Here is a 55319-nt window from a genome sequence, read left to right as displayed (position 1 = left end):
TGCTGCCATAGGCCTGGCGGGGCGGGCCGGCCAGTGCGTCGGCGAACGCTTGGGCCGATGCTTCGCCGTCGATCACCGTCCACGGCACGACGACCGCGGTGTTGGTGGCCCATTCCACGTAGGTGACGGCGACATTGCCATAAAGCGAATCTCGGATGGCCTTCAGGACCTCGGGATCGGTGATCGCGCTTGCATAGCCTTGACGCTGAAACGACAGTTCCATGTCATCTATCGATCCCGATGCATCCGCCAGCAGCACCAGTTCCAGGCCGACCTCCTGCCGGGTTTCGGCAAGGGCGGGTTGGGCAAGCAGGCAGAGGATGCAGGCCAGAATGCGCATCCAGTAACATTTCCCGGCAAGACGCATCAAGGCAAGGGGCCAATGGTCACATCCGCGTGTAATCATTTCTTTCGGCGCATGGTGCCTTGAAAACGGAATGCGGCATCGCCGGGCCGCGGTCAGGTTCTTTCGTTCCTGGCCAGAGGCAGTATGGTCCCCTCGATCAGGGTCATCAGGTCTCCGAAATAGCCGATGCTGCGCGCCGGGCGGGTCGAGTCGGACGTGATGGCGATCGTCAGGCCCAGGCCGGGGACGATGCAGATCACCTGCCCGCCATAGCCACGGGCCAAGGCATAATCGTCTCCCTCGGATCGTCCCAGAAACCAGCCGTAGCCATAGCGCAATCCGGACCAGGGCGAACGTGTGACGGGCTCGAGGGACCTTTCCACCCACGCCTCGCTCAGAACGCGCGTGTCGTCCCACACGCCGCCGCGCCGGTACATTTCACCGAAATGAATCATCGCCGGAAGGCTGAGCGACATTTCGTTGCCGCCAAGGTAACGTCCCTGCGGATCGCGTGTCCATGGCGGGATGCTGATGCCCAGCGGTGCGCCAAGCCGGTCGCGTGCCTGTTGCAGGAGGCTCTGCCCGGTGACTTCGGACAGGATCGCGCCGAGGATGTGGAACGAGCCGGTGGAGTATAGCATGCGTGCGCCCGGCTTTGTCTCGAAGGGGCGTGACAGGGCATCGGCGACCCAGTTGCCGCTGCTGACCCATTCGCCGTAGTTGGGGCCGGATGTCCGTTCCAGCCCGGCCTGCATCGTCACGAGGTTTTCGACGGTGATGTCCGCCACCCCGGGTTCGGCACTGTCGGGGACAAGGTTGGGGGCAAGCTGCCCGATGGTGGCCTGCATCCCGGGAATCTCGCCCCGATCCAGCGCGGCGCCGGTCAGAGCAGCCACAAGTGTCTTCGACACCGATTTGATCGGCACGGGCGTGCCGATCTCCGGGCCGCGGAACGCTTCGGCGAAAACCTCTGCACCGTGCTGGTAGATCAGTACAGCGTGGCATTGCTCCAGCTCCCCCGCGGCATCCGCTACGTTCCGCCACCCGGTGGGTTGCGCCCGGACGGGCCATGCGGCGAGCGCGGCAGCACTGGCAAGAAAGTGGCGGCGGTGGAGGAGAATGGACATGCAACCTCGTGAGCTTCGGCACTTCACGACATATCACGGACACCGGAAACGGCCAGAGCACGAAGGCGTAAGCCCGATGGCACACACGAGAATGTGTCCCAACAGCTTACTACCCGAGAGGGCGCTTCAGTACTTCCTGTTGCGCAGGGGGCGTCCGTCGGGCAGCGAAATGTTCGCCACCTGCTCGGCGATCGGATCGTTGGACAGCGGGTGGCGGTGTGCCTCGAAATCTTCCGGATCGCGCATGGGCTGCCACTCTCCGGCCGAATAGACCTCGAGCCCAGAAAACGCCGCCTTGTATCCCATCTTTGCGCTGCCCGGGACCCAGTAGCCCAGATAGACATAGGGCAGGCCGGCTTCTCGGGCGATGTCGATATGATCGAGGATGATGTACGTGCCCAAGCTGTCGCGCGGCCGGTTCGGATCGTAGAAGGAATAGACCATGCTGACGCCGTCGTCGAACACGTCCGTCAGGCAGACCGCGACAAGCTCACCAGTTTCCCGGTCGGCATATTCCACCACGCGAGTGCGGATCGGCGTTTCCTCGATCATCGCGGCAAATTCGAAGGTATCCATGTCAGCCATGCCGCCATTCGCATGCCGATCTTCCAGGTACTCGCGGAAAAGCGCGTATTGTTCCTCGGTGGCCCAAGGCGACGTGGCGCGCCGGTCGAGATGACGGTTGCGCCGAAGGGTGCGGCGCTGGCTGCGCGAGGCGGTGAAATTTTCGACATTCACGCGGGCCGACAGACAGGCGGCGCAATCCGCACAGGACGGGCGGTACAGCACGTTCTGCGAACGACGAAACCCCTGTTTTGAAAGTGTATCGTTAAGGCGCTGCGCCCCATCTCCCTGCAGTGCCGTGAACAGCTTCCGTTCCATCCGGCCCTCGAGATAGGGGCAGGGCTGGGGCGCCGTCACATAGAACTGGGGCGCGATGGGAAGGGTATGACGCATGGTAGGTTTCGCAACTTTCAGCCGTGACGATAACAACGATGTATCGCTGCGCCAAGAGGTCAAATCCCGTGCAGCGCAGCCTGTGTCAGCACGCCGCGCGTCGGTTTATGGCAACGGTTCCAAGGACAAGGTCGGTCAGGCCTTGCGCGCGCGAGCCTGTCAGCATCAACAGAATCGATGCCAGTTGCACCAGCGGAACGGCACAGGAAAAGGTGAACCCCATCGAGTGCAAGAACGCCATCGTACCATCAAATCGATGACCCGACGCGGTGCGGAACTCCAGCGCGAAAAGGCGCATGCCCCACGTGGCGGATCCTTTCGCGATGGTCGCGGTCCGATAGACCAGGCCGATGGCAAGAAACAGGAAGGGCAGGAAAAACAGCCCGGTGAAGGCCGTGAACGGCAGCACCAGTACGCAAAACACCAGTGTCAGGACACTGTCCACCAGCCATGCAAGGAAACGTTTCAGCGGGACATCCGCATAAAAATCGGGCTGCGGGTCGGGGTCGGGGATATGCCAGGTCGTATCGGTCATATGCATCATATAGGCTGGCCCACCGCGCCTCGAAAGGTGACGGCACGGAGGGCGTGTCATTTACCGGGCGTCAGTTGGCACGCGCTGTACCGTGCGTGTCTGCCTCGTCGTCGTCTGCTTCGGAATCGGTCTTGCGGGCACGCTCTTCCATGAACTGGTCGAATTCCGCCTTGTCGCGTGCCGCGCGCAGCCGCTCAAGGAAGGCCTCGAAGTTCTGCTGTTCTTCTTCCAGTCGGCGCAGGGTCTCATCGCGATAGGCGTCGAACGCGCTGTTGCCCGACGAACCCTTCAGCGGACGCACTATCGGGCGATGCGACACCCGGTTGGAAGGGCAGGACAGCTTGTTGCGCCAGATCATGTAGGCCAGCAGCACGAGGCCGACGGGCCAGAACGCGATCATCGAGACGACCAGCACTGCGATCCACGCGGCTTTGCCCTTGTCGTCAAGCCATGCCTCGGTGCGGGCGAACCAGCCCGAGATGCCGGCAGCGGGCGAGTTGTAGGTGTACGTGTTCATCTAGGGTCCTTTCGGGGTGGTTTGAGGATGGTATGTGAAGCGTCTTTACATTCAGGAGATGGGGAATGGTCGCGCCCGTTGCAAGAGGGGATGTTAATTATTTTCACATGCCAGGCTTGGCTGTTCTGGATACCACGCAGATATCGCAAAGGCAGAGAACGGGCGGGCCGTTGACCGCCCGTGCATTGGGTGTATCACTGCAACCATGAGTTTCTCCGATCGCATGACCAGATGTCCGCGCTCCTTCGACACCGCCCCCGGACAGGAGGCGCGCGACGCGGTCGATGGCGTTTCTTCCGACGTGGCGGCGCTTGTCGAAGGCTCGGCCGGATGTAGCCCGTTCCTGCACTCGCTCAGTTTGAAAGAACGCGACTGGCTGCCCGAAATGTTCGACAATCCCGAGGCAGCGTTCGACGATCTGATGAACGAGGTTGCCTCGATCCCCGTCGACGAGACCAGTTCGCGGCTTCGCCGGGCCAAGGGCAGGGTGGCGCTACTGGTCGCACTTGCCGATCTGGCCGGCGTCTGGACGCTGGAGGAGGTGACATGCGCCCTCACGCGGTTTGCTGACCTTGCAGTGACACAGGCCCTGCGTGCGGCGCTCCTGCCCGAGTTGAGGCGCGGCAAGATCCCCGGACAGGATGAGGATGCACTGGAGGATGCTGCAGGTATGGTCGTGCTGGCCATGGGCAAGATGGGTGCGCATGAGCTCAACTACAGTTCCGACATCGACCTTATCTGTTTGTTCGACGAAGACCGGTTCGACGGCGACACCTACCAGGAGGCCCGGACGGGTTTTGTTCGGGCGACGCGCCGCATGGCGGCCATGTTGAACGACCGCACGGCGGATGGTTATGTCTTTCGCACCGACCTGCGTCTGCGTCCGGATCCCAACGTCACGCCGGTCTGCATGGCCATGGGCGCCGCCGAAACCTACTACGAAAGCCTCGGCCGCACGTGGGAGCGCGCGGCCTATATCAAGGCACGTGCCGCGGCGGGCGACATCAAGGCGGGTGCGCGTTTCCTCGACACCCTCCGTCCCTTCGTATGGCGCAAGCATCTTGACTTTGCCGCCATCGAGGACGCGCACAACATGCGCCTGCGTATCCGCGAGCACAAAGGCCTCCATGGTCCGATCCGGCTGGACGGGCACAACATGAAGCTGGGGCGTGGCGGCATTCGCGAGATCGAGTTCTTCACCCAGACCCGCCAGTTGATCTCCGGAGGTCGCGATCCCGATCTGCGGGTGCGCGGCACGGTCGATGGGCTGGCGCGGCTGGCGGACAAGGACTGGGTGCCCGGCGATGCCGCGCAGATGCTTGCCGACCATTACCGGGCCCATCGCGAGATCGAACACCGGCTTCAGATGCTGCGCGACGCGCAAACACAGGTCCTGCCGGATCATCCCGACGCCTGGGCACGGCTGGCCGCGCTGTGCGATCGTGACGCGCCGGATTTCCGCGACGAACTTACCGGGCGTCTTCAAGAGGTGCATGACCTGATCGAGGGATTTTTCGCGCCCGACAGCAGCAGCGAAAAGCCTGTCGCATTCGAGGGGCTGGATGACGAGGTCATCGGTCGGTGGCGCAGCTATCCGGCCTTGCGCAGCGAGCGGGCCAATACGATCTTTGACCGGCTCAGGCCAGAAATACTCGAACGCCTCAGCCGGTCCTCCAACCCGCATGAGGCGTTGCTGGCCTTTGACGGCTTCCTGTCCGGCCTTCCGGCGGGAGTGCAGGTTTTCGCGCTGTTCGAGGCCAACCCCCAGTTGATCGACCTGATGGTCGACATCGCAGGTGTCTCGCCGGCCCTGGCCAGCTACCTGTCGCGGCATCCAGGTGTGTTCGATGCAGTAATTGCCGGGGATTTCTTCGCTCCCTGGCCGGACCAAGTACGCCTGCGGCGCGAACTGGCGGCGCGGCTGGAGCGCGAAGATGATTACGAACGCAAGCTCGACGCGGCGCGCCGATGGCTCAAGGAGTGGCACTTCCGAACTGGCGTCCATCTGTTGCGCGGACTGATCGGGGCCGACAAGGCTGGTGCGCAATATGCCGATCTTGCGCAGGTGATCCTGGCCGAGCTCTGGGGCGTGGTTTGCGCCCAGTTCGCACAGAAGCATGGCCCGGCGCCCGGGCGCGGCGCTGTCGTGCTTGGCATGGGCTCGCTTGGCGCAGGAAAACTCAACGCAGGCTCCGACCTTGACCTGATCGTGATCTACGATGCCGAAGGGGCCGAAGGATCCGATGGTCGCCGTCCGCTTGCAACGCGGCCCTACTATGCGCGCCTGACACAGGCGCTGATCACCGCACTGACGGCGCCAATGTCCGAAGGGCGTCTTTACGAGGTGGACATGCGCCTGCGCCCCTCGGGCAACCAGGGTCCGGTGGCCACCAGCTGGAACTCGTTTCAGAGCTACCAGGAACAGGAGGCCTGGGTTTGGGAGCACCTTGCACTGACCCGTGCCTGCGTCGTGGCCGGCCCCGACACGCTGGCCGCGGATGTCGAGGCGTTCCGCTGTGCGCTGCTACCGCAAAAGGGCGATCGCGAGACCGTCCTGAGAGAAGTCGGCGACATGCGAGCACGGATCAAAGCCGCCAAGGGTTCAGGGGGGGCGTGGGAGACCAAGCTGGGCGATGGCCGGATGCAGGACATCGAGTTGATTGCCCAGGCAGGATGCCTGCTTGCCGGACAACCCGAACGCAGCGTCGAGGCCGGATTGGCCGCCGGTGTCGCCGCCGGTTGGTTAAATGACGCGGAAGAGACTGAGCTTGCCGCCGCTTACGGGCTTTGTTGGCAAGTGACGCAGGCGGCGCGCCTGCTGGGTGACAAGCCATTGGACGAGGACAAGTTGGGCGACGGGGCAAAGGCTTTCATTCTGCGGCAGACCGGACAGGAGCATATGGCAGACTTGCGTCAGGACCTGGAGCGGCGCACGTCAGAGGCCGCAGTGGTGATTGAAGCGGCATTGAAGCGAGGAACAGCAGATGGCTGACCCGTTGGATCCCAAGGGGCTGATCCGGGAATCCTATAGGATCGAGGGCATCACGTCGGGAGAATGCCGGTCCATCTTTCTGGATTGGGCGCTGTCGGTGGATGGCGAAGGCGACGTAAAGCTGCAGCTGGAAGGCCTCATCGAGCGCTACGGCACCCAGTATCCCGATCATCCGATGACTGCTGTTCTGCGCGAAGGCCTGAATTCCGCGGCGGCGCCAAAGCGCCGCGGCGGGTGGCGCCGGCGGGAGCGCTGACCGCTCGTCACCGCGGTGTCGCGTGCGAACGAACCTTGGTGAAGTACCGAACGTGCCCAAAACTAGCCTCAATTGCTCGTCAAGGTACCTCCAACCAATGCGCTGAAATTGCGCCAGGAGGATGACATGAAAACCCGTCGAGCTATCACCGCGCTGATCATGGGACTGTCTGTCGCGGGCTGTTCCACGCCCGAGACGGCAACACGGAATGCTCCGCTTGAAACCACTTCGGTCTCCGTGGCTGCTCCGGCATATGCGATCCAGGAAATCCGGGTCAACGTTCCGAAGTCTCTCAAAGTTTCCGAAGCCAACCGCTACCTTCCGGGGGGCGACATCGTCTGGCGCGAAGATCCTGCGGGCGACCGACACGCACAGGTCAAGGCGATCTTCAAGGCGGCGATGCAGCAGGGCGTCAACGCCATGCGATCCGGTCACGTACCGGCGGTGCTGGATATCCAGGTCACGCGATTCCACGCGTTGACGGAAAAGGCGCGGTATACCGTGGGCGGCGTTCATGCACTGCAATTCCGCATGCTTCTGCGCAATCCCGAGACCGGCGTCGCATATGGCGCCCCGCAGTCCCGAGGGCTATCAGGCGGCAAACCTGGGCCTGATGGGGGCGCTGAATCAACTCGGTGCTTCCAACAAAAACTGAAACGGCTTAAGGGGACGGCATGACGCCGTCCTCTTTGCCTCGCATCCGCCTGAAACCCAAGACGCAGGCCCGTGCCATACGGCATGGGTTTCCATGGGTTTTCGACAATGAACTCGTCACCGACCGACGGACCAAGGCGCTGACACCCGGCACTCTGGCGGTGCTGGAAGATGCCGAACGCACGCCGCTGGCCCATGTGGCCGTAAATCCGAAGTCGCGCATCATGGCACGAGTGCTGGACCGGGACCCGACCGCGCAGGTCGATCTGGCCTGGCTTGAGCGCAGGTTGCGCCAGGCCCTATTGATGCGGGAACGCCTATTTGATGCCCCGTATTACCGACTGGTTCATGCCGAGGCTGACGGTTTGCCGGGGGTAATCATCGACCGTTTCGATCATGTTGCAGTCATTCAGCCGAACGCGGCCTGGGCCGAGGTTCTGCTGCCCCAGATCGTGGCGGCCCTGGTGAATGTCACGTCTGTGGCCTGCGTGATCAAGAACGGCTCGGGGCGGGCGCGGGCGCTGGAAGGGCTCAACGACACGACCGTGGCGATAGTGGGCGATTTGCCCGCGGAGCCGCTACCCGTGCCGATGAACGGGGCCACCTACATGGCCGATCTGACCGGCGGGCAGAAAACCGGGCTTTTCTACGACCAGCGTCCCAATCACGCGTTTGCGGCGACGCTCGTGCGAAAAAGCCGCGTACTCGATGTTTTCAGCCACGTGGGCGGCTTCTCTTTGGCGGCACTCGCATCGGGGGCGACCGATGCATTGGCCGTCGACGGTTCGCAACCGGCGCTGGAACTGGCTGGGGAAGGGGCCGCGCGCATGGGGCTTACGCAGCGCTTCGCCACCCGGCGCGGCGACGCCTTCGAAGTTATGACAACCTTGGCCGAAGAGGGAGCGCGATTCGACGTGGTCATCTGTGACCCGCCGGCATTTGCACCCAACAAGCCGGCGTTGGAGAAGGGCCTTCGCGCCTACGAACGGGTCGCACGGCTGGCCGCACCCCTTGTGGCGGAAGGGGGTTTTCTGGGGCTGTGTTCCTGTTCCCACGCCGCGACCCTCGACAAGTTCCGGACCGCCTGTACCCGGGGCATCGGCCGTGCCGGGCGCGAGGGTGCGCTCATTCACACCGGGTTCGCCGGGCCGGACCATCCGCTGCATCCTCAGCTGGCCGAAAGCGGGTATCTCAAGGCGCTGTTTTTTCGGCTATGAATGCGGTTCTCGACACCTGCGTGATCTATCCGACCGTAATGCGACAAATGCTTCTTGGGGCAGCGAAGCATGGGGTTTTCAAGCCGCTCTGGTCGGCACGTATCATCGAGGAATGGCAGCGCGCGGTCGTCAAGCTGGGCCCCGACGGTATCGCGCAGGCCCAGGCCGAAGCAGCGATGCTGGCGCTCGACTGGCCCGATGCCGAGGTAACCTGGCCACCCTCGCTTCAATCGCGACTGTGGCTACCGGATCCGGCGGACATCCACGTGCTCGCCGCCGCCATCGCCGGGTCGGCCGACTTGATCCTAACAGTCAACGCCAAGGACTTCCCGCGCAATATTCTGGCCGAGGAAGGGATCAGCCGCGCAGATCCCGACACGTTCCTGCTCGGCGTATTCGAGGCGCATCCGGATGTGATGTACGAGGTCGCCGGGGTAGTGCTGGCCGAAGCACGCCGCCTCAGCGGCGAAGACTGGGACATCCGGCGACTGATGAAGAAAGCGCGGCTGCCGCGCTTGGGCAAGGCTCTGGCTTTCGCCTAGTTCCATGCCGCGTCAGGAGGCAAAAAACGGAGGTTGATCCTACTGTTTTGACAACTCGTGCCACCGGGTCTCCAGCTTTTCGATAGCGGCAATGCGCTCGGTCGTCTTGGGGTGGCTCATCAGCCAGGCCGGCATCGCGCCGCCGCGCGACTGGGTCAGCGCCTCCAGTTTTTCAAACAGGGATTTCTGTGGCCTCGTCCCGATCCCGGCCTTGGTCAGCAGGGCGGCGGCGTATTCGTCAGCCTCGTATTCGTCGCCCCGCGACAACCGGGCCGCAAGAAGCGAGGCGACACCATTGGCGATCCAGACTCCGATGCCGGGCAGGAACCGTGACAGCACCATCGCCAGAGCCGTGCGCAGCGCATTCTGACCCGAAAAATCGATCATCCGGCGGCGCGAATGACCAAGCGCCACGTGGCCCAGTTCATGCGCGATGACGCTTGCCATCTCCTCGGCCGAAACCTCTCCGGAAAGAAACTTGCGATAGAAACCACGCGTGATGAAGATGCGCCCATCCGGCGCGGCCAATCCGTTGACCGGGTCGATCTCATAGATGTGCACCTTTATACGCGGCAGATCGAGGGCCTTTGCCAGCCGTGAGAACAACGGTGTCAGCTTGGGATCTGCCAGTTCGGTCGAACGTGCGTCAAGCTCCCGCTTGGTGCGCCAGACCGAGAAACGGTACATGACCACTGCATAGAGAATCGCCAGAAGGATCGGGGTGAACTTGATCATGAGGCAGATATGGGCCCTGCAGCCGGGCGGGGCAAGCGACGCATCGCCGCCTGATATCCAGAATGACCCCGCAACTCTGGAGATTTGCAAAAGGGCAGGAGGCCCAAGCCCCGGTCAGCCCGAGCAGCTGGCGCCCCCCAGCACGCAGAACTTGGCGCAATGGGGGTGGTTCAGCGCCACGTCTCCCTCGGCCTCCGCCAACGTTTCGCCCAGTTCGAACTCCGCGTCATAAGGCAGCAAGGTGCAAGCCAGCACGGCGGGCCGCTCCGCACCCTTGCGCTTGACCACCATACGCGAGGACGCACACATCACGCTGTCAGGCGACTTGCCAAGGATGCTCCAGCAGCCGGTGGTGATTTCCGGAACTTCGACGCTCTCGTCCATTTCCGGGAACAGAACCGTCATCGCCGGGTCGTGGGCGTCGATGTCAAACCCGTGTGCGGCGAAAAACGCCTGATAGCCGGCACGCGACTCGTGTTCACCGTCGTTCCAAAGGCTCCGCCCGGCAATGGCCATCCGGATGCCTGTTTGCCGAAGCCAGTGCATTCCTTCCAGCGTCCGGGCAAAGCTGCCCTTGCCGCGTTCCTCGTCATGCAGCGCCTCGGAATAATGATCGACCGAAATGCGCAGGGTCAGCTTGTCGCCGTATTCTTCTTGCAGCGCCTGAAGCCCGTCCCGAACGCGCTTGCGCATCATCGGACGCATCGCATTGGTCAGGATCAGAACGTCGTAACCGCGAGACAGGCAGACGCCCGCCATTTCCACCATCTGAGGGTTCATGAAGGGCTCACCGCCGGTAAACCCGATCTCTGTCACGGGCCAGCCGCGTTCGGTCAACTGATCGAGGTAATCCCCGACCTCGGCCGTGGTGATATAGACAAGCCGGTCGTTTTCCGGAGAACTTTCGATATAACAATTCGCGCAGGTGATGTTGCACAGCGTGCCGGTATTGAACCAAAGCGTTCGTGGCTTGCTCAGCGGGACGTACGCCCGCTGCTCACCATCGGCGGTGACCTTCGGGTCGATGAATTTTCCACCGTTTGCGCGAGGGGACGCCACATCTTTCATCTGTCTATCGTCCGAATTTCATTTGCCTTTCGGGCGTAACCTGTCCTTTCTTCTCTTGAAAGTCGAGTACGGGCAGGTGACACCTTCGTGATCGCCACCTAGACTTGCACCGAGTTCAGGAGAAAACCATGGTATCTCGCGTCATCCCGGTCGATCCTTTCGACCTTGTGATTTTCGGGGGCACGGGGGACTTGGCGCAGCGCAAGATCCTTCCCGGCCTTTTCCGGCGCTTTCGGGCCGGGCAAATGAGCGACGATGCCCGAGTGATCGGCGCCGCGCGCAGCGAGATGGACGCTGCCGCGTACCGTGATTTCGCCCGTAAAGCCGTGATTGAATTCGAGCCCGAGGCCGCGAAAGACACCGAACATCTAGAAAGCTTCCTGCAACAGCTCGAGTACGTGACGATCGACGCACGCGGCGAGGCGGGATGGTCCGAACTGACGGGGATGCTGCGCGACGACGAGATTCGCGCCTTCTACTTTTCCGTGGCGCCCAGCCTGTTCGGGGACCTCGCCGACAGGCTGCACAAGTACGGCATGGACTGTCCGAATTGCCGAATCGTGGTGGAAAAGCCCTTTGGCCGCGATCTCGAGACGGCCAAGGCGTTGAATGCCACCATTGCGGAGTATTTCGACGAGCACCAGATCTACCGGATTGACCATTACCTGGGCAAGGAAACGGTGCAGAACCTCATGGCGATCCGCTTTGGCAATACATTGTTCGAGCCCCTGTGGAACAGCCAGTATGTCGATCACATCCAGATCACCGTGGCCGAGGAAGTGGGCGTTGGCGGTCGCGGCGACTATTATGACCGCTCGGGTGCGATGCGGGACATGATGCAGAACCACATCATGCAGCTTTTGTGCCTGATCGCGATGGAACCACCAGCCAAGTTCGATCCCGACGCCGTGCGCGATGAAAAGCTCAAGGTGATTCGTGCGTTGGACCCGGTTGCACCCGACGACGCCGTGCGGGGCCAGTACGAGGGCACCGGACAGAATGGCAGCTATCGCAACGAGGTTGGCAACCGCGAAAGCATGACCGAAAGCTTTGTTGCCCTGCGCGCCACGATCAGCAACTGGCGGTGGGCCGGAACGCCTTTCTATCTGCGCACCGGCAAGCGACTGCGCGAACGGGCGAGTGAGATCGCCGTGGTTTTCAAGGATGCGCCGCATTCCATATTCGGCGCCGACGCGGGCCGCCACCGCAACATCCTGACCATCAAGCTGCAACCCAACGAGGGGATCGAGCTTGGCGTGACCATCAAGGAACCCGGCCCGGGTGGCATGCGGCTGGTGGACGTCCCGCTTGATATGACATTCGCCGAGGCATTGGGACCGGAAGAGGCGGATTTTCCCGATGCCTACGAACGGCTGATCATGGACGTGATCCGCGGCAACCAGACGCTTTTCATGCGCGGTGACGAGGTCGAGGCCGCATGGGCCTGGATCGACCCGATCATCGCGCAATGGGACGAGTCCGGCCGCGCACCGCACAGCTATGCGACGGGCAGTTCAGGGCCGGATGATGCGCTGATGCTGATGCACCGCGACGGACGCCGCTGGAGGGAGATACGCGCATGAGACTGATCGAATACGCCGACGAGGAGATGATGGCGATCGATCTCGCCAATCAGCTCGCAGGGGATCTGAATACCGCGCTGGAGCATGACGACCGTGCGCTGTTCGTGGTGCCGGGGGGCAGCACGCCCGGTCCGGTCTTCGACGTGCTGTGCGATGCCGATCTCGACTGGTCCCGTGTCGATATCTGCCTCAGCGATGAACGTTGGGTGCCCGAGGTGCACATCCGGTCCAACACCCGGATGCTGCGCGAGCGGCTCTTGGTGGGCCGGGCCGCGAAAGCCGCCTACCTGCCGCTTTACGCCCGTGCCGAGGCGCCCGAGGCGGTACTTGCGGACTTGGAGGCCGTCATCCAGCCACGTCTGCCGATCGCCGTATTGCTCCTCGGCATGGGCGGCGACATGCATACCGCCTCGCTGTTTCCGGGCACCGACGGGCTGGATGCGGCGCTTGCGCACGACGCACCGGTGCTGGTTCCCATGCGCCCTGCCAAGGTCGAGGATGTGCGGATCAGCCTGTCGGCACGGGTGCTCAATGCGGCGGTGGCCAAGCACCTGGTGATCACTGGAGAGGACAAGCGCAAGGCTGTTGAGCGCGCCCGCACCTGCCGGCCCGAACAGGCGCCTGTGGCCGCGATCCTCGACGAAACCGATGTGCATTGGGCGCCCTAGCGTGCCGGACAGTCCGACCGAGATAAAAAAGGAGGAGACCGCATGACCTGGGCGGCGCTGAAATCTGAGACCGGAACGCCGATTGGTGATCTCATGCAATCGTCCGACCGCGCAGCCCGGTTCCAGGTCCAGGCCGATGGGATGCTGTTCGACTACGCCAAGACCTCGATGACCGAAGCGGCCCGCGAGAAGCTTTTGCAACTGGCAAAGGAACGCGGCGTTGCCGAGCGTCGGGACGCGATGTTCGCGGGCGAGCCGATCAACGAGACCGAGGGACGCTCGGTTCTTCACGTGGCGCTTCGAGCAGGGCCCGACACGGTGATAAAGGTCGATGGGCAGGATGTGATGCCCGGCGTCCGCGACGTCCTGTCCCGCATGCGTGCCTTTGCCGAAGACGTTCGGTCGGGCCGGCACAAGGGCGCGGGCGGTCCGATCACCGACGTGGTGACTATCGGCATAGGCGGCTCGCATCTTGGGCCCGAAATGGGCACGCTGGCGCTGCGCCCTTATCACGAGGGTCCGCGCTGTCACTTCGTGTCGAATGTGGATGGGGCGGATATTGCCGATTGCCTCGACGGGCTAGATCCGAAAACCACGCTCTTCATCGTCGCCTCCAAGACTTTCACGACCATCGAGACGATGAGCAACGCCGCGATCGCAAAGCCTTGGGTGCAACTTGGCGGCGGGGACCCGAGCGCGCAATTTGCGGCCGTGTCCACCGCGCTCGACAAGACCGAAGCATTCGGCATCGCGCCCGAGCGCGTATTCGGCTTTGCCGACTGGGTGGGCGGGCGATATTCCACGTGGGGGCCGATCGGGCTGTCGCTGATGCTGGCCATTGGACCAGAGGAATTCGACGCATTTCTCGCCGGCGGCGAAGCGATGGACACCCATTTCCAGACCGCGCCGCTCGAGCGGAACATGCCGGTGATGCTGGCGCTGACCGGGCTGTGGCACAGTCACGCATGCGGCTATCCCACGCGGGCCGTTTTGCCCTACGATCAGCGCCTGTCGCGCTTGCCTGCCTATCTTCAGCAGCTTGAGATGGAAAGCAACGGCAAGGGCGTGACGATGCAGGGCGACCCGGTGGACGGCGGCTCGGGACCGATTGTCTGGGGCGAGCCGGGCACCAACGGACAGCACGCGTTCTACCAGCTGATACACCAGGGCACGCAGGTGGTGCCCTGCGAATTCATGGTGGCCGCCCGGGGGTTCGAGCCGGGGATGGACCACCATCACCGCTTGCTGATTGCCAATTGCCTTGCCCAATCCGAAGCCTTGATGCGGGGGCGAGACATCGACACCGCCCGCGAGATGATGCGCAAGGCCGGTTTTGAGGGCGCCGAACTGGAACGGCAGGCCGCGCACCGGGTCTTTCCCGGGAACCGCCCCTCGACCACGCTGGTCTATGACAGGCTGACGCCCTACCAGCTCGGGCAGATCATTGCGCTCTACGAGCACAGGGTTTTCGTCGAGGGAGTGATCCTCGGGATCAATTCCTTCGATCAATGGGGGGTCGAGCTGGGCAAGGAACTGGCCAAGGAGATGGAGCCGCTGGTGGCGGGCGAGGCCGAGGCCGGCAGAAAGGACGGCTCGACCCAAAGCCTTCTGGCCTTCCTGAAAGCAATCCGGGGTTAGCGCGGAATATCGAACCCGTCAGGTGCCATCGTGAATTGCTCGAACTCGAATCCCGGGGACACGGTGCAACCGACCAACGTGTAGTCCCCGGTCGAGCGCGCCATCCGCCATGCGTCGGGCGGGACGATGACTTGTGGCCTCTGGCCTTCCGTCAGGTCTGGGCCAAGAACCATGTCCCGCGCGGGGCCCGCCTCGCTTTCCGATATCGACAACACCATCGGCGCCCCGGCGTAATAGTGCCAGATCTCGGCCGCATCGACCTTGTGCCACTGGTTGTGATCCTCACCCCGCAGCAGGAAATAGATCGCCGTGCCATGGGCGCGTCCTTGATTGGACGCGCGCCATGTCTCGCGAAAGAACCCGCCCTCGGGATGCGGCGACAGGTCGAGGGTGGCAATGATCTGGTCGGCGGTCACGTCAATTCCGCAGGATCGAGCGTCCGGCATAGATCGCCGTGTCGCCAAGCGCCTCTTCGATGCGGATCAGCTGGTTGTACTTCGCCAGCCGGTCCGAGCGCGCAAGCGAGCCGGTCTTGATCTGCCCGCAATTGGTGGCCACCGCAAGATCGGCGATGGTGGCATCCTCGGTTTCTCCGGAACGGTGCGACATGACGTTGGTATAGCCTGCGCGATGTGCCATTTCGACCGCCTGAAGCGTCTCTGTCAGGCTGCCGATCTGGTTGACCTTGACCAGCATCGAGTTCGCAACCCCGCGTTTGATCCCGTCCGACAGGCGCGTCGGGTTGGTCACGAACAGATCGTCACCCACCAGCTGCACCTTGTCGCCGATCTGGTCCGTGAGTGCCTTCCAACCCTCCCAGTCATCCTCGGACATGCCATCCTCGATCGAAATGATTGGATAGTCGTTCACCAGCGCCGCCAGATACGCCGCATTCTCGTCCGGCGACAGGGATTTTCCTTCTCCGGCAAGCACGTACTTGCCGTCCTTGAAGTATTCAGTCGCGGCGCAATCGAGCGCGAGGTAGATGTCTTCGCCGGGTTTGTAGCCGGCCTTTTCGATCGAGCGCAGGATGAAATCCAGCGCGTCGCGGGCCGAGGCGATATCAGGGGCAAAGCCGCCTTCGTCACCGATCCCGGTCGATAGCCCCGCGCCGGACAGTTCTTTCTTCAGCGTGTGGAATACTTCGCATCCCATGCGCACGGCATCGCGGATATTGCCCGCGCTGACCGGCATGATCATGAATTCCTGAATGTCGATCGGGTTGTCGGCGTGTTCGCCGCCGTTGATGATGTTCATCATCGGCACTGGCAGGGTGCGGGCCGATGTGCCGCCTACATAGCGGAACAAAGGCTGCATGGCGAAATCCGCCGCGGCCTTGGCCACGGCAAGGCTGACGCCGAGGATGGCGTTGGCGCCAAGCCGCCCCTTATTAGGGGTGCCGTCCAGTTCGATCATCGCTTCGTCGATGGCCACCTGTTCCGTGGCATCGAATCCGGCCAACGCGTCCGCGATTTCGCCGTTCACCGACGCCACGGCCTCCAGCACGCCCTTGCCCATGTAGCGTGCGGTATCGCCGTCGCGCTTCTCCACCGCCTCATGCGCGCCGGTGGACGCGCCCGACGGCACGGCGGCGCGGCCCATGGTGCCGTCTTCGAGGATCACGTCCACCTCGACTGTCGGATTGCCGCGGCTGTCGAGGATTTCGCGTGCGTGAATGTCCAGAATGATGCTCATCTGTAACCCTTTGGCAGAATGCAGTTGCCGGTCCATAGCAAGAACGCGCGTGAATGGGAACTGCGACGCAAGGCGGTGTCGCGGTAATCTTTCGATGCGTCAGGCGGCCCGCGCTCGCCGGGCCAACCGCCGCTCGCGCAGATAAGTGTAGAGCCCGGTCGTGATGATCAGTGCGGCGCCAAGCAAAGTCAGGGTGTCCGGCCGCTCGGCAAAGACCACAACACCCACGATCAGCGAAAAAGAAGGCGCGTATAGCGGAACGGCGTGACGACCGCCGCATCCCCCATGCGCATCGCCGCCACGATGCCATAATATCCCATGGCCCCGAAGACCATGCCGCCCACGATCATTGCCCACAGCGGCGGTGTTAACGTTGACAGCGTCTGCGGTCCCAGCACGATCAACAAAACTCCGGCCGGTACCACTGCGGCAAAGCCCTGAAACGACACCACGGTCGAGGACACGGAGACGTCGATGCGCCGGGTGATAAGGTCGCGCGCGGCCACGCAGGCTACGGACACCAGAACGAGCAGCGCCGAAGGGTCGAAACCGGCAAGGCCCGGGCGGATAATCAGCAGCACGCCGCAGAACCCGATCAGGATCGCGCTCCACCGGCGCCAGCCCACGTCCTCTCCCAGAAACAGCGCCGCCCCCATGGTAATGAAGAGCGGCGTCGCCTGGAAAACCGAGGCGACGACCGAGATATCGACCTTCGACAGCGCGGTGGTAAAGGCAAGGGCAGCACCGGCCTCGCATCCCGCGCGCAGCAGAAAGGGCCTGCGCCACGCCTCCGGTGCGAAAATGCGATGCCCACCCAGCCGCGCCACCACCGCAAAGATGGACGCGCTGCCGATCCCGAGAAAGATCAGGATCTGGCCGACTGAAATGTCGGCCGACAATTTCTTTATGAACATGTCCTCGACGGTGAAGGCCGCCATGGACAGAATTACCATCATTATTCCGCGAAGATTGTCCATGATCGCCGTGCCGCTTGAAAGTTTCCCTGCCGCGATAGGCGGCTTTTGGGGGCGATACAAGACAGTCGGTCGGACGGAGCCGGGTCAATCCTTCCGAATCGGAACGCCGTAGAGTTCCAGCTTGTGACCCTTCAGCTTGTAGCCAAGCTTGGCGGCAATCTTTTCCTGCAATTTTTCGATGTCGGGGTCGACGAACTCGATCACCTCGCCGGAATGCATGTCGATCAGGTGGTCGTGGTGGTCGCGTTCGGCATCCTCGTACCGGGCACGCCCGTCCCCAAATTCCAGCTTGTCGATGATGCCGGCCTCTTCGAACAGTTTCACGGTACGATAGACGGTGGCGATCGAAATCTTGGGGTCCCGGCCGCTGGCCCGGGAATAAAGCTCTTCCACATCTGGATGGTCTTCGGAGGATTCCAGCACCGCCGCAATGGTGCGCCGCTGGTCGGTCATCCTCAAGCCCTTGGCCTCGCAACGGTCGATGATGGTCTCTGTCATGCCGGCCTTCTTCGCGTTTCCGGAGCGTTGGATAACGGGTGTGACATCGGAAATCCAGCTTTTTGCGACATGCATCACCGCCGGTGCGTCAGGTCTGCCCAGACGGGCAGGTGGTCCGAGGTGATATGCGCGGGCTTGGCCGTGTAGACGCCGGTTGCCGCGACCTCAAGCTCGGGAGAATGGGCGATCCGGTCCAGCTTCCCGACGGGCCGAGGCGCAGGATAGCTGGCCGGCGTTGGCGCGAATTCCAAGCCGCTCGCCGCAGCGCGCATCGCGGCGGGGCGACGCCACTCGTTGAAATCGCCCGCCAACACCAGCGGCATCGCCTCGCACCGGGCAGCCACCCGCATCACCGCCATCATCTGCAACAACCGGTATCGCCGCACAAGCCCCAGGTGCACTCCAACAACCCGCAGGGGACCAATGCTGGTGTCCAGTTCCGCCATCACCGCCCCGCGCGGCTCCAGCCCCGGAAGGTCGACATGCCGCGTGTGCCGCACCGCCAGGTCTCGCCGCGCCAGCATCGCGTTGCCGTGCCAGCCCAGCGAGCCGCCCGGCGCACCGAAGGGCAGGATACGCCAGCCGTCCCGCTCCACAAGGTCGTGGGGAAGGGCGGCGGGGCGGGGCTGTAATCGCTTGTCCGCCTCCTGCAAGACAACAAGATCGGCGCCCAAGGCATTGATCACCTGAAGGCTGCGATCCGGTCGCCGGCGCATGTCCAGCCCCACGCATTTTTGCAGGTTGTAGGTTGCAATTCTCAGTCGGGGCTCGTTCATGGTAACACGATGGCAGAATTGCAGAAGGACCGCTCTACATGTTTGCAGATCAAACCTGGCTGGCGCGTCTCATCTGGCTGGCGCTTGCCGGCGCGACGCTTTGGGCACTGGCCTTGCTGCGGTTTGAACTGGCCTTTGTGGCGCTGGCGACGCTTGGAGTTTCGCTGGCCCCGGTCATCGTTGCTAACTGGGCGCAGGTGCATGTGCCACCGACCTTCATCGCCGTGGTCGTGGCGTTCGTTGTCGCCACCCTTTTCCTTGGTGAGGTCTTCGATTTCTACGAACGGTTCTGGTGGTGGGACATCGCCATGCACGGCACGTCTGCCGTCGCGTTCGGGCTGATCGGATTTGTCTTTGTATTCATGATGTTCCAGGGTGACCGGTTCGCCGCGCCGCATCTTCAACTGAGCTTTCTCGCTTTCTGTTTCGCCATGACGATCGGCACGGTCTGGGAAATCTTCGAGTTCGGGATGGACCAGGTCTTCGGGTTCAACATGCAGAAATCCGGACTTCAGGACACCATGGGCGATCTCATCATCAACGCGGTCGGCGCGTTGGTCGGCGCGGCAGCGGGTTTTGGCTATCTCAAGGGACGGCATGTCGGCATCGGCACCTTCATTGACGAATTCGTAAAACGCAACCCACGCTTCTTTCGCAGGTTACGACGGCGTCGCGACCGCTCCGAATAGCCTCAGGTGCCGCAAAAGGTCTGCTGCACCGCTTCCGAGGGCTGCGGCGGTCGTGCAAGATCCCGGGAGTCACTACGCGGATGGTACGGATCGGCCAGTACATCGCAAAGCCGGTGAAACGGGGCCATGTCACCGGCAACAGCCGCCGCGATTATCTGCTCGATGCGGTGATTGCGTGGAATGTAGGCAGGGTTGGCCGCGCGCATGACATCGTCCGGCGCCTGTTCCTGTTCCATCCGCTTGCGCCAGTCCTTTTCCCAAGCGTCGAATGCCTTTGGGTCGAGGAACTCGTCGCGCGGCCTGCCGTCACTCAATGCTCTAAACGTGTTGGTGAAGTCTGCGCGATTGGCCGCCATGGCATCCAGAAGCGCGGCAATCAGGCCCTCGTCTTCGGCTGTTGCTTTCGCCAGCCCGATCTTGCGCCCGAAAAGCTCACGCCACACGTTGTGCACCTGACCCGGCATGGCATGGACCGACTTGGTGAAATCTTCGACCGCCTTGTCCTGATCGGGCATCAGCGGCACCAGTGCCGTGGCCAGCTGTGCCATGTTCCAAGCGATCACGTTGGGCTGGTTTGCGAAGGCGTAACGCCCGTGCATGTCGATGGAGGAAAACACTGTATCGGGATGATAGTCATCCATGAACGCGCATGGTCCATAGTCGATGGTTTCGCCCGACAGCGCGGTATTGTCGGTGTTCATCACCCCGTGAATGAACCCGACCGACATCCACTGCGCCACCAGACGCGCCTGCCGCGCGATCACAGCGTCAAGCAACTCCGCCGGGGAAGTTACCTCGGGATAGTGCCGCTGGACCACGTGTTCGTATAGCGCCTGAAGCGCTGGCAGGTCGCGCCTTGCAGCAAAGAACTGGAACGTACCGACGCGAATGTGGCTTTGCGCCACGCGGGTCAGCACCGCGCCGGGCAGGGCGCCGGTTTCGCGGAACACCGGCTCGCCGGTCAGCGTCGCCGCCAGTGCCCGGCTTGTGGGGATGCCAAGAGCGTGCATGGCCTCGCTGACGACGTATTCCCGCAACACAGGTCCCAACCAGGCGCGCCCGTCTCCCATCCGAGAATAGGGCGTCGGCCCCGACCCTTTGAGCTGAATGTCAAAGCGTTTACCGTTCGTTGCGACTTCCCCCAACAGGTTGGCGCGGCCGTCTCCCAGTTGCGGTGAAAAGCCGCCGAACTGGTGCCCGGCATAGACCTGCGCCAATGGATCAGCGCCGTCCGGCACCTGATTGCCGGCAAAGACGCGCGCCCTTTCGTCCTCGGGTCCCGGCGAGATCCCAAGTTCACGGGCCAGCACCTCATTGAAAGCAATCAGTTGAGGCGCTTTCACAGGCACGGGCGGCTGCCTGGTGAAGAAGCGGTCGGGCAGGCGGGCATAGGAATTGTCGAATGGTATTTGCAAGCTCATACTTGATAGATAGTCGCCTGTCCCGCAAACGCTAGAGCTTGCGTGACATCAGGATGTAATTCTCACGCGGCTCGAAACGCAGTCTTTCGTAGACGCGCCGCGCTTTTGCATTCTCGCGCCCGACCTCCAGATGGATTGCCTTCATTCCCGCAGCGGCCAGTGTCTTGGGCAAGGTCAGCAGGATTTCCGAGCCGATCCCGCGTCCACGCACGCCGGGTCGGATGAAAATCTCGTCGACAAACCCGTCGAGCCCGCCAAACTCTATCGACCACCCGAACGAGACGGCGACATAGCCGATCGGGGCCCGCCTCGGACCCGCGAGGTAGATGCACCCGTGCGGCGATCCCTCCAGCAGCGGCGCCAGGGCATCGCGGCGGGTCGTGTCGTCCTGCACGATGCCCTCTTCGTGGTGGAACGCCGCTACCAGCGGCAACAGACGCTCCATGTCCTCGGTGGCGGCAAGCGTCAATTTCGTCATAGCCGGGCCAGCCTTTCGGTCAGAAGTTCGAAAAACCCGTCCGCATCGAGGTTCCCGATGAACAGCGCATTGGCTGCGCGATCGGTCACGCCCCACCAGTCCGCCACGGTCATTCCCATGGTCAGTTCCGATCCGGTTTCGATCTCGACATTGACGTGTCGACCCGAAAACAGTTCTGGGCGGATCAGGTATGCGACTGTGCAAGGATCATGCAGCGGTGCCCCGTCGGAGCCGTATTTCTCGCGGTCGTAACGTTCGAAGAAGTCGGTCATTTCGGCTACCGCCGTCCCGACCCGGTTGCCGATGGCACGAAAGGCATCGTTGCGCGCGCGCGTCACCAGCGCCTTGTGCGTCACATCGAGCGGCATGACGACGATCGGCACGCCAGCCCGGAAAACCAGATCGGCCGCATGCGGATCGACATGAATGTTGAACTCGGCCGCGGGCGTGATGTTGCCGACCTCGAAATAGGCGCCGCCCATCAGGACGATCTCATGCACCTTCCGGACAATATCGGGCGCCATGCGGAACGCCGTCGCGATATTTGTCAGCGGCCCGATCGGCACCAGCGTGACGCTGCTCGCGGGCTCTTTCCGCAAAGTCTCGATGATGAACTCGACCGCGCGCATATCTTGCAACGGCATCGTCGGCTCGGGCAGGTCGGGCCCATCAAGCCCGGTCTTGCCGTGCACATGTTCCGCGGTCACAAGGTCGCGGTCCAGCGGGCGATCACACCCGGCAAAGACCTTCACGTCGCGCCTCCCGGCCAATTCGCACACCATGCGCGCATTGCGCACCGTCAGTTCCAGCGGCACGTTGCCGGCGACACAGGTAATTCCCAGAACCTCGATTTCCTCCGGGCTCGCCAACGCCAAAAGGATCGCGACGGCGTCGTCCTGCCCGGGATCCGTGTCGATGATGATCTTGCGCACGTTCATGCAAATCCCCTGTCACGGCAGACAATACTTGTCCACTGCGCTTAGATTGTCTTGGCAGAAATACTCCGGGGAGGGACCGATCTCCTGGCGCGGACCTCCGATCGGATCAACGACCCAATTCCTTCATCCCGCGCTCGATCCCCTCAAGGGTCATCGGTACCATCCGGTCCTCGAATATTTCGCGCACCATTCCGATCGAATGGGTATAGCTCCAATAGGCCTCGGGCACCGGGTTGATCCACAGGTGCTCGGGCCATTGCGCCCTTGCCCGCTGAAGCCAGACCTGTCCCGCTTCGGCGTTCCAGTGCTCGTTGGCGCCACCCGGATAGGCAATTTCGTAAGGCGACATCGAGGCGTCACCGACGAAGATGCACTTGTAGTCCGGCCCGTAGGTGCGCAGCACCTCGTCGGTGGGCGTCTGCGCGTCCCAGCGGCGGCGATTGTCGCGCCAGACGCCTTCATAAAGGCAATTGTGGAAATAGTAGTATTCCAGATGTTTGAATTCGGTTTTCGCGGCTGAAAACAGTTCCTCGACCATCTTGATATGCGGGTCCATCGACCCGCCCACGTCCAGAAACAGCAAAACCTTCACTGCGTTGCGTCGCTCCGGGCGGGTCTTGACGTCGAGATAGCCATGCTCGGCGGTGGCCCGGATCGTACCCTCCAGGTCCAACTCGTCCTCGGCTCCGTCCCGCGCCCATCGCCGCAGCCGTTTCAGCGCCACCTTTATGTTGCGCGTCCCCAACTCGACCGTGTCGTCGAGATTGCGGAACTCGCGCTTGTCCCAGACCTTGACCGCCCGCCGGTGGCGGCTCTCCTTTGCCCGATGCGCACACCTTCGGGGTTGTAGCCATAGGCGCCAAAAGGCGAGGTTCCGGCGGTGCCGATCCATTTATTGCCGCCCTGGTGGCGCCCCTGCTGTTCCTTCAGCCGCTCCTTCAGCGTCTCCACCAGCTTGTCGAACCCGCCAAGCGCCTCGATCTCGGCCCGCTCTTCCTCGCTCAGGTGCTTCTCGGCCAGTTTTTCCAGCCACTCCTGCGGGATGTCGACAGCCTCGACCACGTCACTCGCGCTGATCGCTTCCAGCCCCTCGAAGCTGGCGGCAAAGGCGCGGTCGAAGCGGTCGATCATCCGCTCGTCTTTCACCATCGCCGTACGGGCAAGATAGTAAAACCCCTCGAGATCGTAGGTCACAAGGCCCGCACCCATCGCTTCCAGAAAGGTCAGGTACTCGCGCAGCGAGACCGGCAGGCCCGCCTTCCTGAGATTCTCGAAGAAGGGCAGGAACATCGCTTACCTCAGATCGACATGCGGTGGATGATCAGCGTAGCAAAAAGCCCAAGCAGCGTGAAGATCAGGCAGTAAACGGCCGCGTACAAAAGGATATCGGCGGTGCGACCCTTGCGCCGCCACGCCGTGAATGCGCCCAGGCTTGCGCCCAGGATCGCGCCGAATAGAACGATCATCGTGTCTTCCCGTCAGGTCACTTCAGGGGACTGAGCGACGAGATTTCCCGCAGTTTCGCGCGCACCGCCCAATCCGCGCCGAACCCGTACCGCGCCCAGCCTATACTGTCCAGACGCACCGTCTGCGCCTCGGCGACGCGGCCCGTCAAGTCCAGCGCCTCGGCCCTCAGCAGCATCAGTGTCGACAGAAGGGCGGCGTTTTCATGACGTTCGGCGATGGCAAGATGCGGCGCCAGAATGGTCAGCGCCAACTGGCCATTGCCCTCGCCAATGGCGAACGCGGCCAGTTGCGATGCGGAGTAGGCACGATGCAATTCGGTGCCGGGGGTCTGGCTGTAGAACCGTTCGGCCAGGCTGAAATGCTGGAACGCCGTGTCGGGCTGGCTGGCCTGGGTCAGGCGCCCCATTGCGAAATGCGAGAACGCGCGCCGATGATCGTGCCAGCCCATCGCGTCGGCGATACGCAGCGCCTCGCCCGCGGCCACTAGCCGCTGCGAGTGACCCGCTCCGGGGCCAAGCGCCGTCTGCACAGCCTTGATCCATGCGCGGGGCGTCGATGACAGGGCGTGCGGCGAGATTGTGTCGCCACCGGGATTGAGCCGTGACAGGATGGACGGCAGAAGGGCCGCCACCTGTTCCCGCGTCATTCCCGACTGCAGCTCGGGCGAGTAATAGGCCCGCAGAATCAGCATGTCGAAACCTGTCAGAACCGTGTGCACGTTGTCATCGTTGAACACGCTGTCGGGCAGCCGGTAAAGATCGTTCAGCGGTCCCAGCGCCTGCGCCACTTCCTCGTGCAGGCAGTCGCGTACTTCCTGGGGCGAGGCATCGTTGGGCAAAAAAATCGCAATCTTCTCGCGTTCGACCAGCTTGCTCCAGTTTGTTTGCCGCTTGTTGCGCGCCGCGCGGTATTCCGACAGGCGACTGATATTGGGCACCACGAAACAGGCCGCCTTGGGCAGGTGCCTGCGGATTTGGGCCCGCGGCACGGCCTCGATCGTGATGTTGGCCGCGTCGGACCGGACCCTTGCAATGTCGATCATCGCCTCGGTGCGCAGCCGGTGCACCAGGCGGTTGAGGTCCGGGATAAGCGTCGAGGGAGGATTGCCGGTGATCCGGATCGAAACAGGCCCCTCGAAGCGCGAGAAATACTGCAATTTGCGACCCGATTCGAGTTGAAAGGACAACTCGAGGAAATCCTGAGCGATGTCGATGTTGGACCGTGAGGGTGGCACGGGACGCGGCGCCGAGAACGACTTAAGGGCTGGTAGCGTAGTTGCGGTCGCCGTGGCTGCGCGCGAGGGCATTTCACTGGACGGGCTGGGAACGCACGCGCCCAGCATGAAAAACAATGGAAGAATGACGCGGCGCATAAGCCCCCGATGCCTGTATGGTCCCATGTGGCAGGTGTCCGTCGTAACCCCGTCCTGCCCATCCGGTGCAGTCGTCGCCCGGTCGTTCTGCGCGTCTTTCAGTGCACGCAATTCGAAACGCTGCTCTTCGACCCTACCGGATAGGTGTCCTCTTCGCCTCTTACTTCGTCCCCGGCAAGGTGCAAAAAAGACAATAGTGTGGCCGAATCGCCAGCAGCCCGAATCGCGATTCGAAGCGCATGAGGAATGTTGTCGGAACTCTGGTTAACCGGGAATTATCAGCAAACGACTAATCGCACGCCTGTTGCCGCAATGTTACGGGTTTGCACGCTACTGCCGAAGTTTCAGGCGATGTCGCTATCTTTGCCGGCGCGCCATGAAGGCGAGCCGCTCGAAAAGGTGTACATCCTGCTCGTTTTTCAACAGCGCGCCGTGCAGCTTGGGCAGCGCATCCGCGCCATCGCGCTTGAGGTCCTCTGCCGTCAGGTCCTCTGCCAGGATCAGCTTCAGCCAGTCCAGCACTTCCGAGGTCGAGGGCTTCTTCTTCAATCCCGACTGCTCGCGGATGTCGTAGAACTGGGTCAGCGCCTCGGTCAGCAGCCGTTCCTTGATACCCGGATGATGCACTTCGACGATCCGTTTCATCGTCTCGGGGTCCGGAAACTGGATGTAGTGAAAGAAACAGCGGCGCAGGAATGCGTCGGGCAGCTCTTTTTCGTTGTTCGAGGTGATGATCACGATCGGGCGCTGAACCGCGCGGACGGTTTCACCGGTCTCGTAGACGTGAAACTCCATCCGGTCCAGTTCCTGCAACAGGTCGTTGGGAAACTCGATATCGGCCTTGTCGATCTCGTCAATCAGCAGCACGACTTTTTCTTCAGCTTCGAATGCCTGCCACAGCTTGCCCTTGCGAATATAGTTGCGCACGTCGTGGACGCGTTTCTCGCCAAGCTGGCTGTCGCGCAGGCGCGAAACGGCATCGTACTCGTAAAGACCCTGTTGCGCCTTGGTGGTGGACTTGATGTTCCACTCCAGCATTGGCAGGCCCAGGCCGTAGGCGACCTGCCGGGCCAGTTCCGTCTTGCCGGTCCCTGGCTCGCCCTTCACCAGCAGGGGGCGTTCCAGCGTAACGGCGGCGTTCACCGCGACGGTCAGGTCGTCGGTGGCGATATAGGCGTCGGTGCCTTCGAATTTCATGAGCGTCCCTTTTCGTGGTGTCGCCGCGCGCAAGTGTCGGGCTGCACGGAATTTTTGCCGCACCCTAGTGTCTTGGGCAATTCACATCAATGGCGGGCAATTGTGTAGTGACAATCGGTCGGGGCGCGTGTAATTGCACGCCACAAGGTGGATTTCTCAAGGGGAAGTTGGGTGACCTACGGAGACCTGCAGGAGGGAGTGGAAATGAAACAGGACGTGGTTCTGTCGGAGGATTACACTCCGGCAGAGGACGAGCCGTTCATGAATGAGCGGCAAGTGGAGTATTTTCGTCGCAAGCTGCTGACCTGGAAGAGCGAGCTGCTCGAGGACAGCCGTGACACCATCGAGGGGCTTCAGGACAGCACGCGTGCAATTCCCGACGTGGCCGACCGCGCCAGCGAGGAAACCGACCGGGCGCTGGAACTGCGCACGCGGGACCGTCAGCGCAAGCTGGTCGCCAAGATCGACGCGGCCCTGCGCCGGATCGACGAGGGCGAATACGGCTATTGCGAGGTCACCGGCGAGCCGATCAGCCTCAAACGCCTCGATGCCCGCCCGATCGCGACCATGAGCCTCGAGGCCCAGGAACGTCACGAACGGCGCGAGAAGGTTCACCGCGACGACTGACCGCGGCAGAACCAAACCGAAATCGGAACGCCGGGGCTTTCGCTTCGGCGTTTTCGCATTCAAAGGACCCGCATGGATATCGCCTCTTTCAACTGCATCGTTCTCGGCGGTGGCATTGGCGGGCTGACCACGGCGATCATGTTGCGCCGCGCGGGTGCTGCCGTGTGCGTCCTCGAACAGGCTCCCCGTATCACCGAGGTGGGGGCAGGCCTGCAGATCAGTCCCAACGGTTTCATCGTTCTGGAAAAATTGGGGTTGGGCAGCGCGCTGCGGGCGAAATCGGTGCGCGGCCAGTCGGTGCGTCTGCGCGACTACAAGGGGGCCGAGGTCGTCCGTCTCGATCTCGCGCGGCTGCCTTGTGGTGACTACCACTTCGTCCATCGCGCGGACCTGATCCACATCCTCGAGCACGCTGCTCTCGCGGCCGGCGTCGAGATATCCCTGGATCAAGAGGGCGCGTCCGTGACGCCCGGATCGGTTCCCGAAGTGACGCTGCGGGATGGCACTGCGCTGACATGCGACTTGCTTGTTGGGGCGGATGGACTTCACTCGGTCGCTCGTAAAGCGCTTAACGGTACATCCGCCCCTTACTTTACCCGGCAGGTGGCCTGGCGCGCCGTCATCCCCGAAACCGGCGCCGAACCGGAGGCGCAGGTCTTCATGGGCCCCCACCGGCACTTGGTCACCTATCCCCTACGCGGAGGCCGCATGCGCAACCTCGTTGCCGTGCAGGAACGGGCCCGGTGGCACGAAGAAAGCTGGACTGCCGAGGATCGTCCCGAAACCCTGCGCGGAATCTTCCACGATTTCGGGCCTGATGCGACCCGTTTGATCGACCGGGTCGAAAAGGTCCATCGCTGGGGCCTGTTCCAGCATCCGGTCGCGGCGAAATGGCACACGGGTTCAGTGGTGCTGGTCGGTGACGCCGCTCATCCGACGCTGCCGTTCATGGCACAGGGGGCCAACATGGCGCTCGAGGATGCTTATGCCCTGGGACGAAGCCTTGCCAAAGAAAGGGACCTCAACTCAGCGCTCGCGGCCTACCAGTGGATGCGAGCCGATCGCGTGCGGCAGGTTGTCGACACCGCCAGCCGGAACGCCTGGAAATACCATCTCGCCTTCCCGCCGGTTCGCTTTGCCGCGCACACGGCGCTGCGGCTTGGCGGTGCGCTGATGCCAAGCCGTCTCGTGAGCCAGTTCGACTGGATTTACGGCTACGACGTCACGGCAACGGACGCCTAAAGGTCCAGTTCGACCCAAACGGGAACGTGATCCGACGGCTTTTCCCGTCCGCGGATGTCCTTGTCGATGCCCACGTCCACCAGGTGGTCCGCCGCCTGCGGGCTCAGCAGAAAGTGATCTATCCGGATGCCGTCATCCCGGTTCCACGCCCCCGCCTGATAGTCCCAGAAAGTGTAATGGCCAGGCCCGGCCACCCGCGTGCGGAACGCTTCGGTAAACCCCATGGACAGCAACTCGCGAAAGGCCGCCCGGCTTTGCGGCAGGGCCAACGCATCCTTCGCCCAGGCCTCGGGGCGCTTTGCGTCCTCGTCCTGCGGGATCACGTTGTAGTCTCCTGCCATCAGGAAGGGCTCCTCGGTGGCCAGCAACTCGGCGGCGCGTGCTTTCTGGCGTTTCATCCAGGCAAGTTTATAATCGTATTTCGGCCCCGGTGCTGGGTTTCCGTTGGGCAGATAGAGGCCGCACAGACGTATCGAAGACCGCGCACCCACGACCGTCGCCTCGATCCACCGCGCATGGTCGTCTTCGTCGTCGCCGGGCAAGCCCCGGGTGACGTCTTCCAGCGGCAGCTTGGACAGGATCGCGACGCCGTTGAAACCCTTCTGGCCATGGGTTTCGACATTATATCCGCGCTCCTCGAACGTCTCTCGCGGGAAGCCTTCGTCGACTGTCTTGATTTCCTGCAAAAGCGCAACGTCGGGTTGGGCCTCTTCCAGCCAGTCGATTAAGGCGCTCAGCCGCGCTTTGATACCGTTGATGTTGAAACTGGCGATCTTCATGCACGGTCTCCGATCATGGTCAACCTATCGCCCAGCCTCCCCGCGGACGCAAGCCGCCTAGAGGACTAAATTAACGATTCGCGCCTAAGCTGATTCGGTCTAAGTCTGGAAACAATTTTTGTTTTATCCACAGTTCTGTTGCCCTGTGGAAAACAATTTTTTCCGTGCGCTGCTAAGCAGCGCACGGAAAAGCTGGCAAGGGGTGCTAAATTTTGTAGTTCGGAATCGTGCCTTGTGGATAACTCGCTTACGGCGAAATACAGTTTGAGAATCCCGTTTTGCGTGCAACCGTTTTTGGTGTTGACCAAATCAGGAGACTACCAATGGTTGCAATTCGTAAAAATCTTTTCGCCGAAAACCCCTCCACCCCGACCGAGGCCAGCCTGCACGAAGGCACCGCTGTCGAAGCGTTCACCTCGTCCCTGCAAGCGTCCGGCGACATGCTGGATGGCGTGGCGACCGAGATGTTCACGTCCAGCCTGAGCCCCGTTGCCAAAACCAGCCGGATGACTGGCGACGCGGTTGAGGCGTTCACCTCAAGCCTTGGCCCGGTGACCGCAACCAGCACCGGCGCAGGCGATGCCATCGAGGCATTCACCTCCAGCCTTGGCCCGGTCCGTGCAGAGCGTGCCGACGAAGGCGATGTCGTCGGCGCCTTCACGTCCAGCCTTTAAGCCGGGCGGCGGAACGGAAACACGTCACAGGGATATCTAAACCATGGGATCCATCGTCACGCTCGATCTTCCGTTCCGCCAAACCTCGCGGGAGGCGCGACAAACCGCGCTTTTGCAACGTTTCGCTGCCGAGCGTCGTTCCGAAACGGACGTTTTCTGGCTCAAGGAAAACGCCGAGATTCTGAACGTCCTGTCCAGCACGGGTGCAACCCTGCCGCTGGCGGCCCTCGCCCCGTTCGACACGCTCTATCGCACAATCGACCGGCGCCTGAGGTTCTTCCCGCAATACTACCGCTTTCTGCTGTCGCTCTGTCTCGACCTTGAAGATCTAGGCATGGGCGGGACCATGGGCGCATGGGCGGTCGAATGGGTGGCCGCCGAAGGGCTTGTCTCCGCCGAATTGTCCGATCTTCAACGGGCCGAGGCGCGGCGCCTCTGCCTGCGCCGCGGGGTGGATCCGACTTCCCAAGATCCCGGGCTCGACGATCGCCTGCGCAGTTTCGGCAGCCGCAGCACGACATTCGCGCTTCCCAACAAGAAGGCCGCGTACGAGCTCACTCACATCGTGTTCTACCTGTCCGAATATGGTCGCCGTAACCCGGATCTGCCCGCTGCATTCGCGGACAGCTTGCGTTTCGCAGGTACTGTGGCCTTCCTTGAAATGAACATCGACCTTCTCGCGGAGGTCTGCATCGCCCTGCGTTTCGCCGGACAGGCACCGCCCGACACATGGGAGAATTGGCTGTCCGCGCAGGCGCGGCACTTCCTCATCGAGGCTGATCCGGCAGGATGGATTTCGGACGACTACCATCCCTATCTCATGGTTCAGTGGTTCCTGTCCACCGCCGGGCTGGGCGGGTTCGGGGCAATGCTGCCCGAAGGCGGGCTTCGGATCACTGCGCCAAGTCCGCACGTGGCTCCGCTGCGCGAGTTGTCGGAAAGCATGTACCGCCTCGAGGGCGAGCGCATCGCCGACTGGTCGCTGATGCGCACCCGGATCGACCCGCTTTTGACCGCAGAGGCTCGCGAGGTGGTCGAAGCCGCCGAACAGGCCATCGACTTCGACGCCTTCTTTCACGGCTTTTCCCGCGCCACCACCCAAGGGGTGCCGACATGATCGTGCGGGGCCGCAAGACTGTCCTACTCGGTGTCGCGCTGACCGTGATCTACACGCTGTTGATCACCGGCGCCGACGCCATCACCAAGCTGTTCTCGGCCAACTACGCCGCCCCGCAGATGTTCGCTCTCTCCGGTGGCCTGGTCGCGTTTTTCTGCCTGGTCGCCGGTCACAGAACCGCCGCGACCAGCGTGCTTGCCACCGGCTGCCCCTGGATCATGGCGCTCCGCGCCGCCGCCACGGTGATCGGCACATGCGCATTTTTCTACGCGTTCAAGCTGCTGCCTTTTGCCGAGGTTTTCCTGTTCATCGCCATCATCCCGATCCTCGCCGCGTTGCTGTCGCGGGTCATGCTGAAGGAATACGCGGGTGGGCAGGTCTGGGGAGCTATGATCCTTGGCGTGATCGGTATCGCGACGCTCTTTCCGGGCGGCTTGCACAGTTTGGGGGCAGGGCACCTCGTTGCCTTCCTCGCCGTGGCGATGGGGGCCGTGTCGATGGTCGCCTCGCGCTATATTGGTCAGCGCGACCCGGGCGGGCTCTTGTCTCAGGTTTTCTACCCCAATCTCGCGTTGATGATCGTGATGGGAGGCGCTCTGCCGTTCGTCTTCGTTCCGATGAGCTGGTGGGATGTACTGTGGGTGGCTTATTACGCAGCGCTGCTCTTTGGCGCACGTTGGGTTCTCGTCGCCGCGCTCAAGTTGTTGCCGGCCTATGTCGTGACGCCGCTGATGAACCTGCAATTTCTCTGGATGGTCGCCATCGGGTCCATGGCGTTCGGTGAACGGACCGGGGCAGGGGTGTTTCTCGGCGCGGCGCTGCTAATTACCGCTGGTGCATGGCTGGTCTGGGACCAAGTTCGCGCGCCGACGCCTAAGGCGGCCGTCCCGGCTGAATAGATCACATCGAAAAGGACGTCCCGCAGCCGCAGGCGCTGGTCACGTTCGGGTTGTCGATGGTAAACCGCGCGCCGATCAGCTCCTCTGTAAAGTCAATTGTCGCACCGGCCAGGAAGGGCAGGGACACGCTATCGACAATGACCTTCTGACCATCGCCGCCTTCCAGCACAAGATCGTCACCCGTGGGCGCGTCCAGCTTGATGTCGTACTGAAAGCCCGAACACCCGCCGCCTTCGACGGCAACGCGCAGGGCCTGACCCTGTTCGCCGGCACCGATTTCAGCAAGGCGTTCATAGGCGCGTTGCGTCACTTTGGGGGGCATTTGCATCTGGCGATCCTCGAGGTTTCTTTGCCGTTCATCATCGAATATACGAACGCTGGGACAGGACGACAAGGAAACAGGCGATGCATAAACCTTATGCCTCGAACCCAAAACAGGCGCGTGCGCGTCTTCATGCCGAGGAGGAAAGCGCGTTTCGGTCCTGTTATCAAAGGGATCGAGACAGGATCATCCATTCCAGCGCCTTTCGCCGTCTCAAGCACAAGACGCAGGTTTTCGTCGAGCATGAGGGCGATTATTTCCGTACCCGCCTCACGCACTCGATCGAGGTGGCGCAGGTGGCCCGGACCATCGCCGGTGCGCTTGGCCTCAATGTCGAGTTGACCGAGGCCGTGGCGCTGGCGCATGACCTCGGCCACACGCCCTTTGGCCATACCGGCGAGGATGCGCTCGACGCGCTTATGGCGCAATATGGTGGTTTCGACCATAACGCACAGGCGATCCGTATCGTCACCTCTCTGGAACGGCACTATGCCGAGTTTGACGGCCTGAACCTGACATGGGACACGCTGGAAGGCATCGCCAAGCACAACGGGCCCGTCACGGGCGATCTGCCCTATGCTCTGGCCGACTACAACGCCCGCCACGACCTTGAACTCGGCACCTATGCCAGCGCCGAGGCGCAGGTGGCCGCACTTGCCGATGACGTGGCCTACAACAATCACGACCTGCATGACGGCCTGCGCGCGAAACTTTTCAGCGAAGACGACATTGCCGGGCTTCCCGTCGTCGGCGCTTGCTACCGTGAGGTGGATGCCAAATACCCCGGTCTCGACCCTTACCGCCGACGGCATGAGGCGCTGCGCCGGGTCTTTGGTGTGATGGTTACGGACGTGATCGAGACCTCGCACGGGATTCTTCAGCAAGCCGCGCCGGCCGACGCCCAGGCAGTACGCAACCTGGGACGCCCCGTGATCCGCTTCTCAGCTCCGATGTGGTCTGACCTTCAGCAGATAAGGTCTTTTCTTTTCAAGCGTATGTATCGCGCTCCTAAAGTCGTCCAGATGCGCAGGCGCGTCACCAATGTGGTCGAGGACCTGTTTCCGTTCTACATGTCGCGTCCCGACTTTCTTCCGCGGCGGTGGCGTCAGGACGTGGCCGATGCCCCGGATGAGACGGCTCTGGCGCGGCTGGTCGCCGATTATATCGCAGGAATGACGGACCGGTTCGCGCTCGAGGCTCACGCGCGGCTGCTGGGCGGCGACGACGAATTGAGTCACGGAAAGGGAATATAGCCGATGGCAACTGGCGGTACGGACGGGGCGATCGATCCGGTCATGGCGGTCGCTCTGGTGGGCGCCCTCGGTGTCGGAGCGCAATGGGTGGCGTGGCGACTGCGGATGCCGGCGATCGTGCTCATGCTGGCCGCGGGCCTTATCGCCGGTCCGGTCCTCGGCCTCTTCGACCCCGCGCGCGATATCGGCACCCTGATGGGGCCGATGATTTCCATAGCCGTGGCCATAATTCTGTTCGAGGGGGGCCTGACGCTCGACTTTCACTCGCTGCGTGGGGCAGAGCAAGGCGTCAAGCGCCTGGTCCTGCTGGGCGCGCCCGTGGGCTGGATCGGCAGCGCCCTCGCGCTGCATTACGTGGGCGGTCTCAGCTGGGAAAGTTCGGCCGTCTTTGGCGGCATCATGATCGTCACCGGCCCTACGGTGATCGCACCGCTTTTGCGCCAGGCCCGGCTCAATCGCCGTCCCGCGCAGCTTCTGCAATGGGAAGCCATCGTGAACGACCCCATCGGCGCCCTTGCCGCCGTGCTTGCCTTCGAGGTGATCGTAGTCACCGCCAGTGAAAGCAGTGTGGGGCTCGCCGCATGGCAGATCATTCGCGGTATCGTCGTGGCCGGTGCGCTTGGCTGGGCCGGCGGCTGGGTGCTCAGCGAGGCGTTCCGCCGCGCCTATGTGCCGGAATACATGAAGGTGCCGGTGCTGTTCGCCGTCCTGCTCGGGATCTTCGCGGTCACCGATTACATGCTGCATGAAAGCGGCTTACTGGCGGTCACCGTCATGGGCGTCGTGATGGCCAATGGCAACCTGCCCAGCTATACCGAACTGCGCCGCTTCAAGGAGCACGCGACCATCCTTCTGGTTTCGGGCGTGTTCATATTGCTGGCTGCCAACATGGATGTCGAGACGCTTAACCGCATTAACTGGAACGCCGCCGCCATGGTGGCGGTGGTCATCCTGCTGGTTCGCCCGCTGACGGTGCTCGTTTCCCTGGCCTTCACCAACATTCCCTTCCGCGAGCGCTTGCTCGTCGGGCTGACTGGCCCGCGCGGCGTCGTGCTGGTCGCGGTCGCGGGTCTATTCGGCGAGCGGCTCGTGGCCGAAGGGATCGAGGATGCGGCCTTTCTCACGCCCTTCGCCTTTGCGCTGGTGGCCGCCACCGTCGTGCTGCATGGCTTCACGCTGGCCCCGCTGGCGCGCGCCATGGGGCTGGCGGGCAAGGGTCAGCCGGGGGTCTTGCTGGCGGGCGGGTCGCAGTTTGCCACATCCTTTGCCAAGACCCTGCAAGACCTCGAGGTTCCGGTCCTCGTTACTGACACCAATCGCGCCCGCCTGCGCAGCGCGCGAGAGGCCGGCCTGCCGACCTTTTTCGGCGACGTTCTGTCCGAGGCGGCCGAACACAGCGCCGAAATCATGAAATACGGCGTCGTCCTCGCGCTTAGTGACAACGATGCCTACAATACCCTCGTCGCTACCGACCTCGCGCCGGAATTCGGGCGCGAGAATGTCTACCAGCTGAGCCGTGCCAAGCAAAACAGCAAGCGCCACGCGCTGCCCGCCTCGCTGGGCGGGCGGGTCGTGGGACAGGGCTATGGCCATACCGAACTGGCTGGTCTGATGGTCCGGGATTGGCAGGTGCGCGCAACCAACATGACCGACGATTTCACGATGGAGGATTGGTCGGCTCAGAATGACGAGGGTATTCCCCTCGCCACCCACAGCCCCGCTACCGGTCTGCGCATCCTGTCCGAAACTTCCAAGGTCGAGACCGGGGGCGAGTTCAAGCTCGTCTGGTTGGGCCCCCCGCGAGACGACAAGACGCCCGAAGCCGCTGCCCCGACCGACAGCGCGGATTGACGCGGCCCGCCCGGGTGTTAAACCGGCGCCAAACGAAGGATTGTCCGATGAACCTGTTTACCGAAATCCGCGCTTGTGTCCTCGCCGCCCTTGATACCATGCAGGGGCAGGGGCAACTGCCCGCTGGCCTCGAGATGTCGAACGTCACCGTCGAGCCGCCGCGGGACCCGGCGCACGGTGACATGGCCACCAATGCCGCGATGGTCCTGGCCAAGCCCGCAGGGCAGAAACCACGCGACATCGCCGACACGCTTGCCGACCTTTTGTCCGCCGACGACCGGATCGAGAGCGCCGAGGTCGCGGGGCCCGGCTTTTTGAACCTGCGCCTGGCGGATACTCTTTGGCAAAACGTTATCCGTACGGCACTGCAAACCGGCGAGGGTTTCGGGCGCTCGGAGTTGGGCAAGGGCAAAAAGGTCAACGTGGAATACGTCTCCGCCAACCCGACCGGGCCGCTGCACGTGGGCCACACTCGCGGCGCGGTCTTTGGTGACGCTCTGGCCAGCCTCCTGGATTACGTGGGCTACGACGTCACCCGCGAATATTACATCAACGACGGCGGTGCACAGGTCGATGTGCTCGCCCGCTCCGTCTACCTGCGTTATCTCGAGGCGCACGGCCAAGAAATTGCCTTCGAGGACGGCACCTATCCCGGCGACTACCTGATCGAGGTCGGCGAGGCACTCAAGGCCAAGGTGGGCGACGCCTTTGTCGGACAGCCCGAGGATGTCTGGCTGGAAGATGTCCGCAACTTTGCCACCGACGCGATGATGGACCTGATCCGCGAGGACCTGCGCGCGCTCGGGGTTTCCATGGACGTTTTCTACAGCGAAAAGTCCCTCTATGGCACCGGCCGTATCGAACAGGCGCTCGAGGCGCTGCAATCCAAGGGCCTGATTTACGAAGGCGTACTCGAGCCGCCCAAAGGCAAGAAGCCCGAGGATTGGGAGCCGCGCGAACAGACGCTCTTCAAATCCACCGAACATGGCGACGACGTCGACCGCCCGGTCAAGAAATCCGATGGCAGCTGGACCTATTTCGCGCCCGACATTGCCTACCACTACGACAAGGTCGAGCGCGGCTTCGACGCGCTGATCGACGTCTTCGGCGCCGACCACGGCGGCTACGTCAAGCGGATGAAGGCCGCCGTCAGTGCGCTTACCGATGGCCGCGTGCCGCTCGACATCAAGCTCACCCAGTTGGTCAAGCTCTACAAGAACGGCGAGCCCTTCAAGATGTCCAAGCGGGCAGGGACCTTCGTCACCCTGCGCGACGTGGTCGATAACGTAGGGCGCGACGTGACCCGCTTCGTCATGCTGACCCGCAAGAACGATGCGCCGCTCGATTTCGACTTCGACAAGGTGCTGGAGCAGTCCAAGGAAAACCCGGTCTTTTACGTGCAATACGCCCACGCCCGGATTTCCTCGGTCATGCGCAAAGCCCGAGACGCCGGCATTGATGTCGACGACGCCACCTTGGCCGGCGCCGACCTGTCGGTGCTTCAGGACAGCGCGCAGGTGGCCGTCGCCCGGAAAATCGCCGAATGGCCTCGGCTGGTCGAGATCGCGGGCCGCACGAACGAGCCGCATCGCGTGGCCTTTTACCTCTACGATCTTGCCAGCGACCTGCACAGCCTTTGGAACCGGGGCAACGATTTGCCTGCGCTTCGCTTCCTTGACGAGACCGATATCGCCGGATCTCAGGCGAAAATCGCCCTCGCGCGGGCCGTAACCGTTGTTATTTCCGCCGGTCTTGGTATCTTGGGCGTAACTCCGGCCGAAGAGATGCGGTAGCAAATCGCGCCAGCGCCGGGGACGTGGCAGTAATCCAACCCGGCGGCCAAGTATCGCCGGAGGTAGCGAGGCGAGCGATGGCACAGATACATGGTGCCCCCCATCAGGCGGGGGCTGTTCGGCAGATATCAGTTCAGAAACTCACGAACATGGCCGGAGCGGCAATATCTCTGGCCCTCGTGATCGGGATCGGGGTCTGGGGCTACAAGATCCTTGTCCGCGATGTCAGCGGCGTGCCGGTGGTCCGCGCCGCCGAAGGTCCGATGCGCATTCAGCCCGAAAATCCCGGCGGCTCCACGGCTGAAAATCAGGGGCTTGCCGTCAACGACGTGGCCGCCGACGGCTCGGCTGCACAGCCCGCCGACCGGCTGGTGCTTGCGCCCGAACCTCTGGCCCTCAGCCTCGAGGATACGCCACAAGCAGAGGTGCAGCTTGCCGCCACGCAAACCGAAACCGAAGCGGTGACCGAGGAGATCACGCCAAGCGCGGAATCCCAGGACGCGGTCGAAATTGATGAAGACGCGGCCACGCTGGCGGCGCTCACCACACTGGCCGACGAATTGTCCGAGGGGGTCGAACCTCTCACCCCCGTCGCTCCCGCCGAGACCGAGACCGAAGACACAGCCGGCACGTCAGACGCGGAGTCCGATGCAGAGGAATCCGAAACTACGCAGGTGACCGAAGGGATCGGGCGCTCGCTGCGTCCCAAGGCCCGTCCCGCGCAAGTCAATACGGTCGAGGATGCCGTTGCCGCCAGCGTCGCCGCGCAGGCCGTCCCGCAGATCGACCCCGAAACCATCCCCGCCGGAACCCGCATGGCCCAGCTTGGCGCGTTCGAAAGCGCCGCCGTGGCGGAGCAGGAGTGGGGCAAGCTGTCGGACAAGTTCGCGGAATATCTCGACGACAAGCAACGCGTCATCCAGAAAGCGCAAAGCGGCGGCCGCACCTTTTATCGCCTGCGCGCCATGGGCTTTGGCGACCTCAGTGATGCACGTCGCTTCTGCTCTGCCCTCGTGGCCGAAAAGGCCGACTGCATCCCGGTGGTGACACGGTGAGCACGCTTGGCGCCACGATCCTTGGCGTGGCCGGCACGGAACTGACCCCGGACGAGACCGCGCTCATTCGTGCGTCCCGTCCCTTCGGGTTCATCCTCTTTGCCCGCAATATCGACACGCCAGATCAGGTTCGCGCGCTCTGCGACAGCTTGCGCCTCGCGGCCAATCACGACGCGAGCATCCTGATCGATCAGGAAGGCGGACGCGTCCAGCGTCTGCGCGGCCCCGTATGGCGGGAATGGCTTCCGCCTCTGGAACAGGTCCAACTGGCCGGCCCGCATGCCGAACAGGCGATGTACGCCCGTTACCGCATTATCGCGCATGAATTGCACGAGTTGGGCATCGATGCCAACTGTGCCCCGCTGGTGGACGTCGCCGGGCGCGAGACACACCCGTTTCTCAAGAACCGCTGTTATGGGCAGGATCCCGATACGGTGGCGAAAGTAGGCCGCGCCGTGGCCAACGCGCACCTGGACGGCGGCGTATTGCCGGTAGTCAAGCACATCCCTGGTCACGGCCGCGCCGTCGTGGACAGTCATTTCGACCTGCCTGTCGTCGATACTGACATCGACACGCTCACCGCGACCGACTTCCGGCCCTTCGCTGCGCTCAATGACTTGCCGATGGGCATGACCGCGCACCTCGTCTACGAGGCTTGCGATGCGCTGCCCGCCACGACGTCGCCCCGGATGATGCAACTCATCCGTGAGCGGATCGGCTTTGACGGTCTGATCATGACCGACGACATATCCATGAAAGCTCTCAAGGGCGATCTTGCCACGCTGTCGCGTCAGTCGCTCGACGCCGGCTGCGACGTGATCCTGCATTGCAACGGCACTTTCGACGAAATGAAGGCGGTTACGGAGGCCTCCGGCGTTTTGTCCGGGACTGCCCTTCGGCGCGCCAAGGCCGCCCTTGCTGCGCGGAAAAGCCCAACAAAGGTTGACATTCCCGCGCTGGAGGCAAAGCTTGCCGGACTGCTGCACGGTCGGGGCAATGTCTGAAGATACATTCGAGGAAATGGGACAGATAGAAAGCGTGAGCGACCGCATGGCGGCCGAGGCGCTGATCGTCGACGTGGACGGCTACGAGGGGCCTCTTGACCTGCTGCTGACGCTCAGCCGCACGCAAAAGGTCGACCTGCGCAAGATCTCCGTCCTGCAGTTGGCCGAACAATACCTTGCCTTCGTTGAACGCGCCAAGGCGCTGCGCCTCGAACTTGCGGCTGATTACCTCGTCATGGCCGCCTGGCTGGCTTTCCTCAAATCCCGCCTCCTGCTGCCGCCCGACCCGGCGGAAGAGGGCCCCTCGGGCGAGGAGCTTGCCGCGCATCTCGCCTTCCAGCTTGAGCGCCTGCAAGCCATGCGCGAGGCCTCCGCCCGGCTGATGGGCCGCGACCAGCTTGGTCGCGATTTCTTCGCCCGCGGCCTGCCCGAGGACGTCACGCGCATTCGCCGCGTGCAATACACTGCCACGTTGCTCGACCTGATGCAGGGCTACGCCCGTATTCGCACCAAGGACGAATTTCGTCCCTACGCATTCGACCGCGAGGCGCTCTTTACTTTGGAACAGGCGCTGGAACGGATGCGCGGCCTGATCGGCTTTGCCGGCACATGGACCGACATCGCCTCCTACCTGCCCGACGGCTTTACTGCCGATCCGGCGCGCCGACGCTCGGCCACCGCGTCGACGTTCGCCGCCGCGCTGGAACTGACCAAGGAGGGCAAGGTCGAACTGCGCCAGTCCGAGGTTTTCGCGCCGCTGGAATTGCGGCGTAAAGGATAGAGCCCATGTCGGACGACACCGAACACCCCGCGCCGCAGGAGGAAAGCCTGTTCGAGGCTCCGCCCATGGCCGAACAGGAGCGGATGTGCGAGGCGATCCTCTTCGCCACCTCAGAGCCTGTCTCGGCCAGGGAAATCGAGGCGCGGATGCCCCATGGCTGCGACGCCGCCGAGGCACTGGTGCACTTGCGCAAACGCTACGAGGGGCGGGGCGTGCATCTGGTCAAGGTCGGCGATGCCTGGGCCATGCGCACGGCACCCGACCTCGGATTCCTGATGCAAAAGGAAACCGTCGAGACCCGCAAGCTCAGCCGCGCCGCGATCGAAACCCTGGCCATCATCGCCTATCACCAACCCGTCACCCGCGCCGAGATCGAGGAAATCCGCGGCGTCAGTGTCAGTCGCGGCACGGTGGACCAGTTGCTGGAAATGGAGTGGATCCGCTTCGGACGCCGCAAGATGACGCCGGGCCGCCCTGTGACCTTTGTGGTCACGCCGCATTTCCTCGACCATTTCGGTCTGGAAAACGCCCGCGATCTGCCGGGGCTCAAGGAATTGCGCGCCGCAGGTCTCCTGGAGAACCGACCACCGCCCGGTGACATGCCGCAGATGGGCGAGGGAGACGAGGACCTGGACGAAGAGACCGGGGAAGGCCAGAGCGAGCTATTCGAGGATTAAATCCCGATAATTCTGCGAAAGCGCCCTGAAAAATTCAAGTTTCCGTGTTACATACTTGGAAACGCACAGGTCGAGGAGGGCGCAATGAACGCCAACCGTATCGTAAGCATGATCATCCGCATGGTGATGAACCGCCTGATCCGCACGGGCGTGAACGCCGGTATCGACAAGATGTCGAAACGCGGCAAGAAACCCGCCGATGGCAAGGGCGCGCCAAATCCGCAGCACAAGCGGCAGACGGCCGAAACGCAAAAGCGCATGCGCCAGTCGATGCGCGTCGCGCGCAAGATCGGAAAGTTCTAGGTCGCGCGGAAATGCTTTGACAGCTTGAGCCCCTGACCCTGGTAGTTCGACGCGATGCCAGCGCCGTAAAGCTGCTCGGGCACCTCGTTCATCTGCTCATAGACCAGCCGCCCTACAATCTGCCCGTGTTCCAGCACGAATGGCGCCTCGTGACAGCGCACTTCCAGCACTCCGCGCGATCCCGCGCCGCCTGCAGCGTCATGGCCGAACCCGGGGTCGAAAAAACCCGCGTAATGCACCCGGAACTCGCCTACCATTGCCAGGTAGGGTGCCATCTCGGCGGCATAGGCCGGCGGAATATGCACCGCCTCGCGGCTCACCAGGATATAGAACGCGCCGGGGTCCAGGATGATGCGGCCCGTGTCACTATGCACCTCTTCCCAGTAGTCGGCGGCATCATAGCCCGCGATGTTGTCCAAGTCGATCACACCTGTGTGCGGCTTCGCGCGATAACCCACCAGCGTGCCCGCCTCGGGCTTCAGGTCGACCGAAAATCCCAGCCCGTCGCTGATAACCGGCGGGCCGTTCACCAGCGGGCTTTCAACGTGCAATGCGCTCAGCGCGGAATCGTTCAGAACTGCCTGGCCCGCACGGAACCTGATCTGGTTCAGCCGCATGCCCGGCCGCACGAGCACCGAAAAGGACCGTGGACAGATCTCGGCATAAAGCGGCCCGGTATAGCCCGCCGGGATACGGTCGAACTCCTCGCCGCCATCGGTGATCGTGCGCGTCAGAAGATCCAACCGCCCGGTCGAGGATTTGGCATTTGCCACCGCATGAACATCCGAGGGCAGGTCCAGCCGCTCCATCAACGGCACGACATAGACACAGCCCTTCTCCAGCACCGCGCCGTCCGACAGGTCGATCCGGTGCATCTCGAATTCGTTCAACCGGTCCTCGACCTTCGCACCGGCTCCGGCCAGGAAAGACGCACGGACGCGGTACGCCGTCGTGCCAAGCCTCAAATCCAGCGACGCGGGCTGTACCTGTTCGTCGGTGATCGCCGGCTGTGCCGAAAGACGCCCATCCAGGATCATCGCCTTCAGTTGCTGGCTGGCCAGAACGCCGGTCATTCGATCCCCCCCGCACGCGCCAGCGCGGCAATTGCAGTGCCCCGGGGCGCGGATAAAAGGCCCTTGGTACGCGAAGAATTGGTCGGGCTAGCAGGACTCGAACCTGCGACCTTCCGTCCCCCAGACGGACGCGCTACCAGGCTGCGCCATAGCCCGACGTCTGGCCGTTCATACTGGTTTTCGCGCCAAGGACAAGGGGGAAATTCCAGATTCACGCGCTACTCTCTGGGGGCGGAACCCGTCGTCGCGCGCAATCGCGACAGCAGGCTTTCCAGACCGGCAATCGTGTCGGGTGTCAGCGGTCTGCGCACCCGCGCCAGCATGGATAGCACACCCGGTTCGGCGGCAATTCCGTCATCCGGGTCATCGGGCAAATCAACCTCGATCGGTTCCGGCACGGGTGGCTCGGTGCCTGCAGGCTCCGGGTCGGCGGCCGGGGCGTCGTCCCCTGTTGCGCGAGCCGAAGGTGTATCAGGCGTGGCGTTCCTCCGTTGCAGGAAACTCGGCAGCGGCGGGGAGTCTTCTTCCTGCTGCTCGGGCTCTGCTTCCTGCTCCGGTCCGGACTCGGCTTCGGCATTGCGCCGGCTGAAGGTCGGCGGGATATCCGCGTCCGCGCTGTCCAGCGGCCCGGATGACGGGGTCGGAGGCTGGGAAACAGGATCCGGCCGCGGCGGCAAACTTGACGCCACCGGGGCAGGCTCGGGCGCGGCACTTGGCGTAAGCGGCGCCGGATCCGGCGCGGCGCTTGGCGAATGCGGTAGCGGGGGTGCGTCCGGCTCAGCCGGAGCCGGTTCGGACCCGGCGGGGGGGAAGTGGCAGGCGGGACAGGGCGCGGTACCTCGTCCGTCGAAACTGGCTTGGTTTCGGGCGCGTTGGCGTCCGCCCGATCCGCTGCTGGTGTATCCTCGACGTGATCTATGACGACGTCATCCGCCGCATCTCCCAATGGCTGGGAAAAGTCCGAGACATATCCCACGCCCTGTTCCCGCAGCATCTTTTGCACGCCCTTGATGGTCATCCCATCGTCATGCAGCAGCTTCTTGATCCCGCCCAACAGCTTCATGTCCGCGGGCCGGTAGTACCGCCGCCCACCGGCGCGCTTCACCGGCTTCACCTGGCTGAACTTGCTTTCCCAGAATCGCAGCACATGCGCCGGGGTTTCAAGCCAGTCGGCGACCTCGCTGATGGTCCGGAACGCGTCGGCGGATTTGGCCATCGGCTGGTTCTCAGGCCTTGTTGCCGGCCGCCACCCGGTCTTTCATCAGGTGCGACGGACGAAATGTGAGAACACGCCGTGGATTGATCGGGACCTCTTCTCCGGTCTTGGGATTGCGCCCGACGCGTGCCGACTTGTCACGCACCGAGAAGGTGCCGAAGGACGAGATCTTGACCTGTTCGCCCCGCACCAACGCGTCCGACATATGCTCCAGAACGCTTTCGACCAGCTGGGCGGAATCGTTGCGCGACAGACCTACTTCGCGAAACACCGCTTCGCTCAGGTCCATCCGTGTCACCGTGTCATTTGTCATCACATCCCCTTTGCCGTTTGCAGAGAACTTTAGGGGTGAAGAATTTTCCGAGTCAATGTCAATGACTTGGGAGGTACAGTTTAAGCGGAAAAATCGCGCTTTGTTCCGGCAGTTACCAGCGCAGGACCACTGCACCCCAGGCGAGGCCGCCACCGATCGCCTCTGAAACGATCACGTCGCCGCGCTTGATCTTGCCCTCTGCCACGCCCACCGAAAGCGCCAACGGGATCGATGCAGCCGACGTATTGCCGTGGTCCTGCACCGTCACGACGACCCTGTCCATGGAGATTCCAAGCTTCTTCGCAGTGCCTTGGATGATCCGGATGTTAGCCTGATGTGGCACGATCCAGTCGACATCGTCATCGCTCAGCGCGGCCTTCTCAAGAGCGGCCTCGGCGGTGGTGGTCAGCTTCTCGACGGCCTGCCTGAACAGCAGGTTGCCCTGCATCTTCAGCTTGCCCGAGGTGCCGGTCGACGACACGCCGCCGTCGACATACAGCATGTCGAGGTAGCGCCCATCCGAATTGAGGTCGGTCGAAAGGATGCCACGGTCCTGCGATGAGCCGTCGGCCTCGGAGGCACTCAGCACCACCGCGCCAGCGCCGTCACCGAACAGAACGCAGGTGGAGCGGTCGGTCCAATCCATGATCCGGCTGAACGTTTCGGCCCCGATCACCAGCAAGCGCTTGGCCTGGCCTGACACGATCAGCGCGTTGGCATTTGCCAGGGCATAGATGAACCCGGCACAGACCGCCTGCACGTCAAAGCCGAAGCCGCGTGTCATGCCCAGTTGGTTCTGGATCATGGTGGCGACCGAGGGGAAGGTCAGGTCAGGGGTCGAGGTGGCCACGAGAATTCCGTCTATATCGTCCGGCCCCACGCCCGCATTGGCCATCGCCGCAAGCGCGGCGCGAGTGCCAAGATCGGACGTGGTCTGGTCCTCGGCGACGAAATGGCGGCGTTCTATTCCTGACCGACTCCTGATCCATTCATCGGACGTGTCTAGAAACGTCTCGAAATGAGAATTCGGCACCACTCGTTCAGGAAGGTAGTGACCGACACCGTCTACAACGGCGCGAATTGTCATGCCTGTTCACCGTTATTGTCGGGTTCTTTGTCGGCATCCTGTTCAAGCATCGTTGCGGATGCAACCCGTGCCGCCAGTTTTTCGGTAAAGCCGGTATCGGCCAGCTCGAAAGCCAGCTTGACGGCGGCGGAAATCCCCGTCGCATCGGCGGATCCGTGCGACTTCACGACTGTTCCGTTGAGGCCCAGGAAGACACCACCATTGGCCCGGCTCGGGTCGATCCGCTTGCCCATCCGCCGCAGCGAGGTCAGCGCCAGGATCGAGGCGAGCCGCGACAGCGGCGTGTGCGCAAAGGCTTCCTTGAGCAACTCGCGAATAAGCTTGGCCGTGCCTTCGCCGGTCTTCAGCGCCACGTTGCCGGTGAACCCGTCGGTTACGATCACATCGCAGACAGTGCCGGGCAGGTCGCGCCCCTCGACGAACCCCACGAATTCGAAATCGCCGTTGCGCGCGTTGCCCTCGATCAAGTCATATGCCTCGCGCAGCTCGGCCCGGCCCTTGTGCTCTTCCGTGCCCACGTTCAAGAGTCCGACGCGCGGTCGCTCCAGCCCAAACCCGTTGCGTGCATAAGACGTGCCCATCAACGCATATTGCATCAGGTCCTTGGCATCCGCCCGGATATCCGCGCCGCCATCCAGCATGATGTTGTGCCGCTGCGGGTTCTGCGAGGGCCACAGCACCGCAATGGCGGGGCGATAAATCCCCGGCAGCTTGCGCAGGCGAATGACCGACATCAGCATCAGCGCGCCGGTATTGCCGCAGGAGACGCAGACGCTGGCCTCGCCGTTGCGCACCGATTCAAGCGCCGACCACATCGAGGTATCCTTGCCCTGCCGCAGCGCCTGGCTCGGCTTGTCCTCCATTTCGACGACATCGCCGGCATTGCGGATCTCGCAGCGCCCGGCCAAATGCTTGCGCTTGGCCACCAGTGGTTTCAGCACATCCTCGGGTCCGTGCAGGATGAACCCGATCCGGTCATTTTTCTTTGCAGACAAGGAAATCCCGGCAACGACGGTTGCCGGGCCAAGATCGCCACCCATGGCGTCTACGGAGATAAGGATGCGCCCGCTGGTCTTGCTGTCGGCCGATGCCGTCATTGGACGCGTCCCTTGATGCCGCCGCTTAGGCTGCGTCTTCGTCCAGGTCGACCTCGTCATCCAGCGCGATGACTTCGCGATCCGCGTAGTGACCGCAGGCGACGCACACGTGATGCGGGCGCTTCAGTTCACCGCAGTTAGGGCACTCGTTCGGGTTCGCACCCTCCAGCGAGTCATGCGCCCGGCGATTGTTGCGGCGCGATTTCGATACTTTGTTCTGTTGGACGGCCATGTCACAACCTCAAATCTTGTGGGCCTTTCGGCCCGGTTTCATACGCTGACGCGGCTCTTAATCCCTCGAGAGCCCGGCGTGCAACCCTAAATCCGGTGAGAGCGCGAAAATACAAGGAAATCGCTTGCTGTCCAGCGATTCTTTCGTGGTCTCAGTCGTCGTCTTTCAGCTGTTCCTTGAGCTTTGCAAGCGCCGCGAACGGCTTGGCATCCGCGTCCGTCAGCGGGGTCACGCCGGGGGGCGCGTAGCGGGCGGTTCCCAACTCCTGCCCAGTGCTGCGCGGGTAGGGGGGCAGCGCCAGCGCGATGGCCTCCTGCATCATTTCGCCCAAATCGATTCGGTCGGTCAGCGGGTCGATCGTCTCGTCCTCGGGCATCTCGACCTCTTCCTGTTCGGTGTCGACCCCGGGCCAGTCTCTGCGGAACTTACGGATGACCGGTTCCTCGATCCGGGTGGTCACCGGGTCCAGCGTTACTACGCACGACTGCACCACAGTCGCTCCAAGCCGGGCCTCCAGCCGCCAGTTCTCACCGTCGTCGGGGTGCATCGCGCCCTCGAACACGGCTTTCTTCAGCGCAAGGATGCCAAGGTCGTCGGCCATTCGTGCCATGGTCGGCGCATCGGGCGCGATCCGGAACGGGTGCGGGCGGTTCATCGCCATCTGTGCCAGATGCAGCACGTTCGTATTTTCTGTCTTCTCGGTCATGAGCGTATGACCTATCCTTTCTTGAACCTTACCGCTACCTTGTTGTATCGGATTAAAAGGGCAATGGGGACCCGTTCAAGAGGCCAAGAGGGGTTGCATGAAAATCTGGTTTGCCAAACTGGGGGGCGTCATGTGCCTGGCCGCGGCGCTCACAGCCTGTACGCCGACCTATCGCAACCACGGGTATTTCCCGCTTCAGGAAGATCTAAACAACCTTCAGGTGGGCGTGGATACCCGCGAAACCGTTGACGACGTGGTTGGCCCGCCGTCCTCGGCCGGGATGCTGAGCGGGGGCGACTACTATTACGTGCGCAGCCGGTTCAAGGAAGTGGGCATGTACCGCCCCGAGGTGATCGAGCGTCAGGTCTTGGCGATCAGCTTTGCGCCGAACGACACCATCGCCAATATCGAGACATTCTCGCTGGCCGACGGCAACATCGTGCCGCTGACCCGCCGCGTGACCGATTCTTCGGTGGTCGGCGGCGGCTTCCTGCGTCAGCTTCTTGGCAACTTTGGTAATGTCGATCCGGGCGAGTTCTTCTGACCTTTCGGCGTCATTCGTCTGTCACATGCTTCATGATAAGCGGTTCGCACATATATACCCTCTAGGCGACCGTCACAGATGAGGCTGACATGTTGAGCAAGGGACGCTACCTGACGAGGACTGCCGAAAATGCAGCCGATATCGAGGCGGCGCAGCGGTTGCGCCAACTTGCCTTCAAGGGCGCCGAGCCAAGCGGAACACTCGATCAGGATAGCTTTGACGACATTTGCACCCATATTCTCGTCGAGGACACGTCGGACGACCGGCTGATCTGCTGTTTCCGGATGCTGCCGCTCAACGGCGGTGACGAGATCGAGCGCAGCTATTCCGCCCAGTTCTACGAGCTCTCTGCCCTTCGCGCCTTTCCCGGCCGCATGGTCGAGATGGGTCGCTTCTGCATCCATCCCGAGGCCCGCGACCCCGATATCCTGCGCGTGGCCTGGGCCGCGATGACGCGTTACGTCGATGAAAACGACGTCGAACTTCTTTTCGGCTGTTCTTCCTTCAAGGGCACCGATGCCGACACGTACCTCGATGCCTTCGCCATGCTCAAGGATCGTCACCTTGCGCCGCGCCGCTGGTTGCCGCGGGTCAAGGCGCCTTCGGTCTTTCGCTTCGCCCAGGCCCTGCGCCTGCGCAAGCCCGACGCCAAGCAGGCGATGTCGCGGATGCCGCCGCTCTTGCGCACCTACCTGGTGATGGGTGGCTGGGTCAGCGATCATGCGGTGGTGGACCGGCAGATGAACACCCTGCACGTTTTCACCGGGCTCGAAATCAACTCGATCCCGGCCTCGCGCAAGCGCCTGCTGCGAGCGGTTGCGGGCTAGCGCGTCGGCGCTTGACGGGCTTCTTCGCGCGGGATAGCGCTGCGCCATGGCGCGTGCACCTCTTCTTCAACTTTCCGATATCTCCCTGACCTTCGGCGGTGCGCCGATCTTCGACGACCTGTCGCTGGTGGTCCAGCCCGGCGACCGCGTGGCGCTGGTGGGGCGCAACGGGTCGGGCAAATCGACCCTGATGAAAGTCATTGCCGGCCTCGTCGAGCCCGACCGCGGCTCCCGCGTCCTGCACCCCGACGCGTCTGTCGGCTACATGGAGCAGGAACCGGACATGACCGGCTTCGACACGCTCGGGGCCTTCGCCGCGGACGGGCTGGACGTGGCCGAACACTACCGGATCGAAATGGCCGCCGAGGGCCTCAAGTTCGATCCCGACCGTCCCGTGGCCACCGCCTCGGGCGGCGAGCGCCGCCGCGCCGCGCTGGCCAAACTGATGGCGCAGGCGCCCGATCTCATGCTGCTGGACGAGCCCACCAACCACCTCGATATCGAGGCGATCGGCTGGCTCGAACAGCAACTTCGCGAGACCCGCTCGGCTTTCATTCTCATTTCTCACGACCGCGCTTTCCTGCGCGCGCTCACCCGCGCCACCCTCTGGATCGACCGCGGCGCCACCCGGCGGCAGGAAAAAGGGTTCGAGGATTTCGAATCCTGGCGCGACAAGGTCTGGGAGCAAGAGGACCAGGCCCGCCACAAGCTCAACCGCAAGATCGCCGAAGAGGCCCGCTGGGCGGTCGAGGGTATCTCTGCCCGGCGCAAGCGCAACCAGGGGCGCGTGCGCAACCTTCAGGCGCTCAGGGCCGAGCGCGCCTCGCAGATCAAGCGGCAGGGCACCGCCGCCATGGCGCTGTCCAGCGGGCCGCAATCGGGGCGCAAGGTCATCGAGGCGCTTGGCGTTTCCAAGAGCTTCGAGGGCGCGCCCATCGTGCGCGACTTCTCCCTCACCATCCAGCGCAAGGACCGCGTGGCTTTCATCGGTCCCAATGGCGTAGGCAAGACGACGCTGCTGAAACTCCTGATGAAAGCGCTTGAGCCCGACACGGGCGAGGTGCGCCACGGCACCAACCTCGTGCCCGTCGTCTTCGACCAGGCCCGGGCCCAGCTCGACCCCGACATGACGCTCTGGGACAGCCTGACCGGCGATCCCGACATGCGCGTCTCGGGGCAGGCCGACCAGGTCATGGTGCGCGACACACCGCGCCACGTGGTGGGCTATCTCAAGGACTTTCTCTTCGACGAACGCCAGGTTCGTGCGCCGGTACGGTCGCTATCGGGGGGCGAAAAGGCCCGTCTCCTGCTGGCCAAGCTGATGGCGCGGGACAGCAATCTTCTTGTGCTGGACGAGCCGACCAACGATCTCGATATCGAAACGCTGGACCTGCTTCAGGAACTGCTAGACGATTACGAGGGCACCGTCCTTCTGGTCAGCCACGACCGTGATTTCCTCGACCGTGTCGCCACCACCACCGTCGCCATGGAAGGGCGCGGCCGGCACACCGTCTATGCCGGTGGCTGGACCGATTACATGGCGCAACGCGCCACGCCCGACGCCCTAGAAAACCGCAAGTCCGTCAAATCGTCAGGCGCCGTTGGCCCGCGTACAAAACCGTCCGAACCGGCAAACCCCCGCAAGCCCAAACTCAGTTTCAAGGATCAGCACCGGCTCGACACGCTCCCAGGTGAGATCGCGCGCCTCGAAGCCGAGATCGGCAAGCTCGAGGAATTGCTGTCCGACCCCGACCTCTTCACCCACGAGCCTACCAAATTCGCCAAGGCCTCCGAGGGGCTCAGCAAGCGGCAGGCCGCGCTGGAAAAGGCCGAAGAGGAATGGCTGACACTGGCTGAAAAGGCAGAGAGCGCCGGCTAGAAACGTGTCATTCGTTGACAGACTTTCCGCCCACCGTCATGTCGCTCTTTTCCATCCACTGCTGCAACGTGGCCTGCATCTGTTCCACGTTTCGGGTTTCGATGGCCTGCCGCAGCGATTGCAGCGCGTTCGCCATCTCGATTTCCGACAGGTGTTTCTCCTGCGCCCGCAGGATCTTGGGATGCGGTGTGGTCAGCATGTCCGATCCGATCAGCAATTCCTCGTGCAGCTTCTCGCCCGGGCGCAAACCAGTCACTTCGATCTCGATATCGCCGCCGGGATTCTCGGCGTCACGCACGGTGTGACCGGCATTCTCGATCATCCGCCGGGCCAGTTCGTGGATGGGTACGGGCTTGCCCATGTCCAGAACAAACACATCGCCGCCCCGTGCGAACGAGCCGGTCAGAAGGACCAGTCGCACCGCCTCGGCAATGGTCATGAAATATCGCGTCACGTCCTGGTGGGTCAGCGTGACGGGTCCGCCCCGCGCGATCTGTTCCTGGAACAGCGGTATGACCGATCCCGAAGAGCCCAGAACGTTACCGAAGCGTACCATGGAAAAGCGTGTCGTGCTCGACCGTGTCGCCAGGTCCTGCACCGCCAGTTCGGCAAATCGTTTCGAGGCGCCCATGACCGACGACGGGCGCACCGCCTTGTCCGTCGATACCAGGATGAACCGTTCGACGCCATGCCGCATCGCCACGCTGGCCACGGTCCGCGTGCCGAAGACGTTGTTGCGGATGCCTTCCAACGCGTTCTGCTCCACCAGCGGCACGTGCTTGTAGGCCGCCGCGTGCAGCACGATGTCGATCTTGTGCGACCGCATGACATCGGCCATGTGGCTCTCTTCGGTTACACTGCCCAGTACTGCGATCAGCGTCGCCTCGGGCAAAATGGCGCTAAGCTCGCGATGCGTTTCGAACAGCGCCAACTCGCAGTGATCCAGCAGCACGAGCTTGGCAGGCTGACACGAAAGAAGCTGCCGCGAAAGTTCCGAGCCGATGGAGCCGCCGGCGCCTGTGATCAGGATATTACGGTGGCGATAGGTGTCGAACACGCCTGGCAGATCGTCCTCAAAGCCAGCCCGCCCCAGCAGGGTGTTTACGTCGATCGGACGTGTCTCGGCCAGGCTGGAGCCGGAGGTGGCGACGAGGTCCGCGAAAGACGGCATCGCATGTACTTCGCAAGAGGTGTTGGCCAGCCGCTGTATGATGCTCGACTGTACCGCGCGATTGGCGCTCGGCATGGCCAGAACCACGCGCTTGACCTGGTAACGCTGGATTAGATCTTCCAGGTCGGCCGGCGAATAGGTCCGCAAACCCGCGATTGTGATGCCCTGAAGCCGGAGGTCGTCATCGACAAACGCAACCGGCGCCACCGCGTCGTCGACAGTCAGCGCGGTCGCGAGTTGCTGCCCGGTCTGACCAGCCCCGTAGATGATGATCGGAATCCGCGCGTTGCCACGCCGATAGACCGACAGCAGAGCCTGCCGCAGCGCCAGCCGCGACGAAATCGACAGAATGAGGAAGAGCATCCCCATGACGACGTAAAGCGGCACGGGGAAAGCCATGTTCAGAAAAACGAAAGAACTGAGTATGCCGGTGACGATCATGGCGCAGGCCACGAGTGCCGATTCCAAGACACCCTGCATCTGGTAGGCGTTCAGCTTGATCTTGTGCAGTCCCTGGAACAGGATCAGCGCAACGCCCGTGAGCGTTACCACGGCGATGCTTAGCAGGAACGCCCTTAAATTCGCGCCGACTGCATCCATCCCGAGAAGCAGCACGCCGGCAACCACGTGCGACAGGGCGATCAGCAAACCGTCGATGGCTAGAAGGATTGTCTGCTTATGATGACGGGAAAGCGAAATCGCCAACTTGTACAGCATCAAATCCCGCCCCTTGCTACCGATGGTTGTAGTAACCTAAATAACACAAACAAATCAACATACGTCACGATTCCTGGGCTTTCCAACTATACTGTTAGAACAACTTGTCGAGCCCCCTCAACTCATATCCTGCTGCGTATGCAAAACGATTGGCTCAGCCCCAAGCTAAAGCCTCAAAGTTAATGATTTATCGCTTTATTCGCGAAAGGCGAAAACCCGCCGAACCGTGGCTATTATCAGCGCCAAATCAAAGCACAAGGTCCGGTTGCGAGCCCACATGAGGTCGATCCTCGCTTTGGCGGGCACGCATCGCCGCAGGTAGACGGCGTCGGTTTCCGCCTGCGTATGGCATTGCGCCAATAACTGCTCTTCGCGCTTGTGAAACACCAGCGTGGCCAATCCTGTAACGCCTGGCCGGTTTCGCAGCACCTCGGCATAGATCTCAGGACAAAGCCGGACGAAGCGGGGCAGGGGTGGGCGAGGCCCGACAAAGCTCATATCGCCCCGCAGGATGTTCCAAAGCTGCGGAAGCTCGTCCAGCCGAACCCGCCGCAGGAAATGTCCGGTCGGCGTGATCCGGCTCGTTTTATAAGCCCCCGATACCGAGGCATCCCGATCTGCCATCGCCATCGTGCGGAATTTCCACAAGGTAAATCTTTGTCCCGGCGCCTTCATCCGCTTCGAGGGGTATAGAATAGGTCGCCCGTCCCGCAACAGGATGACAAGTGCGATGATCGCAGAAGGTATTGCGAGGACGCCGGCAAGAACAAGCGCCAGAACGATATCCAACAGCCGTTTGCCCGGTGTCATGCCACTTTCTCCAGCGCATTCAATTCGCCAATCAGCGCGGCGGCGTCGGCGGTGGTCCGAATGGCCGGCAGCAGCCTGTCCATCCTGGTGGCGTCTATCGACACTTCCTGTACCGCGCCTTCCGGGGCCGGTTGCCAGATCACGCGCTTCCCCGCCGCCCGAGCAAGGTCTTCCATCGCCACCGGCGACGGCGCCGCGATATTGAGCGCGAAGGGCAGCGTCCCGGTCTCCACCCTCGCAAGCCCGCTCAGGACCCGCAACAGATCAACCGCCCCGATATAGCTGCGTACCGGTCCGCGCCCTCCGTCAAACCTATCCAGGGTTACTGGTTTGTCGGATGCCAGCGCGCCGGCAAGGCTGTCCGCGCCTACCACGTTGGCCAGTCGCAAAATGCACTCCTTCATGCCGGCGCCAACGTCCCGCACGCGGCGCTCCATCTCCGCTTTGGCCGCGCCGTAGGGGGTGAGCGGAGCGATCGTTGCCGTTTCGGTCAGACCTGCGCCTGGCCCATAGACTGCCGCCGACGACAGATGAAAGACCACCCGTGCCCCGCATACCTGCGCCACCTGCCGCGACTGCGCGACCAGCCCGGCGTTGACCGAAAGCGCCTCCGCGTCCCCCTGCGTCGCGCCCCACAGGGCCACCAGGACATCACAGTCGGGCAACCGCTCTACGGGCTCGCCGGGCCGCCACTGTACATCACGCCCGGCTCCGCGCGACTGGAACACAACCTCGGTGCCGGGGGCGTCATCGCGCTCCCTCGCCGCATAAAGCAACCGGCCAAGCCGCCCGCCCGCGCCCGTAATCAAAATCCGCATGATGGTCGTCCTGTTGGAGAAGCTCTGCAAGATCGCCGACTTTTTCCATTACCCCATTGTCTATCATCACGTCCATGCGATAGGAAACCGAAGCAATCCCGTGGGGGGACAGGTACATTGAAAAAGAATCTCCGGTTCGCTCTGATGGCCGTATGCGCGTTGGCACTGGCCGGCTGTGCTTTGCCGCGCGGGGCTGCCGTGCAATCGGAAGTTCTCAAGGAACAGAGGTCCGAGAATCCCTCGTTCCAACTGGTCGAGGTCACGCGCGCGCTGACGCCGTTGCTGGCGAAGTGGCCGCAAAGCGGCGCACACGGACATTATCACTGGTTCGGGGCCGATCACGGTCCTGATTCCTCGGCCATCCAGACCGGCGATACCGTCAACATCGTGGTCTGGGACAGCGAGGAGAACTCGCTTTTGACCGGGCTCGACGGCACCGCGGCCCAGATCCCGCCGCAGACGGTCTCGGCCACCGGGCGCGTGTTCCTGCCCTATGTCGGCGAGGTCTCGGTGCGCGGGCTCACTCCATCGGCCGCGCGGGTACGGCTGCAATCGCAGTTCGAACAGATCCAACCATCGGCGCAGGTCCAACTTTCGGTTACCCCGGGGCGCAACAACTCGGTCGACATGGTGGGGGGCGTCGGGACACCGGGTCGCTTGCCGCTCGAAAGCCGGAATACCAAGCTGCTCGGTGTAATCGCCCAGGCGGGCGGCGTGAATCCTGCACTGCGCAACCCGCTGGTCCGCCTGCAACGCGGGGGGCGCACGTATGAAACGCGCGTGTCCTCAGTGCTCGAAAATGCCAACCGCAACATCCGCGTCGTCGGTGGCGACCAGATCGTCATCGTCGAGGATGAGCGCAGTTTCACTTCACTGGGCGCAACCGGCGCTCAAAAGATCATCTACTTCGAAAAGGAACGCATGACCGTGATGGAGGCGCTCTCGTCGACCAGCGGCCTCAATGCCGGCTCGGCGAACCCCAAGGGCGTTCTGATCCTACGCGATTATCAGCCCAGGGATCTCAAGCCGGGCCTTGCCGGCCCGAACAAGCAGCAAGTCGTGTTCAGCTTCGACCTGACCTCGGCCGATGGCTTGTTCTCGGCGCGCCAATTCTACATGCAGCCCGACGACACGCTCTACGCCACCGAGTCGCCGATCAACTCGGCCCGCACGATCATCGGGCTCTTCGGTACGATCATCGGCGTCACCAGTTCGGTCAACAACGTCAGCAACTGATCAGCGGCCGGTTAACGATGGCCGGCCGCTCAGTACGTGCGGGATTAGGGAAGGCGTGGTAAAGCGCGAAATCCGCGCTGTCGATCATGTCATGCATCCGGGCATACAGCGTCTCTGCCTCGTGGCCAGGCGTCCGTCCTACCGGAACGCATGGTTCAGCTGCACCAAGTCGGCCACTTCTATCTGGAGCCAGAAGTCGCGATAGAGGTCCCACGCAAAGTTCAGCTTGCGGCACAGCAGCGATCACTGGCCCATCGTGCACGCCGCCTGCAATTGGGCCGTTCAGTTTTCCCGCGCCAACGCGAACAGCCTCGCCTGAGCGTCTTTCTTGAGGCCTGCGCGTACCGTGACACCAAAATCTTACCAAATGGTTCTCGCCCGCGTACGGTCGGGCAAGGGTAACGCCCCCGAAGATGTTTTCGACGTCGTTCTCCGATCATGTCGAGGCGCAGAAATCCGAGAACTTTCTTGACGGCATATCGGAAAGATCAGGTCGCCTCCTGATCCTCCGCCTTGTCCTCCACCGTCTCGGCGTCCAGCAACTCCTCGTCTCCGGTCTCGGCGATCCACGCCACGCTCACGACCTTTTCGCCCTTACCGGTGTTGAACACCTTCACCCCGCCCGCGCTGCGCGACCGGAAAGAGATACCGTCGACCGGCACCCGGATCGACTGCCCGCGCGATGTGGCCAGCATGATCTGGTCTTCCAACTCGACAGGAAAGGACGCCACCAGCGCACCGCCGCGCATGGCCTTGTCCATCGCCTGCACGCCCATCCCGCCGCGACCGCGCACCGGGTAATCATGGCTTGAACTCAGCTTGCCGGCGCCCTGTTCGGTGATCGTCAGGATCAGGTTTTCCGCGGCTTGCATT

Annotated in this window: 57 protein-coding genes, 1 tRNA gene and 4 pseudogenes (2 of these 62 only partly in view); 26 read left to right on the top strand and 36 right to left on the bottom strand. The window is 62.8% G+C overall.

What is annotated here, in order from left to right; all coding sequences use genetic code 11:
• The 5 genes from ACSQ76_RS11940 to ACSQ76_RS11920 all read right to left on the bottom strand — a co-directional run.
• On the bottom strand, nt 1–340 hold the beginning of the coding sequence (locus ACSQ76_RS11940) for a DUF1194 domain-containing protein (RefSeq protein ID WP_437156733.1). Its footprint begins 386 nt before the window's first position; 340 of the gene's 726 nt are visible here — the first part of the coding sequence; it begins with the start codon at nt 338–340; the stop codon falls past the left edge of the window.
• Between the two features lie 119 nt (nt 341–459).
• Entirely contained in the window at nt 460–1473 is a 1014-nt protein-coding gene (locus tag ACSQ76_RS11935; RefSeq protein ID WP_437156732.1) for a serine hydrolase domain-containing protein, read from the bottom strand.
• A gap of 126 nt (nt 1474–1599) precedes the next feature.
• Nucleotides 1600–2430 (bottom strand): arginyltransferase, encoded by an 831-nt coding sequence (locus ACSQ76_RS11930; protein WP_437156731.1) that lies wholly within the window; start codon nt 2428–2430, stop codon nt 1600–1602.
• A gap of 85 nt (nt 2431–2515) precedes the next feature.
• A complete protein-coding gene (locus ACSQ76_RS11925; RefSeq protein ID WP_437156730.1) occupies nt 2516–2965 on the bottom strand; it encodes an RDD family protein in 450 nt (149 codons plus the stop codon).
• A gap of 70 nt (nt 2966–3035) precedes the next feature.
• The gene (locus ACSQ76_RS11920) at nt 3036–3482 is read right to left on the bottom strand and encodes a DUF2852 domain-containing protein (RefSeq protein ID WP_437156729.1); all 447 of its coding nucleotides are present in this window, start codon (nt 3480–3482) and stop codon (nt 3036–3038) included.
• Nucleotides 3483–3687: 205 nt separating this feature from the next.
• Between ACSQ76_RS11920 and ACSQ76_RS11915 the strand changes: the two genes are divergently transcribed.
• The 5 genes from ACSQ76_RS11915 to ACSQ76_RS11895 all read left to right on the top strand — a co-directional run bounded on the left by ACSQ76_RS11915 (nt 3688) and on the right by ACSQ76_RS11895 (nt 9143).
• The gene (locus tag ACSQ76_RS11915; protein WP_437156728.1) at nt 3688–6474 is read left to right on the top strand and encodes a glutamine-synthetase adenylyltransferase; all 2787 of its coding nucleotides are present in this window, start codon (nt 3688–3690) and stop codon (nt 6472–6474) included.
• Nucleotides 6467–6730, top strand: a complete 264-nt coding sequence (locus ACSQ76_RS11910; RefSeq protein WP_437156727.1) for a hypothetical protein — start codon at nt 6467–6469, stop codon at nt 6728–6730. Before ACSQ76_RS11915 ends, ACSQ76_RS11910 begins: the two co-directional genes overlap by 8 nt.
• 72 nt (nt 6731–6802) lie before the next feature.
• Complete coding sequence (locus tag ACSQ76_RS11905; RefSeq protein ID WP_437156726.1) at nt 6803–7408, top strand: DUF6778 family protein; 606 nt, start codon at nt 6803–6805, stop codon at nt 7406–7408.
• A complete protein-coding gene (locus ACSQ76_RS11900) occupies nt 7405–8601 on the top strand; it encodes an RSP_2647 family RNA methyltransferase (protein ID WP_437156725.1) in 1197 nt (398 codons plus the stop codon). The genes ACSQ76_RS11905 and ACSQ76_RS11900 overlap by 4 nt, the downstream gene beginning before the upstream one ends.
• A complete protein-coding gene (locus tag ACSQ76_RS11895) occupies nt 8598–9143 on the top strand; it encodes an RSP_2648 family PIN domain-containing protein (protein ID WP_437156724.1) in 546 nt (181 codons plus the stop codon). The genes ACSQ76_RS11900 and ACSQ76_RS11895 overlap by 4 nt, the downstream gene beginning before the upstream one ends.
• Before the next feature lie 39 nt (nt 9144–9182).
• Here the strand turns inward: ACSQ76_RS11895 and ACSQ76_RS11890 are convergent, their stop codons facing one another.
• The gene (locus tag ACSQ76_RS11890; protein WP_306129913.1) at nt 9183–9878 is read right to left on the bottom strand and encodes a M48 family metallopeptidase; all 696 of its coding nucleotides are present in this window, start codon (nt 9876–9878) and stop codon (nt 9183–9185) included.
• A 114-nt stretch (nt 9879–9992) separates the two neighbouring features.
• On the bottom strand, nt 9993–10946 hold the full coding sequence (locus ACSQ76_RS11885) for a radical SAM protein (RefSeq protein WP_437156723.1): 954 nt from the start codon (nt 10944–10946) through the stop codon (nt 9993–9995).
• A gap of 128 nt (nt 10947–11074) precedes the next feature.
• On the opposite strand from ACSQ76_RS11885, the gene zwf reads away from it, so the two are divergent.
• Genes zwf through pgi form a run of 3 tightly spaced genes read left to right on the top strand, consistent with a single transcriptional unit; the run spans nt 11075 to nt 14835 of the window.
• A complete protein-coding gene (zwf, locus tag ACSQ76_RS11880) occupies nt 11075–12529 on the top strand; it encodes a glucose-6-phosphate dehydrogenase (protein ID WP_306129911.1) in 1455 nt (484 codons plus the stop codon).
• Complete coding sequence (pgl, locus tag ACSQ76_RS11875; RefSeq protein ID WP_437156722.1) at nt 12526–13197, top strand: 6-phosphogluconolactonase; 672 nt, start codon at nt 12526–12528, stop codon at nt 13195–13197. Before zwf ends, pgl begins: the two co-directional genes overlap by 4 nt.
• A 42-nt stretch (nt 13198–13239) precedes the next feature.
• Nucleotides 13240–14835: a glucose-6-phosphate isomerase gene (gene pgi / locus ACSQ76_RS11870; RefSeq protein WP_437156721.1), complete on the top strand. Its 1596-nt coding sequence runs from the start codon at nt 13240–13242 to the stop codon at nt 14833–14835.
• On the opposite strand, the gene ACSQ76_RS11865 is transcribed toward pgi, so the two are convergent.
• The 5 genes and pseudogenes from ACSQ76_RS11865 to ACSQ76_RS11845 all read right to left on the bottom strand — a co-directional run bounded on the left by ACSQ76_RS11865 (nt 14832) and on the right by ACSQ76_RS11845 (nt 18781).
• Entirely contained in the window at nt 14832–15251 is a 420-nt protein-coding gene (locus ACSQ76_RS11865) for a cupin domain-containing protein (RefSeq protein ID WP_437156720.1), read from the bottom strand. The genes pgi and ACSQ76_RS11865 overlap by 4 nt on opposite strands.
• A 1-nt stretch (nt 15252) precedes the next feature.
• Nucleotides 15253–16530: a phosphopyruvate hydratase gene (gene eno, locus ACSQ76_RS11860; RefSeq protein ID WP_437156719.1), complete on the bottom strand. Its 1278-nt coding sequence runs from the start codon at nt 16528–16530 to the stop codon at nt 15253–15255.
• A gap of 99 nt (nt 16531–16629) precedes the next feature.
• Nucleotides 16630–17507 (bottom strand): annotated as a pseudogene (locus ACSQ76_RS11855) (DMT family transporter).
• Between the two features lie 84 nt (nt 17508–17591).
• Nucleotides 17592–18005 carry a Fur family transcriptional regulator gene (locus ACSQ76_RS11850; protein ID WP_306129906.1) on the bottom strand — a complete coding sequence of 138 codons (414 nt, stop codon included), beginning with the start codon at nt 18003–18005 and terminating at the stop codon, nt 17592–17594.
• 74 nt (nt 18006–18079) lie between these two features.
• Nucleotides 18080–18781: an endonuclease/exonuclease/phosphatase family protein gene (locus ACSQ76_RS11845; RefSeq protein ID WP_437156718.1), complete on the bottom strand. Its 702-nt coding sequence runs from the start codon at nt 18779–18781 to the stop codon at nt 18080–18082.
• 38 nt (nt 18782–18819) lie between these two features.
• Here ACSQ76_RS11845 and ACSQ76_RS11840 point away from each other — a divergent pair, with 38 nt between their 5' ends.
• Nucleotides 18820–19470, top strand: a complete 651-nt coding sequence (locus ACSQ76_RS11840; protein WP_306129904.1) for a hypothetical protein — start codon at nt 18820–18822, stop codon at nt 19468–19470.
• A gap of 2 nt (nt 19471–19472) precedes the next feature.
• On the opposite strand, the gene ACSQ76_RS11835 is transcribed toward ACSQ76_RS11840, so the two are convergent.
• The 7 genes and pseudogenes from ACSQ76_RS11835 to ACSQ76_RS11805 form a co-directional block, all read right to left on the bottom strand.
• A complete protein-coding gene (locus ACSQ76_RS11835) occupies nt 19473–20891 on the bottom strand; it encodes a protein adenylyltransferase SelO (protein WP_437156717.1) in 1419 nt (472 codons plus the stop codon).
• A gap of 31 nt (nt 20892–20922) precedes the next feature.
• Nucleotides 20923–21369: a GNAT family N-acetyltransferase gene (locus ACSQ76_RS11830; protein ID WP_437156716.1), complete on the bottom strand. Its 447-nt coding sequence runs from the start codon at nt 21367–21369 to the stop codon at nt 20923–20925.
• Nucleotides 21366–22307 (bottom strand): nucleoside hydrolase, encoded by a 942-nt coding sequence (locus ACSQ76_RS11825; RefSeq protein ID WP_437156715.1) that lies wholly within the window; start codon nt 22305–22307, stop codon nt 21366–21368. Before ACSQ76_RS11825 ends, ACSQ76_RS11830 begins: the two co-directional genes overlap by 4 nt.
• Nucleotides 22308–22413: 106 nt before the next feature.
• Nucleotides 22414–23597, bottom strand: a pseudogene (locus tag ACSQ76_RS11820) (vWA domain-containing protein).
• Between the two features lie 8 nt (nt 23598–23605).
• Nucleotides 23606–23773 carry a hypothetical protein gene (locus ACSQ76_RS11815; protein ID WP_057789503.1) on the bottom strand — a complete coding sequence of 56 codons (168 nt, stop codon included), beginning with the start codon at nt 23771–23773 and terminating at the stop codon, nt 23606–23608.
• Between the two features lie 17 nt (nt 23774–23790).
• The gene (locus ACSQ76_RS11810; RefSeq protein ID WP_437158196.1) at nt 23791–25146 is read right to left on the bottom strand and encodes a DUF2927 domain-containing protein; all 1356 of its coding nucleotides are present in this window, start codon (nt 25144–25146) and stop codon (nt 23791–23793) included.
• A gap of 357 nt (nt 25147–25503) precedes the next feature.
• A complete protein-coding gene (locus tag ACSQ76_RS11805) occupies nt 25504–26343 on the bottom strand; it encodes an AAA family ATPase (RefSeq protein WP_437156714.1) in 840 nt (279 codons plus the stop codon).
• A 204-nt stretch (nt 26344–26547) separates the two neighbouring features.
• Between ACSQ76_RS11805 and dksA the strand changes: the two genes are divergently transcribed.
• Together dksA and ACSQ76_RS11795 are read left to right on the top strand one after the other, a co-directional pair.
• Nucleotides 26548–26970 carry an RNA polymerase-binding protein DksA gene (gene dksA, locus ACSQ76_RS11800; protein WP_306129972.1) on the top strand — a complete coding sequence of 141 codons (423 nt, stop codon included), beginning with the start codon at nt 26548–26550 and terminating at the stop codon, nt 26968–26970.
• A 72-nt stretch (nt 26971–27042) separates the two neighbouring features.
• A complete protein-coding gene (locus ACSQ76_RS11795) occupies nt 27043–28212 on the top strand; it encodes an FAD-dependent monooxygenase (protein ID WP_437156713.1) in 1170 nt (389 codons plus the stop codon).
• Here ACSQ76_RS11795 and xth read toward each other — a convergent pair.
• On the bottom strand, nt 28209–28991 hold the full coding sequence (xth, locus tag ACSQ76_RS11790) for an exodeoxyribonuclease III (protein ID WP_437156712.1): 783 nt from the start codon (nt 28989–28991) through the stop codon (nt 28209–28211). The genes ACSQ76_RS11795 and xth overlap by 4 nt on opposite strands.
• A gap of 323 nt (nt 28992–29314) precedes the next feature.
• Here xth and ACSQ76_RS11785 point away from each other — a divergent pair, with 323 nt between their 5' ends.
• Genes ACSQ76_RS11785 through ACSQ76_RS11775 form a run of 3 tightly spaced genes read left to right on the top strand, consistent with a single transcriptional unit; the run spans nt 29315 to nt 31681 of the window.
• Nucleotides 29315–29665 carry a hypothetical protein gene (locus ACSQ76_RS11785; RefSeq protein WP_437156711.1) on the top strand — a complete coding sequence of 117 codons (351 nt, stop codon included), beginning with the start codon at nt 29315–29317 and terminating at the stop codon, nt 29663–29665.
• 43 nt (nt 29666–29708) lie between these two features.
• Nucleotides 29709–30782 carry a DUF6902 family protein gene (locus tag ACSQ76_RS11780; RefSeq protein WP_437156710.1) on the top strand — a complete coding sequence of 358 codons (1074 nt, stop codon included), beginning with the start codon at nt 29709–29711 and terminating at the stop codon, nt 30780–30782.
• Nucleotides 30779–31681, top strand: coding sequence for a DMT family transporter (locus ACSQ76_RS11775; RefSeq protein ID WP_437156709.1), 903 nt, complete (start codon nt 30779–30781; stop codon nt 31679–31681). Before ACSQ76_RS11780 ends, ACSQ76_RS11775 begins: the two co-directional genes overlap by 4 nt.
• Before the next feature lies 1 nt (nt 31682).
• Here the strand turns inward: ACSQ76_RS11775 and ACSQ76_RS11770 are convergent, their stop codons facing one another.
• Nucleotides 31683–32009, bottom strand: coding sequence for a HesB/IscA family protein (locus ACSQ76_RS11770; RefSeq protein WP_057789486.1), 327 nt, complete (start codon nt 32007–32009; stop codon nt 31683–31685).
• Nucleotides 32010–32086: 77 nt separating this feature from the next.
• Between ACSQ76_RS11770 and ACSQ76_RS11765 the strand changes: the two genes are divergently transcribed.
• From ACSQ76_RS11765 to ACSQ76_RS11730, 8 genes are all read left to right on the top strand, one after another.
• The gene (locus tag ACSQ76_RS11765) at nt 32087–33256 is read left to right on the top strand and encodes a deoxyguanosinetriphosphate triphosphohydrolase (protein WP_437156708.1); all 1170 of its coding nucleotides are present in this window, start codon (nt 32087–32089) and stop codon (nt 33254–33256) included.
• Nucleotides 33257–33259: 3 nt separating this feature from the next.
• Nucleotides 33260–35107, top strand: coding sequence for a cation:proton antiporter (locus ACSQ76_RS11760; RefSeq protein WP_437156707.1), 1848 nt, complete (start codon nt 33260–33262; stop codon nt 35105–35107).
• Nucleotides 35108–35154: 47 nt separating this feature from the next.
• Nucleotides 35155–36900, top strand: coding sequence for an arginine--tRNA ligase (gene argS, locus ACSQ76_RS11755; RefSeq protein ID WP_437156706.1), 1746 nt, complete (start codon nt 35155–35157; stop codon nt 36898–36900).
• Nucleotides 36901–36977: 77 nt separating this feature from the next.
• Nucleotides 36978–37955 carry an SPOR domain-containing protein gene (locus ACSQ76_RS11750; protein WP_437156705.1) on the top strand — a complete coding sequence of 326 codons (978 nt, stop codon included), beginning with the start codon at nt 36978–36980 and terminating at the stop codon, nt 37953–37955.
• A complete protein-coding gene (gene nagZ, locus ACSQ76_RS11745) occupies nt 37952–38959 on the top strand; it encodes a beta-N-acetylhexosaminidase (protein WP_437156704.1) in 1008 nt (335 codons plus the stop codon). The genes ACSQ76_RS11750 and nagZ overlap by 4 nt, the downstream gene beginning before the upstream one ends.
• Complete coding sequence (locus ACSQ76_RS11740) at nt 38952–39740, top strand: segregation and condensation protein A (protein WP_306129886.1); 789 nt, start codon at nt 38952–38954, stop codon at nt 39738–39740. Before nagZ ends, ACSQ76_RS11740 begins: the two co-directional genes overlap by 8 nt.
• Before the next feature lie 5 nt (nt 39741–39745).
• A complete protein-coding gene (scpB, locus tag ACSQ76_RS11735) occupies nt 39746–40417 on the top strand; it encodes an SMC-Scp complex subunit ScpB (protein WP_437156703.1) in 672 nt (223 codons plus the stop codon).
• A gap of 84 nt (nt 40418–40501) precedes the next feature.
• Complete coding sequence (locus tag ACSQ76_RS11730) at nt 40502–40720, top strand: hypothetical protein (RefSeq protein ID WP_306129884.1); 219 nt, start codon at nt 40502–40504, stop codon at nt 40718–40720.
• Here ACSQ76_RS11730 and ACSQ76_RS11725 read toward each other — a convergent pair.
• From ACSQ76_RS11725 to ACSQ76_RS11685, 9 genes and pseudogenes are all read right to left on the bottom strand, one after another.
• Nucleotides 40717–41793 carry a 2'-deoxycytidine 5'-triphosphate deaminase gene (locus tag ACSQ76_RS11725; RefSeq protein WP_437156702.1) on the bottom strand — a complete coding sequence of 359 codons (1077 nt, stop codon included), beginning with the start codon at nt 41791–41793 and terminating at the stop codon, nt 40717–40719. The genes ACSQ76_RS11730 and ACSQ76_RS11725 overlap by 4 nt on opposite strands.
• A 79-nt stretch (nt 41794–41872) precedes the next feature.
• Nucleotides 41873–41949, bottom strand: a tRNA-Pro gene (locus ACSQ76_RS11720).
• 62 nt (nt 41950–42011) lie between these two features.
• Complete coding sequence (locus tag ACSQ76_RS11715; protein ID WP_437158255.1) at nt 42012–42191, bottom strand: hypothetical protein; 180 nt, start codon at nt 42189–42191, stop codon at nt 42012–42014.
• A 644-nt stretch (nt 42192–42835) separates the two neighbouring features.
• Nucleotides 42836–43009: pseudogene (locus ACSQ76_RS11710) on the bottom strand (MerR family transcriptional regulator); the annotation flags it as partial.
• A 10-nt stretch (nt 43010–43019) separates the two neighbouring features.
• Nucleotides 43020–43322 (bottom strand): integration host factor subunit alpha, encoded by a 303-nt coding sequence (gene ihfA / locus ACSQ76_RS11705; protein WP_057789467.1) that lies wholly within the window; start codon nt 43320–43322, stop codon nt 43020–43022.
• A 112-nt stretch (nt 43323–43434) separates the two neighbouring features.
• Nucleotides 43435–44409 carry a beta-ketoacyl-ACP synthase III gene (locus ACSQ76_RS11700; RefSeq protein ID WP_437156701.1) on the bottom strand — a complete coding sequence of 325 codons (975 nt, stop codon included), beginning with the start codon at nt 44407–44409 and terminating at the stop codon, nt 43435–43437.
• Nucleotides 44406–45506, bottom strand: coding sequence for a phosphate acyltransferase PlsX (gene plsX / locus ACSQ76_RS11695; protein ID WP_437156700.1), 1101 nt, complete (start codon nt 45504–45506; stop codon nt 44406–44408). The genes ACSQ76_RS11700 and plsX overlap by 4 nt, the downstream gene beginning before the upstream one ends.
• A gap of 25 nt (nt 45507–45531) precedes the next feature.
• Nucleotides 45532–45738, bottom strand: a complete 207-nt coding sequence (rpmF, locus tag ACSQ76_RS11690) for a 50S ribosomal protein L32 (protein ID WP_057789461.1) — start codon at nt 45736–45738, stop codon at nt 45532–45534.
• Between the two features lie 151 nt (nt 45739–45889).
• A complete protein-coding gene (locus ACSQ76_RS11685) occupies nt 45890–46444 on the bottom strand; it encodes a YceD family protein (protein ID WP_306129878.1) in 555 nt (184 codons plus the stop codon).
• A 97-nt stretch (nt 46445–46541) separates the two neighbouring features.
• Here ACSQ76_RS11685 and ACSQ76_RS11680 point away from each other — a divergent pair, with 97 nt between their 5' ends.
• The 3 genes from ACSQ76_RS11680 (at nt 46542) to ACSQ76_RS11670 (ending at nt 49694) form a co-directional block, all read left to right on the top strand.
• Nucleotides 46542–46988 carry an outer membrane protein assembly factor BamE gene (locus ACSQ76_RS11680; RefSeq protein ID WP_306129877.1) on the top strand — a complete coding sequence of 149 codons (447 nt, stop codon included), beginning with the start codon at nt 46542–46544 and terminating at the stop codon, nt 46986–46988.
• Nucleotides 46989–47077: 89 nt separating this feature from the next.
• The gene (locus tag ACSQ76_RS11675) at nt 47078–47815 is read left to right on the top strand and encodes a GNAT family N-acetyltransferase (protein ID WP_306129876.1); all 738 of its coding nucleotides are present in this window, start codon (nt 47078–47080) and stop codon (nt 47813–47815) included.
• A gap of 46 nt (nt 47816–47861) precedes the next feature.
• Entirely contained in the window at nt 47862–49694 is a 1833-nt protein-coding gene (locus ACSQ76_RS11670; protein WP_437156699.1) for an ABC-F family ATP-binding cassette domain-containing protein, read from the top strand.
• A gap of 7 nt (nt 49695–49701) precedes the next feature.
• Here the strand turns inward: ACSQ76_RS11670 and ACSQ76_RS11665 are convergent, their stop codons facing one another.
• The 3 genes from ACSQ76_RS11665 to ACSQ76_RS11655 all read right to left on the bottom strand — a co-directional run bounded on the left by ACSQ76_RS11665 (nt 49702) and on the right by ACSQ76_RS11655 (nt 53240).
• Nucleotides 49702–51582 (bottom strand): polysaccharide biosynthesis protein, encoded by a 1881-nt coding sequence (locus tag ACSQ76_RS11665; RefSeq protein WP_437156698.1) that lies wholly within the window; start codon nt 51580–51582, stop codon nt 49702–49704.
• Nucleotides 51583–51777: 195 nt separating this feature from the next.
• A complete protein-coding gene (locus ACSQ76_RS11660; protein WP_437156697.1) occupies nt 51778–52392 on the bottom strand; it encodes a sugar transferase in 615 nt (204 codons plus the stop codon).
• Nucleotides 52389–53240, bottom strand: coding sequence for an NAD-dependent epimerase/dehydratase family protein (locus ACSQ76_RS11655; protein WP_437156696.1), 852 nt, complete (start codon nt 53238–53240; stop codon nt 52389–52391). The genes ACSQ76_RS11660 and ACSQ76_RS11655 overlap by 4 nt, the downstream gene beginning before the upstream one ends.
• Before the next feature lie 87 nt (nt 53241–53327).
• Here ACSQ76_RS11655 and ACSQ76_RS11650 point away from each other — a divergent pair, with 87 nt between their 5' ends.
• Nucleotides 53328–54446 carry a polysaccharide biosynthesis/export family protein gene (locus ACSQ76_RS11650; RefSeq protein WP_437156695.1) on the top strand — a complete coding sequence of 373 codons (1119 nt, stop codon included), beginning with the start codon at nt 53328–53330 and terminating at the stop codon, nt 54444–54446.
• On the opposite strand, the gene ACSQ76_RS11645 is transcribed toward ACSQ76_RS11650, so the two are convergent.
• The 3 genes and pseudogenes from ACSQ76_RS11645 to gyrA all read right to left on the bottom strand — a co-directional run.
• Complete coding sequence (locus ACSQ76_RS11645) at nt 54436–54639, bottom strand: DUF6614 family protein (protein WP_437158195.1); 204 nt, start codon at nt 54637–54639, stop codon at nt 54436–54438. The two genes, ACSQ76_RS11650 and ACSQ76_RS11645, sit on opposite strands and share 11 nt — an antisense overlap.
• Nucleotides 54600–54683: pseudogene (locus ACSQ76_RS11640) on the bottom strand (hypothetical protein); the annotation flags it as partial. The gene ACSQ76_RS11645 and the pseudogene ACSQ76_RS11640, both read right to left, overlap by 40 nt.
• Nucleotides 54684–54934: 251 nt before the next feature.
• A protein-coding gene (gene gyrA / locus ACSQ76_RS11635; RefSeq protein WP_437158194.1) for a DNA gyrase subunit A crosses the window boundary here: on the bottom strand, nt 54935–55319 show its end. It continues 2345 nt past the right edge of the window; the window shows 385 of its 2730 coding nt (coding positions 2346–2730); its start codon lies off the right edge, out of view — the gene reads right to left on this strand; its stop codon occupies nt 54935–54937.

The sequence above is a fragment of the Roseovarius sp. B08 genome (genome assembly GCF_051417955.1).
Lineage (GTDB): Bacteria > Pseudomonadota > Alphaproteobacteria > Rhodobacterales > Rhodobacteraceae > Roseovarius.
This window is presented reverse-complemented; position numbering and strand designations above follow the sequence as displayed.

Coding starts and splice junctions, on each gene's coding strand:
- ACSQ76_RS11675 (WP_306129876.1), top strand. CDS start 47,078: ATGTTGAGCAAGGGACGCTACCTGACGAGGACTGCCGAAAATGCAGCC.
- ACSQ76_RS11660 (WP_437156697.1), bottom strand. CDS start 52,392: ATGACACCGGGCAAACGGCTGTTGGATATCGTTCTGGCGCTTGTTCTT.
- ACSQ76_RS11700 (WP_437156701.1), bottom strand. CDS start 44,409: ATGACAATTCGCGCCGTTGTAGACGGTGTCGGTCACTACCTTCCTGAA.
- ACSQ76_RS11845 (WP_437156718.1), bottom strand. CDS start 18,781: ATGAACGAGCCCCGACTGAGAATTGCAACCTACAACCTGCAAAAATGC.
- ACSQ76_RS11730 (WP_306129884.1), top strand. CDS start 40,502: ATGAACGCCAACCGTATCGTAAGCATGATCATCCGCATGGTGATGAAC.
- ACSQ76_RS11830 (WP_437156716.1), bottom strand. CDS start 21,369: ATGACGAAATTGACGCTTGCCGCCACCGAGGACATGGAGCGTCTGTTG.
- eno (WP_437156719.1), bottom strand. CDS start 16,530: ATGAGCATCATTCTGGACATTCACGCACGCGAAATCCTCGACAGCCGC.
- zwf (WP_306129911.1), top strand. CDS start 11,075: ATGGTATCTCGCGTCATCCCGGTCGATCCTTTCGACCTTGTGATTTTC.
- xth (WP_437156712.1), bottom strand. CDS start 28,991: ATGAAGATCGCCAGTTTCAACATCAACGGTATCAAAGCGCGGCTGAGC.
- argS (WP_437156706.1), top strand. CDS start 35,155: ATGAACCTGTTTACCGAAATCCGCGCTTGTGTCCTCGCCGCCCTTGAT.
- ACSQ76_RS11685 (WP_306129878.1), bottom strand. CDS start 46,444: ATGACCGAGAAGACAGAAAATACGAACGTGCTGCATCTGGCACAGATG.
- ACSQ76_RS11895 (WP_437156724.1), top strand. CDS start 8,598: ATGAATGCGGTTCTCGACACCTGCGTGATCTATCCGACCGTAATGCGA.
- plsX (WP_437156700.1), bottom strand. CDS start 45,506: ATGACGGCATCGGCCGACAGCAAGACCAGCGGGCGCATCCTTATCTCC.
- ACSQ76_RS11740 (WP_306129886.1), top strand. CDS start 38,952: ATGTCTGAAGATACATTCGAGGAAATGGGACAGATAGAAAGCGTGAGC.
- dksA (WP_306129972.1), top strand. CDS start 26,548: ATGAAACAGGACGTGGTTCTGTCGGAGGATTACACTCCGGCAGAGGAC.
- ACSQ76_RS11805 (WP_437156714.1), bottom strand. CDS start 26,343: ATGAAATTCGAAGGCACCGACGCCTATATCGCCACCGACGACCTGACC.
- ACSQ76_RS11815 (WP_057789503.1), bottom strand. CDS start 23,773: ATGATCGTTCTATTCGGCGCGATCCTGGGCGCAAGCCTGGGCGCATTC.
- ACSQ76_RS11915 (WP_437156728.1), top strand. CDS start 3,688: ATGAGTTTCTCCGATCGCATGACCAGATGTCCGCGCTCCTTCGACACC.
- ACSQ76_RS11785 (WP_437156711.1), top strand. CDS start 29,315: ATGGTTGCAATTCGTAAAAATCTTTTCGCCGAAAACCCCTCCACCCCG.
- ACSQ76_RS11850 (WP_306129906.1), bottom strand. CDS start 18,005: ATGACAGAGACCATCATCGACCGTTGCGAGGCCAAGGGCTTGAGGATG.
- ACSQ76_RS11670 (WP_437156699.1), top strand. CDS start 47,862: ATGGCGCGTGCACCTCTTCTTCAACTTTCCGATATCTCCCTGACCTTC.
- scpB (WP_437156703.1), top strand. CDS start 39,746: ATGTCGGACGACACCGAACACCCCGCGCCGCAGGAGGAAAGCCTGTTC.
- ACSQ76_RS11835 (WP_437156717.1), bottom strand. CDS start 20,891: ATGAGCTTGCAAATACCATTCGACAATTCCTATGCCCGCCTGCCCGAC.
- ACSQ76_RS11930 (WP_437156731.1), bottom strand. CDS start 2,430: ATGCGTCATACCCTTCCCATCGCGCCCCAGTTCTATGTGACGGCGCCC.
- ihfA (WP_057789467.1), bottom strand. CDS start 43,322: ATGACAAATGACACGGTGACACGGATGGACCTGAGCGAAGCGGTGTTT.
- ACSQ76_RS11665 (WP_437156698.1), bottom strand. CDS start 51,582: ATGCTGTACAAGTTGGCGATTTCGCTTTCCCGTCATCATAAGCAGACA.
- ACSQ76_RS11680 (WP_306129877.1), top strand. CDS start 46,542: ATGAAAATCTGGTTTGCCAAACTGGGGGGCGTCATGTGCCTGGCCGCG.
- ACSQ76_RS11795 (WP_437156713.1), top strand. CDS start 27,043: ATGGATATCGCCTCTTTCAACTGCATCGTTCTCGGCGGTGGCATTGGC.
- pgi (WP_437156721.1), top strand. CDS start 13,240: ATGACCTGGGCGGCGCTGAAATCTGAGACCGGAACGCCGATTGGTGAT.
- ACSQ76_RS11775 (WP_437156709.1), top strand. CDS start 30,779: ATGATCGTGCGGGGCCGCAAGACTGTCCTACTCGGTGTCGCGCTGACC.
- ACSQ76_RS11750 (WP_437156705.1), top strand. CDS start 36,978: ATGGCACAGATACATGGTGCCCCCCATCAGGCGGGGGCTGTTCGGCAG.
- ACSQ76_RS11885 (WP_437156723.1), bottom strand. CDS start 10,946: ATGAAAGATGTGGCGTCCCCTCGCGCAAACGGTGGAAAATTCATCGAC.
- pgl (WP_437156722.1), top strand. CDS start 12,526: ATGAGACTGATCGAATACGCCGACGAGGAGATGATGGCGATCGATCTC.
- ACSQ76_RS11925 (WP_437156730.1), bottom strand. CDS start 2,965: ATGACCGATACGACCTGGCATATCCCCGACCCCGACCCGCAGCCCGAT.
- ACSQ76_RS11780 (WP_437156710.1), top strand. CDS start 29,709: ATGGGATCCATCGTCACGCTCGATCTTCCGTTCCGCCAAACCTCGCGG.
- ACSQ76_RS11725 (WP_437156702.1), bottom strand. CDS start 41,793: ATGACCGGCGTTCTGGCCAGCCAGCAACTGAAGGCGATGATCCTGGAT.
- ACSQ76_RS11920 (WP_437156729.1), bottom strand. CDS start 3,482: ATGAACACGTACACCTACAACTCGCCCGCTGCCGGCATCTCGGGCTGG.
- ACSQ76_RS11910 (WP_437156727.1), top strand. CDS start 6,467: ATGGCTGACCCGTTGGATCCCAAGGGGCTGATCCGGGAATCCTATAGG.
- ACSQ76_RS11825 (WP_437156715.1), bottom strand. CDS start 22,307: ATGAACGTGCGCAAGATCATCATCGACACGGATCCCGGGCAGGACGAC.
- ACSQ76_RS11760 (WP_437156707.1), top strand. CDS start 33,260: ATGGCAACTGGCGGTACGGACGGGGCGATCGATCCGGTCATGGCGGTC.
- ACSQ76_RS11840 (WP_306129904.1), top strand. CDS start 18,820: ATGTTTGCAGATCAAACCTGGCTGGCGCGTCTCATCTGGCTGGCGCTT.
- ACSQ76_RS11900 (WP_437156725.1), top strand. CDS start 7,405: ATGACGCCGTCCTCTTTGCCTCGCATCCGCCTGAAACCCAAGACGCAG.
- ACSQ76_RS11810 (WP_437158196.1), bottom strand. CDS start 25,146: ATGCGCCGCGTCATTCTTCCATTGTTTTTCATGCTGGGCGCGTGCGTT.
- ACSQ76_RS11890 (WP_306129913.1), bottom strand. CDS start 9,878: ATGATCAAGTTCACCCCGATCCTTCTGGCGATTCTCTATGCAGTGGTC.
- ACSQ76_RS11935 (WP_437156732.1), bottom strand. CDS start 1,473: ATGTCCATTCTCCTCCACCGCCGCCACTTTCTTGCCAGTGCTGCCGCG.
- ACSQ76_RS11770 (WP_057789486.1), bottom strand. CDS start 32,009: ATGCAAATGCCCCCCAAAGTGACGCAACGCGCCTATGAACGCCTTGCT.
- rpmF (WP_057789461.1), bottom strand. CDS start 45,738: ATGGCCGTCCAACAGAACAAAGTATCGAAATCGCGCCGCAACAATCGC.
- ACSQ76_RS11765 (WP_437156708.1), top strand. CDS start 32,087: ATGCATAAACCTTATGCCTCGAACCCAAAACAGGCGCGTGCGCGTCTT.